General features: G+C 65.6%; 43 protein-coding genes and 1 tRNA gene. 23 read left to right on the top strand and 21 right to left on the bottom strand.

Features of this window, described 5'->3' with window-relative positions; translation table 11 throughout:
* From QZ184_RS02000 to QZ184_RS01990, 3 genes are all read left to right on the top strand, one after another.
* The coding region (locus QZ184_RS02000) for a response regulator transcription factor (RefSeq protein WP_296417924.1) at nt 1-488 on the top strand (488 nt) is incomplete at its 5' end.
* Between the two features lie 45 nt (nt 489-533).
* Nucleotides 534-818, top strand: coding sequence for a 2Fe-2S iron-sulfur cluster-binding protein (locus QZ184_RS01995; protein ID WP_247478889.1), 285 nt, complete (start codon nt 534-536; stop codon nt 816-818).
* 7 nt (nt 819-825) lie between these two features.
* Nucleotides 826-1,632, top strand: a complete 807-nt coding sequence (locus QZ184_RS01990) for a hypothetical protein (protein ID WP_296417923.1) — start codon at nt 826-828, stop codon at nt 1,630-1,632.
* On the opposite strand, the gene selD is transcribed toward QZ184_RS01990, so the two are convergent.
* The 5 genes from selD to QZ184_RS01965 form a co-directional block, all read right to left on the bottom strand.
* The gene (selD, locus tag QZ184_RS01985; protein ID WP_296417921.1) at nt 1,629-3,683 is read right to left on the bottom strand and encodes a selenide, water dikinase SelD; all 2,055 of its coding nucleotides are present in this window, start codon (nt 3,681-3,683) and stop codon (nt 1,629-1,631) included. The two genes, QZ184_RS01990 and selD, sit on opposite strands and share 4 nt — an antisense overlap.
* Before the next feature lie 83 nt (nt 3,684-3,766).
* Nucleotides 3,767-4,510: an amino acid ABC transporter ATP-binding protein gene (locus tag QZ184_RS01980; RefSeq protein ID WP_296417917.1), complete on the bottom strand. Its 744-nt coding sequence runs from the start codon at nt 4,508-4,510 to the stop codon at nt 3,767-3,769.
* A gap of 7 nt (nt 4,511-4,517) precedes the next feature.
* A complete protein-coding gene (locus QZ184_RS01975) occupies nt 4,518-5,729 on the bottom strand; it encodes an amino acid ABC transporter permease (RefSeq protein ID WP_296417916.1) in 1,212 nt (403 codons plus the stop codon).
* On the bottom strand, nt 5,729-6,685 hold the full coding sequence (locus tag QZ184_RS01970) for an ABC transporter permease subunit (protein ID WP_010317755.1): 957 nt from the start codon (nt 6,683-6,685) through the stop codon (nt 5,729-5,731). The genes QZ184_RS01975 and QZ184_RS01970 overlap by 1 nt, the downstream gene beginning before the upstream one ends.
* Nucleotides 6,685-7,749, bottom strand: a complete 1,065-nt coding sequence (locus QZ184_RS01965; RefSeq protein ID WP_296415227.1) for an amino acid ABC transporter substrate-binding protein — start codon at nt 7,747-7,749, stop codon at nt 6,685-6,687. The genes QZ184_RS01970 and QZ184_RS01965 overlap by 1 nt, the downstream gene beginning before the upstream one ends.
* A 146-nt stretch (nt 7,750-7,895) precedes the next feature.
* Here QZ184_RS01965 and QZ184_RS01960 point away from each other — a divergent pair, with 146 nt between their 5' ends.
* From QZ184_RS01960 to QZ184_RS01945, 4 genes are all read left to right on the top strand, one after another.
* A complete protein-coding gene (locus QZ184_RS01960) occupies nt 7,896-8,465 on the top strand; it encodes a YqhA family protein (protein WP_010317753.1) in 570 nt (189 codons plus the stop codon).
* Between the two features lie 27 nt (nt 8,466-8,492).
* Nucleotides 8,493-9,593, top strand: coding sequence for a dihydroorotase (gene pyrC / locus QZ184_RS01955; RefSeq protein WP_296417914.1), 1,101 nt, complete (start codon nt 8,493-8,495; stop codon nt 9,591-9,593).
* Between the two features lie 109 nt (nt 9,594-9,702).
* Nucleotides 9,703-10,749 (top strand): phycobilisome rod-core linker polypeptide, encoded by a 1,047-nt coding sequence (locus QZ184_RS01950; RefSeq protein ID WP_363159443.1) that lies wholly within the window; start codon nt 9,703-9,705, stop codon nt 10,747-10,749.
* Nucleotides 10,750-10,846: 97 nt separating this feature from the next.
* Complete coding sequence (locus tag QZ184_RS01945) at nt 10,847-12,088, top strand: carbohydrate porin (protein ID WP_296417912.1); 1,242 nt, start codon at nt 10,847-10,849, stop codon at nt 12,086-12,088.
* Here QZ184_RS01945 and QZ184_RS01940 read toward each other — a convergent pair.
* Entirely contained in the window at nt 12,072-13,436 is a 1,365-nt protein-coding gene (locus QZ184_RS01940) for a DUF2252 domain-containing protein (RefSeq protein ID WP_296417910.1), read from the bottom strand. The genes QZ184_RS01945 and QZ184_RS01940 overlap by 17 nt on opposite strands.
* 90 nt (nt 13,437-13,526) lie before the next feature.
* Here QZ184_RS01940 and QZ184_RS01935 point away from each other — a divergent pair, with 90 nt between their 5' ends.
* Nucleotides 13,527-15,026, top strand: coding sequence for a peptide ligase PGM1-related protein (locus QZ184_RS01935; protein WP_296417908.1), 1,500 nt, complete (start codon nt 13,527-13,529; stop codon nt 15,024-15,026).
* Here QZ184_RS01935 and QZ184_RS01930 read toward each other — a convergent pair.
* Both QZ184_RS01930 and QZ184_RS01925 read right to left on the bottom strand, forming a co-directional pair.
* On the bottom strand, nt 15,023-15,493 hold the full coding sequence (locus tag QZ184_RS01930; protein ID WP_010317747.1) for a universal stress protein: 471 nt from the start codon (nt 15,491-15,493) through the stop codon (nt 15,023-15,025). The two genes, QZ184_RS01935 and QZ184_RS01930, sit on opposite strands and share 4 nt — an antisense overlap.
* A 33-nt stretch (nt 15,494-15,526) precedes the next feature.
* Nucleotides 15,527-16,186 (bottom strand): ParB-like protein, encoded by a 660-nt coding sequence (locus tag QZ184_RS01925; RefSeq protein ID WP_010317746.1) that lies wholly within the window; start codon nt 16,184-16,186, stop codon nt 15,527-15,529.
* Nucleotides 16,187-16,228: 42 nt separating this feature from the next.
* On the opposite strand from QZ184_RS01925, the gene QZ184_RS01920 reads away from it, so the two are divergent.
* Nucleotides 16,229-16,654, top strand: a complete 426-nt coding sequence (locus tag QZ184_RS01920) for an SgcJ/EcaC family oxidoreductase (RefSeq protein ID WP_247478909.1) — start codon at nt 16,229-16,231, stop codon at nt 16,652-16,654.
* Here QZ184_RS01920 and QZ184_RS01915 read toward each other — a convergent pair.
* The 3 genes from QZ184_RS01915 to QZ184_RS01905 all read right to left on the bottom strand — a co-directional run bounded on the left by QZ184_RS01915 (nt 16,651) and on the right by QZ184_RS01905 (nt 17,722).
* Nucleotides 16,651-17,070, bottom strand: a complete 420-nt coding sequence (locus QZ184_RS01915; protein ID WP_296417890.1) for a helix-turn-helix domain-containing protein — start codon at nt 17,068-17,070, stop codon at nt 16,651-16,653. The two genes, QZ184_RS01920 and QZ184_RS01915, sit on opposite strands and share 4 nt — an antisense overlap.
* Nucleotides 17,071-17,199: 129 nt before the next feature.
* Complete coding sequence (locus tag QZ184_RS01910; RefSeq protein ID WP_247478911.1) at nt 17,200-17,370, bottom strand: hypothetical protein; 171 nt, start codon at nt 17,368-17,370, stop codon at nt 17,200-17,202.
* A 73-nt stretch (nt 17,371-17,443) separates the two neighbouring features.
* On the bottom strand, nt 17,444-17,722 hold the full coding sequence (locus QZ184_RS01905; RefSeq protein WP_296417888.1) for a DUF427 domain-containing protein: 279 nt from the start codon (nt 17,720-17,722) through the stop codon (nt 17,444-17,446).
* A 24-nt stretch (nt 17,723-17,746) separates the two neighbouring features.
* Between QZ184_RS01905 and QZ184_RS01900 the strand changes: the two genes are divergently transcribed.
* Nucleotides 17,747-19,348, top strand: a complete 1,602-nt coding sequence (locus QZ184_RS01900) for an NCS2 family permease (protein WP_296417886.1) — start codon at nt 17,747-17,749, stop codon at nt 19,346-19,348.
* Here QZ184_RS01900 and QZ184_RS01895 read toward each other — a convergent pair.
* The gene (locus QZ184_RS01895) at nt 19,329-19,895 is read right to left on the bottom strand and encodes a DUF2808 domain-containing protein (RefSeq protein ID WP_247478916.1); all 567 of its coding nucleotides are present in this window, start codon (nt 19,893-19,895) and stop codon (nt 19,329-19,331) included. The genes QZ184_RS01900 and QZ184_RS01895 overlap by 20 nt on opposite strands.
* Nucleotides 19,896-19,977: 82 nt before the next feature.
* Here QZ184_RS01895 and QZ184_RS01890 point away from each other — a divergent pair, with 82 nt between their 5' ends.
* On the top strand, nt 19,978-20,151 hold the full coding sequence (locus tag QZ184_RS01890) for a hypothetical protein (protein WP_010317739.1): 174 nt from the start codon (nt 19,978-19,980) through the stop codon (nt 20,149-20,151).
* Between the two features lie 6 nt (nt 20,152-20,157).
* Here the strand turns inward: QZ184_RS01890 and QZ184_RS01885 are convergent, their stop codons facing one another.
* The gene (locus QZ184_RS01885; protein ID WP_029626378.1) at nt 20,158-21,414 is read right to left on the bottom strand and encodes a glutathione S-transferase family protein; all 1,257 of its coding nucleotides are present in this window, start codon (nt 21,412-21,414) and stop codon (nt 20,158-20,160) included.
* Between the two features lie 93 nt (nt 21,415-21,507).
* On the opposite strand from QZ184_RS01885, the gene gorA reads away from it, so the two are divergent.
* Together gorA and QZ184_RS01875 are read left to right on the top strand one after the other, a co-directional pair.
* Complete coding sequence (gorA, locus tag QZ184_RS01880; protein ID WP_296417884.1) at nt 21,508-22,869, top strand: glutathione-disulfide reductase; 1,362 nt, start codon at nt 21,508-21,510, stop codon at nt 22,867-22,869.
* Nucleotides 22,870-22,873: 4 nt separating this feature from the next.
* Nucleotides 22,874-23,581, top strand: a complete 708-nt coding sequence (locus tag QZ184_RS01875; RefSeq protein WP_296417881.1) for an SDR family NAD(P)-dependent oxidoreductase — start codon at nt 22,874-22,876, stop codon at nt 23,579-23,581.
* Here the strand turns inward: QZ184_RS01875 and QZ184_RS01870 are convergent.
* Both QZ184_RS01870 and QZ184_RS01865 read right to left on the bottom strand, forming a co-directional pair.
* Entirely contained in the window at nt 23,578-24,909 is a 1,332-nt protein-coding gene (locus QZ184_RS01870) for a sodium:alanine symporter family protein (protein WP_247478920.1), read from the bottom strand. The genes QZ184_RS01875 and QZ184_RS01870 overlap by 4 nt on opposite strands.
* Before the next feature lie 49 nt (nt 24,910-24,958).
* Nucleotides 24,959-25,636 (bottom strand): DUF3386 domain-containing protein, encoded by a 678-nt coding sequence (locus QZ184_RS01865; RefSeq protein WP_296417880.1) that lies wholly within the window; start codon nt 25,634-25,636, stop codon nt 24,959-24,961.
* A 142-nt stretch (nt 25,637-25,778) separates the two neighbouring features.
* On the opposite strand from QZ184_RS01865, the gene QZ184_RS01860 reads away from it, so the two are divergent.
* Both QZ184_RS01860 and QZ184_RS01855 read left to right on the top strand, forming a co-directional pair.
* Nucleotides 25,779-26,057, top strand: coding sequence for a type II toxin-antitoxin system RelE/ParE family toxin (locus QZ184_RS01860; protein WP_296417878.1), 279 nt, complete (start codon nt 25,779-25,781; stop codon nt 26,055-26,057).
* The gene (locus tag QZ184_RS01855; protein ID WP_296415249.1) at nt 26,057-26,359 is read left to right on the top strand and encodes a HigA family addiction module antitoxin; all 303 of its coding nucleotides are present in this window, start codon (nt 26,057-26,059) and stop codon (nt 26,357-26,359) included. The genes QZ184_RS01860 and QZ184_RS01855 overlap by 1 nt, the downstream gene beginning before the upstream one ends.
* A 4-nt stretch (nt 26,360-26,363) precedes the next feature.
* On the opposite strand, the gene carB is transcribed toward QZ184_RS01855, so the two are convergent.
* A complete protein-coding gene (carB, locus tag QZ184_RS01850) occupies nt 26,364-29,657 on the bottom strand; it encodes a carbamoyl-phosphate synthase large subunit (RefSeq protein ID WP_296417875.1) in 3,294 nt (1,097 codons plus the stop codon).
* A gap of 125 nt (nt 29,658-29,782) precedes the next feature.
* Here carB and QZ184_RS01845 point away from each other — a divergent pair, with 125 nt between their 5' ends.
* The 4 genes from QZ184_RS01845 to QZ184_RS01830 are packed head-to-tail and all read left to right on the top strand — an operon-like array spanning nt 29,783 to nt 32,340.
* Nucleotides 29,783-30,418, top strand: a complete 636-nt coding sequence (locus QZ184_RS01845) for a DUF3318 domain-containing protein (RefSeq protein WP_010317727.1) — start codon at nt 29,783-29,785, stop codon at nt 30,416-30,418.
* The gene (rsfS, locus tag QZ184_RS01840; RefSeq protein WP_247478923.1) at nt 30,411-30,839 is read left to right on the top strand and encodes a ribosome silencing factor; all 429 of its coding nucleotides are present in this window, start codon (nt 30,411-30,413) and stop codon (nt 30,837-30,839) included. Before QZ184_RS01845 ends, rsfS begins: the two co-directional genes overlap by 8 nt.
* Nucleotides 30,840-30,851: 12 nt before the next feature.
* Complete coding sequence (locus tag QZ184_RS01835; protein WP_247478925.1) at nt 30,852-31,364, top strand: CGLD27 family protein; 513 nt, start codon at nt 30,852-30,854, stop codon at nt 31,362-31,364.
* Nucleotide 31,365: 1 nt separating this feature from the next.
* On the top strand, nt 31,366-32,340 hold the full coding sequence (locus QZ184_RS01830) for an asparaginase (protein ID WP_010317723.1): 975 nt from the start codon (nt 31,366-31,368) through the stop codon (nt 32,338-32,340).
* On the opposite strand, the gene QZ184_RS01825 is transcribed toward QZ184_RS01830, so the two are convergent.
* Nucleotides 32,337-32,984, bottom strand: a complete 648-nt coding sequence (locus tag QZ184_RS01825; protein WP_029626377.1) for a transaldolase family protein — start codon at nt 32,982-32,984, stop codon at nt 32,337-32,339. The genes QZ184_RS01830 and QZ184_RS01825 overlap by 4 nt on opposite strands.
* A gap of 73 nt (nt 32,985-33,057) precedes the next feature.
* Between QZ184_RS01825 and QZ184_RS01820 the strand changes: the two genes are divergently transcribed.
* Nucleotides 33,058-33,134, top strand: a tRNA-Met gene (locus tag QZ184_RS01820).
* A 59-nt stretch (nt 33,135-33,193) separates the two neighbouring features.
* Entirely contained in the window at nt 33,194-34,813 is a 1,620-nt protein-coding gene (locus QZ184_RS01815; protein ID WP_296417873.1) for a GMC family oxidoreductase, read from the top strand.
* 8 nt (nt 34,814-34,821) lie between these two features.
* Here the strand turns inward: QZ184_RS01815 and QZ184_RS01810 are convergent, their stop codons facing one another.
* Nucleotides 34,822-35,175 (bottom strand): DUF2811 domain-containing protein, encoded by a 354-nt coding sequence (locus QZ184_RS01810; protein WP_363159436.1) that lies wholly within the window; start codon nt 35,173-35,175, stop codon nt 34,822-34,824.
* A gap of 367 nt (nt 35,176-35,542) precedes the next feature.
* On the bottom strand, nt 35,543-36,709 hold the full coding sequence (locus QZ184_RS01805) for a sirohydrochlorin chelatase (RefSeq protein ID WP_010317719.1): 1,167 nt from the start codon (nt 36,707-36,709) through the stop codon (nt 35,543-35,545).
* Nucleotides 36,710-36,770: 61 nt separating this feature from the next.
* Here QZ184_RS01805 and QZ184_RS01800 point away from each other — a divergent pair, with 61 nt between their 5' ends.
* Nucleotides 36,771-37,445 carry a hypothetical protein gene (locus QZ184_RS01800; protein ID WP_296417871.1) on the top strand — a complete coding sequence of 225 codons (675 nt, stop codon included), beginning with the start codon at nt 36,771-36,773 and terminating at the stop codon, nt 37,443-37,445.
* Nucleotides 37,446-37,524: 79 nt separating this feature from the next.
* Here QZ184_RS01800 and QZ184_RS01795 read toward each other — a convergent pair whose 3' ends face one another.
* Nucleotides 37,525-37,668 carry a chlorophyll a/b-binding protein gene (locus QZ184_RS01795; RefSeq protein WP_010317717.1) on the bottom strand — a complete coding sequence of 48 codons (144 nt, stop codon included), beginning with the start codon at nt 37,666-37,668 and terminating at the stop codon, nt 37,525-37,527.
* A gap of 107 nt (nt 37,669-37,775) precedes the next feature.
* Nucleotides 37,776-40,040 carry a cation:dicarboxylase symporter family transporter gene (locus QZ184_RS01790; protein WP_296417869.1) on the bottom strand — a complete coding sequence of 755 codons (2,265 nt, stop codon included), beginning with the start codon at nt 40,038-40,040 and terminating at the stop codon, nt 37,776-37,778.
* Between the two features lie 50 nt (nt 40,041-40,090).
* Between QZ184_RS01790 and QZ184_RS01785 the strand changes: the two genes are divergently transcribed.
* Nucleotides 40,091-40,976, top strand: an 886-nt coding sequence (locus QZ184_RS01785; RefSeq protein WP_296417867.1) for a sodium:calcium antiporter, incomplete at its 3' end; no start/stop codon positions are given.

Here is a 40,976-nt window from a genome sequence, read left to right as displayed (position 1 = left end):
AAGAGCCCTACGAGCTGCTGATCTGCACCGACTTTCTTGAAAGCGGCAGCGGCTTCGATCTCGCCCGCAAGGCCAAGGCACTACAACCCCAGCTGAAGGTGGTGATGCTCGCCTTGGGGGATGCGATTCCGGTGGAACATGCCGAGGCGTCCTGGCTGGAGGCGGTCGTGGCCGAGGCGGACTTCATCGAAGACCAAAAACCGCTGGAGGCTGCTGTCCTGGCGGTGATGGGCCATCACGCCTACCGCAGTCCCTCCCTGCGCTCTGGCCAGTTGCCGTACCTGAGCTGCCCGCGCCTGACCCCAAGGGAATATGAAGTCCTGGACCTTTTGGCCAGCGGCCTGACGGACCGCGAAATTGCTGAACAGCTGGTGGTCAGCGAGGAGACCGCGCGCACCTACACCAAGCGGCTGCTGAAAACCCTGGAGGTCAACAACCGGGTTCAGGCGGTCCTCAAGGGAATGCGTTGCGGGATGGTGAAGATCTAGGCCAAAGCGTGGCTAGAACCCAACTATCTGATCGCGCCGCCTGCCATGGCCAGCCACACCATCACGCTTGAGGCGGCTGGCTCCTTTCCTTGCAACAGCGAGCAGTACATCCTTGATGCGGCGGAGGCTGCCGGCATCGACCTGCCCTTCTCCTGCCGGGCCGGCGCCTGCAGCACCTGTGCTGCCCAAGTCCTGCAGGGGACGGTGGATCAAGCCGATCAGAGCTTCCTCGATGGGCCACAAATCGAGCAGGGCTATGCCTTGCTCTGCGTCAGCTATCCGCGCAGCGACTGCCTCCTGCGCACGGACGTAGCCGCCGAGCTGAATTAACACCAAGATGCGCCAAGCCATCCCGGGGAGTACGGCCATGGGCACCGCTCGCATTCTTCTGTCTGCAGCACTGCTTGCCGGGGCAGTTCCGATGCATCCGCTTCAGGCCGCCGAGAGCCGTTGCCCGAGCAGTAGCGGACGCTTCGCCGTCTGGGGAGCTGGCGTGGTCACCGCCAGCAAGACCCCAACCGCTCGCCTCATGGAGGAGCGCTGGTTGCCCGGGGGGCAGGTCGAGGGCCTGCTGGTGGAACGACTGGGCAGCGAAGAACGCCGCAGTGCCTATCGGGGCCAGCGCAGGATCACGGACAACTGCGTGGCGGTGATCGAACGGCAACTGCCTTGGGGCATCGACCGCAGCGAGGTGGTGCTCGATGGTCGCGGTCGTCCGGTCTATGGCTTGATCCGCACCGAAGGCCGAGTGATCAGCAGCAGTTGGCTGCCCATGGCCACCGGGCGCTGCAACAGCGCCAACCTCAACGGCCTGGTGGTCAGCCGGCAGATGGGGCTCAGCCAAGTCCAAGGCGGCTGGAGTCCCAATGCCGTCGTGCAGCGCGAGCAGTGGAAGGACGGCCGGGTGGAGGGGCTGGCCCTCTCCAGCTATGGCGCTGACAGCGAAACCGCGCGCTACAGCGGCCAGCTCAGCCTGAACCCCAAGAGCTGCTGGGGCACCATCCAGGAAACCGACGAGAAGGGACGGGCCTACAACTACAGCGCCTTGATCGTGAATGGCCGCCGCAGCAATGGGGCCCGCGGCTACCTCTACCTCCAGCGCGATCCAGGGGACCTGACGGTCGGTTGGCTGGTGCGCGACTAAGCGATCAGCACCCTGGCGATCACCGCGGCCTGCGCAAAGCCCAACTGCCCCAGATGCTCCAGGGCCGCCTCAGCGCGGGAAGCCGGCAGAGCAGCCAACAGCGGACCGCAGGTCTGCGGGTCGATCCAGAGCTGCTGATCGACGGCGGAGGCTGGAGCGCTCAGACGCACCCCACCCCCGGGATCCAGCCGGGCCAGGGCCCTGGCGTTGGAGGGGGCCAAGGTGCTGGCCTGCCCCTGCTCCAACAGGGTGCGGGCACCGGCCAGGGCAGGAATGGCCCCCGGGTCTAACTCCACCTCTTGGCCGGCGCCGAGCATTTCAGCGAGGTGGCCGAGCAGGCCAAAGCCAGTGATGTCGGTGCAGGCACTGCAGCCGTAGTGCTGCAACAGCTCCACCAGGGGAGCCTGGCTTTGCTGCATCGTCTCCAGGGCCGCGTCAATCCACTGGGGTTTGGCAACCCCGGCCATGGCCGCCGCGAAGAGCACCCCGGTGCCGATGGGCCGGGTCAAGAGCAACACCTGATCGCTCTGCAGGGGCCCCTTGGGCCAATGCCGCTGCGGATCAACCGATCCATTCACGCTCAGGCTCAAGGCCAAGCCCGCGCCATCGCGCCCCTCCAGGGTGTGACCACCCAGCAAGGGCACCCCCAGGGGATCAAGCACCGAACGCACCCCCGCCAGGGTCTGAAAGAGCAGCTCCTGTTGCAGCGGCGCGGCGGCCTCCGGCAGGGTCACCAGGGCCTGAACGCTCTGCAGCTGGGCGCCACAGGCCCAAATGTCGCTGCTGGCATGCAGGGTGGTCAGCCGGGCATTGAGCCAGGGGTCATCCAGCAACGCTGGAAACCCATCGAGGCTTTGCAGCAACAACCCGCCGGTTGACGTGGCGGCCAAGACCGCGGCGTCCTCCGGCGGTGGGCAGTCCTCCCCCGGCTGCAGGCGGGCCAGGGCGCCCTCTAGGGGGTCGGCCGCCAGCTTGGCGGCACAGCCCCGGCAGGCCATCACGGCCCCAGCGGCCATGGCTCCGGTGCGGGCGAATCCGGCCATGAAGCGTCGATCAATCGCCTCTTTCCAGCGCCAGAGCCAGCGGGAGGGACCCAAGGACCAGGGCCCGTAGAAGGCCACCGCCCGCCTGCGGCCATCGCCCAGCAACTGCAGGGCCCTGGCCTGGGGACGCCAAGGCCTCAGCGCTCGCTTGGGCTGCTCGAGGCTGCGTTTGAGGTTGATCGCCAGCAGCGGCGCCGCACGCACAGCCCAGACCCCGGAAGCCGGCCGAGGATCCCGGCGAATCAGCCCGCAGTCGCCGCTGGCAAAGATCCGGGGATGGCCCTCCACCGCCAGACTCGGCTCCGTCCAGATCCGCCCGGTCTGGGGATCGCAGGGCAGACCACTGGCCGCCAGCCAGGGCGGCGCCTCACTGCCGGTGCAGGCCAGATCCGCAGGCCGCTCGGGACCGACGCCGCGGCCCAGGGGGATGCCGGCCTCCGCCAACAGGCGCTCTCCGGCGCGGTTCGCCGCTGGCGATCCCAAGTGCAGCTGCTCACCGCGCAACAGCAGCTCGGGCTGATGCCCCTGGGCCCGCAGGGCCAGGGCCACCTCCACCGCAGCGGCACCGCCCCCGCGGATGGTTAGCGACGGCGGTGCCTGCTTGAGCCACTGCAGGAAGGGCTCCAGCGGCTTCACCCCGAGTTGCCCCTCGGCGTGTTGGGTCTGACAGCCCAGATCCAGGCTGAGGCGATCGAACTGCAGCGGCGGCCGCCCGGCCAGCAGCAGCTGGGAGCGCGGCAGGTCGAGTCCCGTGATCTCAGCGCGCACAAAGGCCACGCCCGCCCGCTGGCAGAGATCGCGCAGATCAATGGCGCAGTCCTCGTGGCTGTAGAGACCCGCCACCAGCCCCGGCACCATGCCGGAATACAGGGCGGTGCTACCCCGATTGACCAGCACCACGGCGGTGCGTTTGGGCTTGAGCTGCGGCCGCATCAACCAGCGCCGCAGCAGCAGGGCATGGCTGTGGCCACCCCCTGCCAGCAGCAGCAGCTGATCGGGACCGCTCAAGGTCGCCCCTGGGCCGAGGCGCCCAGATCCATGCCCTTGGTTTCGCTGTAGGCCTGAACCTGGCGCGGTTGAGGGCTCTCCATTTAGGCAATCTGGCTCAGGAATTGCCGGGTGCGCTCGTGTTGCGGCGCAGTGAAGAATTGCTCGGGCGGGGCCATCTCCACCACCTCCCCCTCGGCCATCAAGACCACCCGACTGGCCACCTGCCGGGCAAAGCGCACCTCATGGGTGACGACCACCATCGTCATCCCCTCGCGGGCCAACTCCTGCATCACCTCGAGCACCTCCTGCACCATCTCGGGATCGAGGGCACTGGTGGGTTCATCGAAGAGCATCACCCGCGGTTCCATGCAGAGGGAGCGGGCAATCGCCACCCGTTGCTGCTGACCGCCGGAGAGCTGCCCGGGGTACTTGTGGGCCTGCTCGCGGATGTTGACCCGCTCAAGGAGCGCCAAGGCCTCCCGCTCCACCTCCGCCTTCTTCCGCTTGCGCACCAGCACCGGAGCGAGACAGAGGTTCTCCAGCACCGTGAGGTGGGGGAAGAGGTTGAACTGTTGGAAGACCATCCCCACCTCCCGGCGGATCGCATCGATGTTGCGCACGTCATCGGAGAGGGTCATCCCATCGACGACGATCGATCCCCCCTGGATGTCCTCCAGGGCATTGAAGGTGCGAATGAAGGTGCTCTTGCCGGAGCCGGAGGGCCCCATGATCACCACCACCTCACCGCGGTAGACGTTCAGGTCCACACCCCGCAGAGCGTGGTAGCCATTGGGGTACCACTTCTCGACCCCGCGGGCCTCGATCATCAGGTCGCGATCCGTCATGGGGGACTCAGGCGGGTTGAGGGTTGGAGTTCAGGCGGGTTTCCAGGGCGCGGCTCCCCAAACCCAAGGCAGCGCAGCAGCACCAAAACAGCACCGCCAACACGAGATAGACCTCGGCGTCCTTGCCGAGGAACGCGGGATTGGCCATCACCGCCCGGGCCGTGCCCAGCAGCTCAAACAGACCAATCAGCGAGAGCAAGGTGGTGTCCTGCAGCAGGTTGATGAATTGCCCGACCATCGCCGGAAGGGCGACCCGGAGGGCCTGGGGCAGCACCACCTTGAGCATGGCCTGATGGACCGGCAAGCCCAGGGCGCGGGCTGCCTCCATCTGCCCCGGCGGCAACGCCACCAGACCAGAGCGGACGGCCTCGGCCACATAGGCCGCCGCAAAGAAGGTCAGCACCCAGGCCGCCCGCCAGACCCGATCCGGCGAGAAGCCACCGGGCAAGAGCAAGCCCAGGATGTTCTGCCCGAGGAAGAGCAGGGTGATCAGCGGTGCCCCGCGGATGAACTCGATGTAGAGCACCGAGAGCCAACGCAAGAGCGGCAAACGGCTGCGCCGCCCCAGGGCCAGCAACACCCCCAGGGGGAAGCAGAGCAGGATCGCGAAACTGGCCTCGATCAAGGTCAAGAGCAGCCCCCCCCAGCGAGAGGGGGAGACCACCGGGAGACCCAATCCCCCCGCAATCAGGGTCATCCCCAGCAGGTAGAGCAGCGGCCAGATCACGGGCCAGCCGCGGCGGACGGCAGCGGGAAGGGCCGGGCCAAGGCGCCCGGCCCACCAGCGGCAGGCCAACAGCAGCGCCGTGATCCCCCACCAACGCTGACTGATGGCAGCACTGAGCTGAAGAAACAGGGGCAGGAGCAACGCCATGCCGGCGAGCACTGCAGCGGCCAGGCGGTCGTTCGCCGGCCAAAGCCGTGCCCGGCGATCGGGGCGAGGGAAGGCCCGCAGCCATCCCCAACTCACCCCCGTGGCTGCCGCCAGAAGAACGCTCAGCAGCCAGAGACGCCACTGCTGATCCAGGGGATAGCGGCCGATGGCGAACAGGGTGCTGTTGGCCTGAATCACCGCCCACTGGGCCTTAAAGACCAACCAGTGCAGCAGGGCCTGGCCGCCAGCCAGCAAGGCCGCCAGCAGCACCACGGTGATCAGCCCATCGAGGCGAGAGGCGAACAGGGCGGCCCGTAGCCGTTGCAGAGAAGAGGAGCGCTCCATCAACGGCTCCTCAGCTGCACCGCGCGGTTCAGCGCATTCATCAGGGCAGAGATCACCAGGTCCATGGCCAGGTAGGCCCCCAGCAGGATCACCATCACCTCCACCGCCCGTCCGGTTTGGTTGAGGGTGGTCTCCGCCACCGAATAGAGATCGGCGTAGCCGCAGGCGATGGCGAGCGAGGAACTCTTCGCCAGGGAGATGTACTGGTTGTTCAAACCGGGCACGATCACCGGCAGGGCCTGGGGCAGGACCACCCGGCGCAGGGTTTGCAGGGGGCTGAAGCCCAGGGCACGGGCGGCCTCCCACTGCCCCTTGGGCACCGAAGCAATCCCGCCGCGCACCACCTCCGAGATGAAGGCCGAGATGTAGACGATCAGACCGGTCAGCAGGGCCGCGAACTCAACACTCAGGCGAATCGGTGCCTGCCAGACCCCATTCACCAACTCAGGCATGCCCAGGTAGAGGCCCGATTGTGCGAGGACGACGCCCGGCCACTGGATCGCCTGGGCACCACCCGGCAAGGAGAGGAAGACGACGAAATACCAAAACACCAACTGCAAGAGCAGAGGGATGTTGCGGATCAGCTCGACGTAGACCCGCGCCAGGCCGCGCAGCAGAGCGTTGCCACTAAAGGAGGCCACGCCGACGGCGGTGCCGACGATCGAGGCGCCAATCAGACCGATGACGACAACCCGCAGGGTGTTGACCAGTCCCGCCAGCAGCGCCCACCAGTAGGGCTGATCGGCGCTGAAGGGCAACCAACTGCCGGCGATGTCAAAACCGGCGGGGTTTCCGATCCAGCGCCAGGTCAGCAGCAACCCGGCCGCCGCCAGGTTCTGCACCAGGTTCCCCAGCAGGAAAGCCACCAGAACCAGCACCAGCAGACCGACCGCGGCCTGCAGCAACCAGGGGATCAGGCGGCGGTTGCGCCACCAAGGGGTGACAGGCGGAGCCATCAGCGGAAGGGCGGCGAATAGATCAGGCCGCCATCGGTCCACTGGCGATTGCTGCCCCGCTCCAGGTTGATGCGGGTGTTCACGCCCAGGTTGCGCTCAAAGATCTCGCCGTAGTTGCCGACGGCCTTGATCACCTGAACGACAAAGTCAGCCGGCAATCCGAGCTGCTGCCCCAGCTGGCCATCGACCCCCAGGAAGCGCCGCAGATCCGCCTGGTTGCTATCGGCCTGGGCCTCAGCGAGCTTGGCCTCGACGTTGGCCTGGGTGATGCCGGATTCTTCCGCCTGCATCAGGGCATAGGCGATCCAACGCACCGCATCGGCCCAGGCCGGATCACCGTTCACCGTGCCCATGGCCAAGGGTTCTTTGCTCAGGTCACCGGCGAGCAGGACATGGGCCTTGGGATCGGGAAAGCTGCTGCGCTTGGCGGCCAGCAGCGCCCGGTCACTGGTGACCGCCACGCAACGGCCCTGGAGGTAGGCCCCATAGGTCTGACCATCGTTTTGGAACTTCAGCGGCATGTAGGCGGCGTTGAGCTCCCGCATCCGATCCGCCAGGTTCAGCTCGGTCGTGGTCCCGGTGGTCACACAGATCGGCTTACCGGCTAACTGCTTCAAGGAGGTGATGCCGCTGCCCGCGTTCACCATCACGGCCTGACCGCCATAGAAGTGAATCGGCGCAAAGCTGAGGGCATTGCCCCCTGCCGCATCGCGGCTGAGGGTCATGGTGGTGCTGCGGGAGAGCAGATCCACTTCACCGCTATTGACCGCCGCAAAGCGCTCGCTGGCGCTCAGGTCGCGGAACTCCACCTTGGCGGGATCGGAGAGCACCCCAGCGGCGACCGCACGGCAGAGGTCCACCTCAAAGCCCTGGTAGCGGCCATCGGGAGCGACAAAACTGAAGCCCGGCAACTTGCCATCAACGCCGCAGACCAATTGCCCGCGGGCTTTCACCGCGGCCAGTTTTTGGCTTTGGGGCCCCGAGCCCTCCACAGCGCAGCCGGTGAGGACGAGACCAGCGAGCAGAGGAAGCGCTCGAAGGACCTTGCGGGGGGAAAAGGGCATCAACCAGGGCTCATTTCGCGAATTGTGCCACCGGTTTTTAAGGCTGGGCCATCGCCAATGAGGCCATGAAGCTCCCGATCGGAGCATCAAAACGCCGACGCGCTCTGCCTAGGGTCACCCCACCTATCGCTGAACGCAACGCGTCGATGAGCTCCATCAAGCGCTTGAGCTGGGCCATTGAGAACGTCTTTGAGCGCTGGCTCTGGAAATTCCGTTTGATTGCGATCGTGCCCGTGGTGATGAGCCTGCTCGGCAGCGGGGCGACCTTCATCAGCGGCACCTCCGAGATCTGGCACTCGATGGGGCTGCTCCTCGATGCCTCGCCGGATGACAGCCGCACTGTGGCCCTACTGCTGGGTGAACTCGTGGGCGGCGTCGATCTCTACTTGATCGGGATCGCCCTGATGATCTTTGGCTACGGCGTCTATGAGCTGCTGATCTCCGACATCGAAGCGGCGCGAAGCCCCGGAGCCGGTGGAAACGGACTGCTGGACATCCGCAGCTTGGATGTGCTCAAGGAAAAGTTGGTGAAGGTGATCCTGGTGGCCTTGATCGTGGCGGCCTTCAAGTCGATGTTGATCTTCCCGATCGACAACACCACCAACCTGCTGGTCTTCTCAGGCTCGGTGCTGCTCTTGGCCCTCTCGGCCTATCTGGTCTCCGGCGGTCCCAACCGCTCCACCTGGAATCAGCCCCGGGAAACCCCCTTTGAGTAGGGCTCGCGCATTGTGTAAAACGAAGGGATGAGCAGCACCCTCACGATCCGCACCCCGGATGACTGGCATCTCCACCTGCGCGATGGGGAGATGCTGCAGGCCGTGGTTGGACACACGGCACGGCAGTTCGCCCGGGCGATCGTGATGCCCAACCTCAAACCGCCGGTGACGACGGTGGAGCAGGCACGGGCCTATCGAGAACGGATCACGGCCGCCCTAACTGCTAGCCAAGGGCCGGATGCCGCCGCGGCCTTCACGCCGCTGATGACGGCCTACCTGACCGAAACAATCGAGCCAGCCGAGCTGGAGCGCGGCTTCAGCGAGGGCGTCTTCAGCGCCGCCAAGCTCTATCCCGCCGGTGCGACCACCAACTCCGACGCCGGCGTGCGCGATCTCGCCCACATCAGCGCCGTGCTCGCCTGCATGGAGCGGATTGGCATGCCGCTGCTGATCCATGGCGAGGTCACCGATCCCGCCGTCGACATCTTTGATCGCGAGGCGGTCTTCATCGAACGGCAGTTGATCCCTCTGCTCCAGCGTCATCCGGCCCTGAAGGTGGTGCTGGAGCACATCACGACCGCCGACGCCGCCCAGTTCGTGGCGGAGGGTCCAGCCAACCTGGCGGCGACGATCACCCCCCACCACCTCCACATCAACCGCAACGCTCTCTTCCAGGGGGGTCTGCGGCCGGACTTCTATTGCTTGCCCATCGCCAAGCGGGAGCGCCATCGCCTGGCCCTACGGGCCGCGGCCACCAGCGGCAGCACCAAATTTTTCCTGGGGACCGACTCCGCTCCCCACCCCAGGGGCGCCAAAGAATCGGCCTGCGGCTGCGCCGGGATCTACAACGCCCCCTTCGCCATTGAGAGCTACGCCCAGGTTTTTGAAGAGGAGGGCGTTCTCGATCGCCTGGAGAACTTCGCCAGCGTGCATGGGCCCAACTTCTACGGGCTGCCGCTCAACAACGGAACGATCCAACTGGAGCGCAGCAGCGACAGCGACTTCATCCCAGGGTTAATGGAACTGGAGAACGGCAGCAGCTCGCCGACAACCCTGGTGCCCTTTCACGCCGGGGAAAGCCTGAATTGGCGCCTGAAGCAGGCGCAATGGCACGCGTCAGCAGCGTAAAGAGCTCGCAATCTTTCAACGACGGCTCAAAAGAATCCGCCTAATTTCCAAGCGGCTGCGTGAATCACGCGCTTCTTCCATAGTCCGCCCGATCCACATGTCTCTTGTCATGGCGCCCGCTCTGGGTATCGAGAGGTTTGCAAACGGTCAGAACAAAGAACACAGGCAGCAGGCCTCCGATAGCGATAAGAGCACCATCATTCGTGCCGTTTACCAGCAGGTTCTGGGCGGTCAGCATGTGATGAAGAGCGATCGACTCGAAGGGACCGAGTCGCTCTTCCGCAACGGCTACCTGAACGTGCGCGAGTTCGTGCGCTTGGTGGCCAAGAGTGCCCAATACCGCGCTCGCTTCTTTGAGAGCTGCAACCCCTACCGCTTCATCGAGCTCAACCACAAACATCTGCTGGGCCGCGCTCCTCACAACAAAGAGGAGATGCTGCACCACTTCACGATCCTGCAGGAGCAGGGCTACGACGCGGAGATCGACTCCTACATCGATAGCGACGAATACAGCCGCAACTTCGGCAACGACCGCGTTCCCCACATGCATGGTTGGGGCTATTCGGTTGGCCACGAAGGGCGTCAGTTTTCCTATCTGATGCAACTGGCCCGGGGCGCCGCCGCCTCGGTCAAGGGCGACCGCAACGGCAGTCAGTTCAAGCTGGGCCAAGCCCTGCACCAAAACCGCGCCATTCCGGTGCCCGGTGCTGGCGCTGCGGTCAGCGTGGCCCGCTACGCCCACATCAGCACCGATGGTCCCTTCAAGGCCTCGATGTCCAGCGGCAGCGATCTGCCCAGCGGTGATCTGCCCAGCGCCCGCCGCATCGACGGCAGCCCCGCCTACGGCTTCCGCAGCAACGAGTTGCTGGTCTCAGCACCGAATACCGGCGCCGCCGAAGGCAGCCGGGTGGTCACGATCACCGCGACGGGCATCGCCAACAACCGCTTTATCCGCCACGGCGCCTACACCACCCGCGTGCCCTACAGCCGGATGAACGAGGCCCTGCAACGGGTCCTGCGCCAGGGCGGCCGCGTCGTCAGCGTCGTCGTCAGTGGCGACAGCGACATCTCCTCGGCACCCGCCCCCGCGCCGACTCCTGCTGCCGACGAGCAACCCAAGGCCAAAGCCAAGGGCCGTGGCCGCTCCAAGGGCTGATTAAACCCCTCCCCATGACCTCTGCCCCTGGCCAAACGGCCGGGGGCTTTTTGTTGCCAGTCCCCGCCAAGATGGGACGACCTCTGCGTGAGCCACAGTGATCCTGCGGGGCCTTGCCACTGGATCGCTAACGCTCCTGCTCAGCCTGCTGCTTGGCAGCAACGGCTGGGCAGGCGAAGACAGCACAACACGCCCGAGCGAACAACCCCAACAGGCCTTCAGCCTGCAAGAGGCGCTGAAGCTGCCCGACTGGCTGCGGTTCTCGATCAGCTACACCGCCGAGCCCATGGCGAACCCCCTGGGAGGGGCTGCTCAAAGCTCGGCCTGGATCCAGGACACGTCGATTGATCTCCAACTGGGGACAGGTCTGAGCCGTGCGGTCCAGGACTGGAATGAGCCAGATCACTGGCACATCAACGCCAACATCAATCACGTCGCGGGCGATGTGAGCTATGGCACTCGCATTGGCGCGTTCCTAGCCCCGCAAACCCTGTCCTACCCCGCTGGTTTCTATCCGACGGAACTGTCCTTGGAGCGCAGCGCCGGAGAAGGTTGGATCGGTGTCCGCGCTGGTGTGATTCCGATCAATGGTGATTTCGATGGAACGCTGCTGAGTGCGCCGATCCTCAACAACTACGTGCACTCGGCGTTGAACAACACCTACAACATCTTTGCGGGGAACCTACCGATCTCACCCTTTTCAAGCCTGGCCGCAAGGCTCGACATCCATCCCCACAAGGATCTCGACGTCTACTACGGCTGGTTTGATCTCACGACCGCCATCCCGATCATCCAAGCCTTCGGCGCGCCGGTCAACATCACGCCCACCAAGGTCGGAGACGCCCACATCCTGCAGCTGAACTACAGCCCCAAGCGCAGCCAGCCCGCAGGCAGCGTCCTACCCGGTGAGCTGTTCTCCATCGGCGGCTTCACCACGGACTACCAAGGCGAAGGACTGTTCGGCAGTGCGACCTGGAAAAGCGGTCTACCCCTGGGCCTCGATGACCGGGTCTGGATCGGCGGGGCCTACTCGCCGGAGTTTGATCTCAATCAGGCACCAAGCTTCCTCGGCGGCGGCCTGGTGATCCAAGGGGTCTTCCCCAAGCGCCCCCAGGACCTGCTGATCCTCGGTGGCGGGCACGCTGGTCTGAGCGCCGCGGCCCCACCGGGCTACCCCAACCAGCCCTACGAGGGCGTTCTGGAGCTGGGCTATCGCCTGCAGCTCAACCCCAATCTGAATCTGCAGCCCACCCTGCAGTGGATCTTTAACCCCAGTGGCCGAGACATCCCCACACCGGGAATCCTGACCACCAGCGTCCAGATCAGTCTGAGCTTGTAAGCCGGCCGGAGGCCATGGCCTGCAGCAGCGCCCGATGGTCCTCTTCCACCTGATCGCTGTAGCCCAGGGCAAAGTTGGCCATGGCCCGATCAAAGCCCTTGTCATCCCCGAGGGCGCCATGGAGGGTTTGACGCTGACCACTGCGGGCGTGGGCCCGTGCCAAGACCATGGCGCAGAGCTTGGCGTAGGCCTTCAGGGAGGGGGGCTTCATCGAGGCGAGGGAGACCGAGGCCTTCCAGTCCCGCAGCTGCCGCCAGTACATCGGAATGCCCTTGGGCGTTGAGGTCCAGCCCAAGAAGGGATCGCAGACGCACTGAATCAAACGCTGGCCTTCGACAACCCGCTGTCCCTGATGCCCCGCCTCATTCCCCAGTTGCTGGTCGATGCAGGACGGCAGGGCCTGCTTGCTTTGCAGCAACAACCAGTCCTCCGGATGGGGCCCCTTCATCAGGCCAATGGCACAGCGGGTGCCAACCGAACCCACGCCAACGGCTTTGAGGGCGGTGTCGACCAAGGCAAAGTCCTGCAATTGGTAGCGGCGGTGGGGGGGCAAACTCTCGCGATACCCCGCCAGCAGGAAGGCGATCGCTTCGCTGTGGCTGGGGATGGACGCAGGATCCAGATCCGGCTCTGAGGCCCACAGGGCGGTGGGATCCAACAGGGCATGGCGCCAGACCAAGGGCGGCTGATGGCGAATCTGAGCGGTTCCATCCGGCAGGAACTCACAGTGCTTCTGAATGGCCTGGCGTCCCGAGCGCCGCAGGGCTTGGGCCACCGCCACCTCAAGGTGGGAGCGGAAGGCCTTGGCCGGCAGCTCCTCCACGAACCGCTCGACATGGAGCAGGCAGTTCCAGAGCTTCAGGGTGGGGAGGTTGGCGTACTCCGCCATCGCCTTGCGATAGGCCGCGGCCACCTTGCGGGCGAGGCGGAACTGCTCCTCGCGATCCAGTTGCCACTGGCGTGCCACCAAGACGGCGCTGACCAGGAGGCGTTTGACATCCCACTCAAACGGTCCGGGTGCGGTCTCATCAAAGTCATTGATGTCAAAGACCAGGCTGCGCTCCGGCGAGGCATAAAAACCGAAGTTCAGCAGGTGGGCATCACCACACAGCTGCACCCAATGGGGACTACGGGGCAAGGGCGCCAGATCGGCCGCCATCTGGGCCGCCGTCCCTCGGAACCAGGCGAAGGGACTCTCGGCCATGCGCCGATGCCGCTCGGCGATCAACCAGGGCAAGCGGGTGCTGTTCTGTTCCTCGATCCGGCTGATCGGATCCCGCCGATCAAGCAGCGGTTGCCAGAGCGAGAGGTCCTCCCATCCAGCCGCGTTGGGGTCGCTCGCACGCAACGGTCCTGGGAGGTGCACCTCCTACTGACTTAGCGAGCCGCCGGGCAAAACGGAAGAATCTGGCAAACATGGAGACAAGCGCCTCGCCCTATGGCCCTCTCCTTTCGGGAACTCCAGGCCCAACTGCAGCCGGGCTGGGGCTGTGAGCACAGCGGCAAGGGCGGCCAGTTCGACGTGCTGGTGGTGCCCTCCCTGAGCATGGACAGGGCGCTGATGGCCCTGGTCACCGGTGCGCACCATTACGAGGAGCGGCAGCTGTTTTCGCTGATTCGGCTTCGGGATCCCGGGGTCAGGGCGATCTATGTCACCAGCAAGTTGCTGCCGGAGCTGGTGGTCGATGCGGTCCTCGAGCTTCTGCCCGGTGTCCCCACCTCCCATGCCCGGCGGCGTCTCCAGCTCTTTGACACCGATGACGCCTCCAACCGTCCGCTGACCGAAAAGTTGCTGGAGCGGCCCGCCCTGCTGGCCCGCATCCAGGAGCAACTGCGCCCGGGACGCAGCTTCATCAGTTGCTTCGTCGTGACCGAGCTCGAGAAACGTCTCTCCGAAGCGCTGCAGATCCCGCTACTTGGCACCGACCCCGCCCTGGGCCACTGGGGCAGCAAGGCCGGCAGCCGTGAGCTCTTTGCCCGTTGCGGGGTGCCGCACCCACCTGGGAGTGATCTGGTCCACAACCTCGAGGACCTGGCCGAAGTCACCGCCACGCTCTGGGAAGCGCACCCTGAGCTCAAGCGCTGTGTGGTCAAGCTCAACGAGGGGATCAGCGGTGAGGGCAATGGCGCCCTGGATCTCGCCCCGTTGCAACTGCAGGAGCTCTCTGCCGCTGCCCGGCGCCAGCGGCTGCGGCAAGAACTGGAGCGCCTGCCGATGCCCGCCCAAGGCTGGCTCACCCTGCTGGCGGAGCAGGGCGCCCTGGTGGAGGCTTGGCTGGAGGGGGGCGATCAACTCAGCTCCCCAAGCGTGCAAGGAACCATCCACCCCGGGGGACGCGTTGAGGTGCTCTCCACCCACGAACAGATCCTGGGGGGCAGCAATGGGCAGACCTATCACGGCTGCCGCTTCCCAGCGGACAAGGCCTATCGCCTCACACTGATGCGCCATGGCCAGGCCATTGGCGAGGCCCTGGGAGCCGAAGGGGCCCTGGAGCGCTACGCCGTCGACTTCATTGCCCGCCTGATCGATGGGCAATGGGACCTACAGGCGATCGAGGTGAACCTCAGGCAAGGCGGCACCACCCACCCCTACATGGCCCTGCGGGCCATCACCACCGGCAAGCTCGATCCGGGAACGGGTGAGTTTCTCTCCCCCACCGGTCAGGCCCTGCACTACATGGCCACCGACAACCTCACGCATCCCAACCTGCGGGGGCTGCTGCCGGCGGACCTGATCGACATCGTCGCCGAAGCCGATCTGCACTACGACCCGGCACGTCTACGGGGCAGCGTCTTTCACCTGCTGGGCTGTCTCTCGGAGTACGGAAAGCTGGGGATGACCTGCGTGGGTCGCAGCGCCGCGGAAGCCAAGCAGGTCTACGGGGCCACGGCGGGGCAACTGATCCAACAGGCCACCAGCGTCCAGGGCGGGAGCTAGTCCTGCCCGCGGCCGGGATAGACCAAGACCGGCAACTCCGCGTGGGTCAGCACCCGTTGGGTTTCACTGCCGAGCACCAGGCCCGCCAAGCCGCGGCGGCCATGGGAGGCCATGAAGATCAGATCGCACTGGTGATCGCTGGCGGCCTCAAGGATCGCCTCATAAATCACGGCATTCACCGAGGTCGCCCCATCCGCCTCCACCCCCTTGGCACTGGCCTTGGCCTTGGCCGCCCCGAGCACGGATTCGGCGTAGTCCGCATTGGCCTTGCTGAACTGCTCGGTCATCAGCGGATCCAGGACCAAACCCTCCCCATAGAGGGCTACATCGGGGCGACCGTAGTAGCTCGGTTGCACATGGAAAAAGGTGATCTTGGCGTCGATCTCACTGGCCATCTGCACCGCCTGATCCACCGCCAACTGGGACAGCTCCGAGCCATCGGTTGGCACCAGAAGATGACGAAACATCGGCTGCAGTCCTTTGCTCTACCCGAAAGCTAGTCAGGACGGCCCAATCCAACCGGCCAGCCGTGAGGCCGCCTGGGAGCGAGCCAAAGCCCGGGCCGCGGGCAGGGCCGGCTCCAGCTTTGCTGAGCTGAAGGGCGGCAGTTGGCGACTGCGCAACCAAGCCCCCCAGCGGAACTCATGGAAGGGAATCAAAGGCGCCGAGGTGATCACCTTCTCGCGCTTCAACTTCCAGACCAGGCTGCGGTAGGGATCGTCCTGGGTTCCCAGCAGCGTGGGGGGTAAGACCGACGGATGCTGGGGCCCCAGGCCGCGACCGTCATAGAGGTAGAGCCATCCCCGGCGCTGCAATTCAGCCAGGACCACCGCGGGATCGGCGCTGTCCACCTCCAGCGCCACATAGCCGAAGGCCGTGGCCTGGGGATCCAGCTCAAGCAGGGCGCGCAGGCGATGGTGACGATCCACCATCCAGAGCTCACCGGCGGCTGAGCGCACCAGCGGCGTGGGTTTGCGCTTTAAGTACTGACGCTGCTCTTTGGGGTCATCCTCAGCAAAATCCCTTTGGCGGCTGACGATCTCCGCCATGCCCACGCAGAGCTGAGTCGGATGCAGATCCTGAATCGGAACCTCGAGCAGCGCGTTCTTTCCGCCCTTCGGGGGTGGCAAGGGATGAAACGGAGGCAAACGCAGGGCCATGGACCGAACCTAAACCGGGTTTTTCAACTGCTGCTGTCACTCTTGGCCGTTTTTTGTGTCGGCGTGAACAGTGCCTGGGCTGCGGATTCAACCAGCTGCCACACCCTCACGGATCCCCAAGTAGCCGCTCTATTTGACCGCTGGAATGCGGCCCTGGCCACTGGGGATCCCGCCCAGGTCAGCGCCCTCTACCGCCCGGATGCGCTGCTGCTGCCCACCCTCTCGAACCAGGCACGCACCACGACGGCGGGAATCGAGGACTATTTCAAGGGCTTCCTGAGCAAACACCCCACCGGCCGCATTGATGAGCGGGTGATCCAAAGCGACTGCAACGTGGCCATCGACGCCGGCAACTACAGCTTTGAACTGGACGGTCAGGGCTGGGTTCGGGCCCGTTACACCTTTGTCTACGCCTACCAGGATGGAGCCTGGAGCATCGAGCACCACCACTCCTCGCTGCTTCCCTAGGCCGCGGCCTTGAGCATGTGCCGCAGTTCGCCCTTCGGGAATTCCGTCAGAGCGGAGGGCGAGGGGACCGGGGTGGACTTCAGCCGTGCTCCCTCTTGGTGCTCACGGATGGTGAGGCCATAAATCTCGAGGAAGAAATCGCGATCAGCCACCGAGCCCGTCAACCCACAAAGGCGGTAGAGCTCACGCAGAGGAGTCCAGGGCCTGTCCAGGACGAGGCTGTTGAGTTGATGCAGACGAAAACGTCTCAGGGCCTTGAGCGGTGGTTCACCGCAATGGCTATGGAAGAGGTTCTGCAGGGTGCGAACACTGACGTGAGCATGGGACGCCAGATCCGGCATCCGCAGATCGCTGGCGTAATGCTCAGCGACATACAAGGCCAATGCGCGCATCACCGCCGCGTCGGCTGGATCCATCGCTCGCTGTTGAACAGAGCGCTCCAACCGAGGGGGAGTAAAAACTGCGAGGGGAAGTTAAGGGAGCCGGCTATCCCAAGAGGGCGAATATCACGGAATCCTGCGCACCATGCAAAACCTGCATAACGCTCAGCGTGAACGGCCTCGAGCGGCGACGGTCCTCGGGGCCAACAGGCAGTGGGGTGCGCCGCGCCAGCGCCGCTGGCGGCGGCGCTGCAACCAGGTCAACAGCAGCCGCAGGGCAATGAAGCCGTAGAGGCCAAGCAACACCAAGCTCGCGGCATCTTTGGAGCTCGCCATGACCAGGGTCAACGCGCAACCCCGTCATCCAAGCGGCGCCTGATCACCCGTCAATCGGCATTTGTGCCGAGGCTCAGGCGACCTTGACCCCCTTCCAGAACGCCACCCGTTCGCTGATTTCTGCGGCGGCGGGCTTGGGGGTCTCATAGCTCCAGGCGCAGTTGGCATTGACCTCACCATTGACCACCACATCCCAGTAGCGGCAGGTGCCCTTCCAACCGCAGCTACTGGTGTGGCTGCTGTCGCGGAAGAACTCCTGCTTCAAAGCCGCCCGGGGGAAATAAGGGTTGCCCTCCACCACGACGATGTCGTCGCTCTCGGCGATGACGGTTCCGTTCCAGCTGGCTTGCATGCTTGAGGGGATGCCACTGCCGCCATGATCTCGCCTGAGCCAAGCAAGTCGGGGCCCCGCTGGTTTGTCAGCGGAGATCTGGATGGGTTTCTCGGCCTGAGCCTGGACAACCTGATCCAAATCCTGCTGATCCTGGGGCTCTGCCGCGGGGTGCTGGGTTACCCCGATGCCCTGGTCTTTGGAACCATCCTTCCTGCCACCGGCATCAGCCTGTTGATCGGCAATTGGGCCTACGCCCTGCAGGCCTACCGGCTGGCGCAACGGGAGGGACGCAGCGACCGGACGGCCCTGCCCTACGGCATCAACACCGTCAGCCTCTTCGCCTACATCTTTCTGGTGATGCTGCCGGTGAAACTCACCGCCCTGGGCCAGGGGCTGGATGAGGCCAGCGCCGTCCGCCTCTCCTGGCAGGCGGGCCTGGTGGCCTGCCTGGGCTCGGGCTTGATCGAGGCCTGCGGCGCCTTCTGCGCAGGCTGGCTGCGGCGTTGGCTGCCCCGGGCCGCCCTGCTCTCCACCCTGGCGGGGATTGCCTTGGGCTACATCGCCCTGGGCTTTTTGCTGCGCACCTATGCCCAACCGCTGGTGGGTCTGGCGGTGCTGGCGGTGATCCTGGCGACTTACTACGGCAAGGTCCGCTTCCCGATTCCAGGCGGCCTGCTGGCGGTGCTGGTGGGCAGCGCCCTGGCCTGGAGCAGTGGACTGATTGACGCCAACCCGGAGCGCTGGGCCCAGGAGGCCGCCCAGATCGGTTGGCGCTCGCCCCAGCTGCAGCTCGGGAGCCTCTGGGATGCCCGCGGCCAACTGCTGCCCTGGCTCGGGGTGATTGTTCCGATGGGGCTGTTCAACGTGCTCGGTTCACTGCAGAACATCGAGAGCGCGGAGGCCGCCGGCGATCGCTACCCCGTGCGCAGCTCACTGTTGATCAATGGCCTGGGGACGGTAGTCGCCGCTGGCCTGGGCTCCTGCTTTCCCACCACGATCTACATCGGCCATCCCGGCTGGAAGGGGATGGGGGCCCGCATTGGCTACTCCTGGCTGAACGGCCTGCTGATGGGCGCGGCCTGCCTGTTGGGGCTGTTTGGCGTGGTGGGCCAGATCGTGCCGATCGAAGCCGGGATGGCGATCGTGCTCTACATCGGCCTGGTGATCACGGCCCAGGCCTTTGAGGCCACACCCCGCGCCCATGCGCCAGCGGTCGCCCTGGGGCTGATGCCGGGCCTGGCGGGATGGGGGGCCCTGCTGATCAAGGCGGGGCTGCGGGCCGGTGGAGCCGGCAGTGCCGAGACCCCCTTTGGCCCTGGCTTGCTAGAGGGGCTGCAACAGGCCGATGTCTGGGCTGCGGGTGCCTTTGCCCTGGAGCAGGGCCAGATCATCACCGCCATGCTCCTAGCGGCGATGGTCGTCTACGCGATCGAGCAGCGCTTCAAGGCCGCCTGCCTGGCGGCCCTGGTGGCCGCCGCCTGCTCCTGGTTTGGCGTGATCCACGCCTGGCAATTCAGCGCCAGCGACACCACCCTGCAATTGGGCTGGGGCGTGGGCGCAGCCTGGGCCCAGGGTTATCTGGCGATGGCTGCGGTCTTTGCCGCCGCCAGCCTCAAGGGCCGCCTCACCAGAAACGGCTCATGATCTCCAGCCGCGCGACCCCCAGCGGTGCCGGCACCGGGTTGGGGCCAGCGGGCAGAGCCTGCACCGCAAAGACGTAGGTGTCAGCCCAGGTGGGATTCAGCGGCGGGCGCAGGGCCAGGGTCACCTCCTGACCGGGTTGCGGCGGCTCCGGGAAGACCGCCCGCAGCGTGCGCGTGGCCTGATCAAAGGTGGCCTCCACTGGCACGGCAGCACCCTCCCGCCGGGGGCGACCGATGAAGGCATGGGCACGCTGGGGCGCCAAGGAGAAGTTGCGATCGACCCCGCGGATCTGGGTGATCACCAAGCCCCCCAGTCCGGCCCCGGCGTTCTCCGCCAGGGTGACGGTGAAGTAGTACTCCCCCTGGGCCTGGTTGACGTACCAGTAGTAGTTGGTGAAATCCACCTTCCAGGGTGGATTGGTGAAATAGGTCTGGCCCCGCAGCTCCAGGGCCGCCGCGGGCTCAGGCCGGATGCCGTCGGCCGCTGCACCAAGCAACAAACCAAGCGCCGTGCAGGCGGCGGCCGATGACGCTCTCCAGGCGGCCATAGCTGCATTGGTGTGGATGGTTGAACGCTAGCCAGCGTTTTTGAGAGCAGTTGATATCTTCAAAGCACTGCAGCGCACCTCGATGAACCGGGCTGAACTCGATGCCATCGAACTGATGCTGCGGGACCTCAACACCCGCCACGAAGAGATCCGCCACCGGGCGGCCTTCCGCGGCTGCACCCGCGAACTGGTCACCCTCCAGCAGGAACTGGTGCAGTACCTGATGGCCAAGAAGGCCCAGATCAGCGGCCGCTAATTCCGCCTAGGCCTCAACGAGAAAGGGAACGGGGTTCTGATCGCGGCGGTGCTGCACCGGCAGCGCTTCCGCTTGGGCGTTGCCATCGAGGGCGGCGGTGGTCTCCAGGGCGGCGCGCAGCAGACGGCCGGCATGCAGGGACATGTCCCGCGGCACCGAGATCCGATCGCGCAGGTAACGCAGACCCGCGGCCGTGCCGGCGGGTGGAGTGATCGCGCCGTTGGCCGGCTTCAACAGCAGGGTCAGGGCCGCGCGCAGTGCCTGATCAAAAGCCGCTGAGGGGGCGGGATTGATCGCCAGCAAGCGCTCGCGGTGGCGCAGCACCCGGGCCACGGCCTCAAGGGCGGCCCCCTCGGGCGCCGGCTGGCGGGTCTCGATCACGGCCGGATCCTCCACGGGCCAGGGACCCTGGTCGATCAGCTCAGCGACGCGGCGTTGCTCGGCCGTGCCGCTGGCCAAGCAGCAACCCATCTGCGGCGGCAGGTCATGGGCATGGGTGTGGAAATCGCTCTGGGTACCCAGGTAGGTGCGGCGCTGCTCCAGCGCCGTGAACCAGCGGTCGATGGCCGGGTGCTGCTGGCGAATCCCGTAGCCCTTGTAGTAGGCGAGGGAGGCGTTCATCCGCTCGAGGTAGGGGATGAAGATCACATCGGCACTGCTGAAGCGCTCGAGGAAAAACGGACCAGGGGTGGCCTCCAGGGCCTCCTCCACCAGGGTCGCGATCCGGGCGAAGTGCTGTTCAGCCGGAGCGCTGTGCGCCCCTTGGCCCTCGCAGTAGCAGAGCCATTGGCACCAGGCGCGAAACAGGCGGCGCTCCAACTGCCGCAGGGGGAAGACATCGGGATCACTCAGGCCAGCCTCCAGCGGCCCAAAGGCATCCTCCAGGGCCTGAAGGATCACATCGCTCTCGGTGTAGAGACGCCCGTCGAGCTCCAGGGCCGGCAGCATTCCCGAGGGGACAACCTGCTTGTACCAGCGCTCCTTCTCGCCGTAGCAGAACATCGTCACCTTGCGGATCCGGTAGGGGATCCGCTTCTCCTCCAGCCAGAGCCAAACCTTCTGGCAATAGGGACACCAGGCGTGGTGATCGCGATAGAGGGTGACGCGCACCTCCGATTCCGGCCGGCCGAACAGCCGCAGCCGCGCCTGGGCGTTGGTGGGGCCCTCCTGACGCAGCTGCAGCAGTTGCTCTTCGCTCTGCAGGGGCAGCAGCTCAGCCAGGTCCTCCCAGCTCAATGCTTGCGGGCCCGGGGAGCTGAACATCAACGGGAGGGCGGGACGGCCTTCTGTTTTAGGGAATCAAAGCGGCAGCGCGGGTGCCTCTAGGCAACACTTGGGGCAAGCAAGGGCGAGGGCATGAGCGACCACTTCGATCTGATCGTGATCGGGGCCGGATCCGGCGGACTGGCCGCCGCCAAGCGCGCCGCCTCCTATGGCGCCCGCGTGGCCATCGTTGAAGGGGATCGGGTCGGCGGCACCTGCGTGATCCGCGGCTGCGTTCCCAAAAAGCTGATGGTCTACGGATCCGCCGTTCGCCACCAACTCAGCGATGCCGCCAGCTACGGCTGGAGCCTGGGCGAGGTGAGCCATGACAGCAGCGTCCTGCTGAGCAAGGTGCGCGCCGAGGTGGATCGCCTCAACCAACTGCACATTGGCTTCCTGGAGAAGGCTGGCGTTGAGCTGGTGCGCGGCTGGGGCCGTCTCGCCGACGACCGCAGCGTCAGCGTCCAGGACAGCAGCGGGAAGGAGACCCGGCGGCTGAGCGCCGAGCGAATCCTGATCGCCGTTGGCGGACGCCCCCATCGCCCCGAGATCCCGGGCGCCGAGCTGGGCTGGATCTCGGACGACCTGTTTGAACTCGAGCAGTTCCCCAAGCAGGTGGTGGTGGTCGGCGCCGGCTTCATCGCCTGTGAGTTCGCCTGCATCCTCAATGGCCTGGGGGTCCAGGTGACCCAACTGGTGCGCGGCGATCACCTGCTGCGGGGCTTCGATCGGGAGTGCGGCCAGGCCGTGCTGGAGGCGATGGAGGCCGAGGGCATCACGGTGCGCCTCGCCCACAGCCCCGCTGCCATCGAAGGCGAACCGGGGGCGCTGACGGTGGTCACCCAAAGCGGCGAGCGCATCGCCTGCAACGGCGTGCTGCTGGCCACGGGCCGCCGCCCCTTCCTGGCGGGCCTCAACCTCGAAGCCGCTGGGGTGGCGATGGAAGGCCATCGCATTCCAGTCGACGCGGATCAGCGCACCAACGTGCCCCACATCTACGCCGTGGGAGACGTCACCGACCGGGTCAACCTCACCCCGGTCGCCATTGATGAGGGCCGGGCCCTGGCCGACAGCATCTGGGGGAACAAGCCGCGCCAGGTGGACCACGACCTGGTGGCGGCGGCGGTCTTCTCCCAGCCGGAGCTCTCCAGCGTTGGCCTCAGCGAAGAGGCCGCGGTCGAGCGCTACGGCAAGGACGGCATCAAGGTCCATCGGGCCCGCTTCCGTCCCATGAGCCAGGCCCTACCGGCCCGTGATCCCAAGGTGCTGCTCAAGCTGGTGCTCGAGGCCGGCAGCGGCAAGGTGCTCGGCTGCCACATGGTGGGCGAGCACGCGGCCGAGATCATTCAGATGGCGGCCATCGCCATCGGCATGGGAGCGACCAAGGCGGATTTCGATCGCACCATGGCGCTGCATCCGACGATCTCAGAGGAGTTCGTCACGCTGCCCAACTAAGGCCATGCGCACACTCTTGATCAGCGGCGCTAGCCGCGGCATCGGCCGGGCCATGGCCGAGCGGCTCCTCAGCGATGGCCATCGCCTGAGCCTGGGCCTGCGCAACCCAGGCGACCTCAAGGGCAGCCCCCTCGACCCCGAGCAGGCCGGCGCCGAGCGCGTGCTGCTGCACCCCTATGAGGCGGCCGAGCCCACGAGCGCCGAGGCCTGGGTGCAGGCGACGCTGGAGCACTTCGGAGCGCTCGACAGCGTGATCCACTGCGCTGGGATCTTCTCGCGGGTGCCGCTGGTGTTTGAGGACGGCCAGGAGCAGGAGATCCAGCGGCTGTTCGACGTCAATGTGATGGGGCCCTGGTGGCTGACCCGGGCCGCCTGGCCGCAGCTCCAAGCCCATGGCTCCGGGCGCGTCGTCGTGCTGGTCTCCATGAGCGGCAAACGCACCAAGGGCCGCCTGGCGGCCTACAGCACCAGCAAGTTCGCCTTGATGGGGCTCTGCCAGACCATGCGCAATGAGGGCTGGGAGAGCGGGATCCGGGTGACGGCGGTCTGCCCGAGTTGGGTCAACACCGACATGGCCGCCGCGGTGAAGGCCCTGCCCCCTGAGCAGATGACCCAGAGCGAAGACCTGGCCGCCCTCACCAGCCAGCTGCTGGAGCAACCCAACAGCTGCGTGCCCTTTGAGCTGGCGGTGAACTGCAACCTCGAGGCCTAGCGCTCGAACTTGTACTGACGGGTCAGCTGGAAGACCGTGCCGCTCAGCAGCAGCAGGGAGATCAGGTTGGGGATCGCCATCAGGCCGTTGAGGATGTCGGCGACGGTCCAGATCAGATCAAAGCTGGCCACTGAGCCCAAGACCACCACGGCAACCCAGACCAGACGGAAGGGCTTGATGCCCTTCACACCCACCAGGAACTCGAGGCAGCGCTCGCTGTAGTAGCCCCAGCCCAGGATGGTCGTGGCGGTGAAGAAGACCGTGCCGAAGGTCACCAGCCAGGCACCACCGGGCAGACCCCAGTCAAAGGCGGCCATGGTCAAGGCAACGCCCTGGGGAGCCGTTGCCCCTTCCATGGGCAGCCAGGCACCGCTGATGACGATCACCAGGGCGGTCATCGTGCAAACAATGATCGTGTCGATAAAGGTGCCGAGCATCGCGACGGAGCCCTGCAGCACCGGATCACCGGGCTTGGCCGCCGCCTGGGCGATCGGCGCGGTCCCCAGGCCTGCTTCGTTAGAGAACACGCCGCGGGCGATCCCCTTCTGGATCATCACGCCGATGGCACCACCGGCCACGGCCTGGGCCGAGAAGGCGTCTTGGATGATCAGCGCCAGGGCCGCGGGAATCTCACCCAGGTGAGCCAAGAGAATCGTCAGGGCGCCGCCGACGTAGACGATGGCCATGAACGGCACGACCGCCGAGGCCACCCGTCCAATCCGTTCAATGCCGCCAATGATCACAGCAAAGGTGATCGCAGCAAAGACCACACCGGTCACCAGAGGCGGGATCCCAAGACTCACGTTCAAGGCCTTGGCCAGCTCATGGGCCTGAACGCCATTGCCGATGCCAAAGCCGGCGAGGGTGCCAAAGAGCGCAAACAGAACGGCCAGCCAACCCCAGCCGCGGCCAAGGCCATTGCGGATCACGTACATCGGACCGCCAACGTGCTCGCCCAGCTCATCCACCTCGCGGTGATGCACAGCCAGCAGCGACTCGGCGTACTTGGTGGCCATGCCCACCAGGGCAATCAGCCACATCCAGAAGACCGCGCCCGGACCACCAACGCCAATGGCACCGGCGACACCGGCAACGTTTCCGGTGCCGATCGTCGCTGCCAGGGCTGTCATCAACGACTGGAAGGCCGTGACGTCACCTTCGCCGTCGGACTGACGAATCGAGGCCCAGGTCTGCCGCACGGCATAGCCGATCCGGCGGAGGGGCATGAAGCCGAGGCCCACCATCAGGTAGAGCCCCGTCAGGCCGATCAACCAGAGGGTGTAGGGCCCCCACACCACTGAGTTGATCTGATTGAGCAGATCCTGCATCCGATCCCGCCGGTCAAACCTGGCGGGATCGTGTCACATCTGCTGGCGTTCAGCTATTGGCGTTGAGGGCTTCGAAACGGAAGACCTGACGACCGGCCGGGGTGTCACCAAAGGCCTCGGTTTCCACCACCCGCTCGCTCAGCACCCAGGGACCCTCACCGGCCAGGGGAACAAAGGTGTCGGTGAAACGGCTCTTGCCGCCACGGGCCTCGCCGCTGGCGGGATCGGCGTACTGGCTGGTGTAGCTGTGGCTGAGGTAGCCGCTGCCGGTGTCGGTGGTGCTCTCGGTGAAGATCGTCACCACGGTGCCGTGGATGTGGCGGTGCACCATCGTCACCACGTCGTCCTTAATCCGGTAGCGGTCGCCGGTGTTCTTACCGCCGACGATCACCTCGGTCCCAACCGCATCGGTCTCGCCGGCGGTGAAGGTGTTCTCGCCGTGGGTCTGCTCGAAGCTGCGGCGCACGCGGTGGATGCAGACCTCCCAGAGCTGGGAGGCGATCGCCTTATGGATCTCCTCGTTCTCGATGCCCTCCACCTGGGCCTTCAGGTCAGCGCCCACCTTGAAGCTGCCTTCGACGCGCTGGTCCTCCTGCTCCCAGATGCAGCGGCCGCTGTAGCCACCAAAGCCAGGAGCCCAGGTGTAGCGGTTCTCATAGGCCGCCCGGAAGGCAGCCGTGCAGTCGGAACCAGAGCTAACCGGGGCAGAGCTAGGGGCGACGGTCACGGATACGCATTCAGCAAGGAACCAGCGTAGGGGGATGAAGCGATCGGTGATTTCACGGACGACTTAGCTCAACGCAGCCCATAGCGTGGAAGCCATGGGAGCAGGAACCAATGCTTCTGCGAAACAGAACTAAGATGAACTGGTGATCCGCTCGTTTCGATGCGCAGACACCGAGCGACTAGCGCAGGGATGGGCGATCCCCCGCTTTCAGGCCTTCGAACGGGTAGCCCGACACAAGCTTCGCCAGCTGGACATTGCCTCGCGCCTCGAGGATCTGCGCATTCCCCCCGGCAATCGACTGGAAGCACTGCGTGGCGACCGAGCTGGAGAACACAGCATCCGGATCAACGACCAATTCCGCCTTTGCTTTGTTTGGTCAGATTCCGGCCCTGAAGCCGTTGAGATCGTTGATTACCACTGATGACTTCCAAAGATCGCCTAAGCCCCATTACCCCAGGTGAACTGCTCGTTGAGGAGTTTCTGGTTCCGCTTGGGGTCAGCCAGTACCGACTGTCGAAGGCCATCAAGGTGCCGGCATCCAGGATCAGCGAAATCGTCTCCGGTCAGCGATCGATCAGTGCGGATACAGACCTGCGACTCTGCCGCTTCCTGGGCCTCAGTCCCGGGTACTGGCTTCGTGCTCAAGCCGCCTACGACACAGAGATTGCCGGAGCGGAGCTCGCTGAGGAGATCGCCAAGATTCAGCCCTTGGTGAGCAGCTGAGTCCCTACCCGTGGATGTCCTGCAGGGCGCGCACCTGCATCTCCTGGGCCTGAAGGGCGGCGATGCCCTCAACTGCGGCACGGGCACCGGCCAGGGTGGTGACGGTCGTGACGGCGTAGTCGATGGCCGCGCGGCGCAGGTACTTGTCGTCGTGGGCGGCCTGACGACCGACCGGCGTGTTGATCACCAACTGGATCTCACCGGAGCGGATCGCATCCTCGATATTCGGGCGGCCCTCGTGCACCTTCAGGACGGTCTCAACCTTGAGGCCGGCCTCCGCCAGCGCGCGGGCGGTGCCTTCGGTGGCCACCAAACGGAAGCCCATCTGATCAAGGCGCTGGGCGACGGGCAGCAGGGCTGACTTGTCGCGGTCATGGGTGGAGAGGAAGACCGTGCCGCTGGTGGGCAGGGCCTCACTGGCACCCAACTCCGCCTTGGCGTAGGCCAGGCCGAAGCTGGTGGCCGTGCCCATCACCTCACCGGTGCTGCGCATCTCCGGACCCAGGATCGAGTCGGCGCCGGGGAAGCGCTTGAAGGGCAGAACCGCCTCCTTGACCGCCTGCAGGGGCGGTTTGGGCTCGCTGGTCAGACCGATCTGATCGAGGGTCTTGCCCGACATGATCCGGCTGGCGATCTTCGCCAGGGGCGCACCGGTGGCCTTGGCCACGAAGGGCACGGTGCGGGAGGCCCGGGGGTTGGCCTCAATGATGTAGACGAGTCCGTCCTTGATGGCGAACTGCAGGTTGATCAGGCCGTTGACCTGAAGGGCCAGGGCCAGGGCTTCAGACCACTGGCGAATCGTGGCTAGGGCCTCCTGCTCCAGGCTGACCGAGGGCAGCGCGCAGGCCGAGTCACCGGAGTGCACGCCGGCCGGTTCGATGTGCTCCATCAGGCCGCCGATGACGACCTTGCCGGTGGCATCACAGAGGGCATCGACGTCGACCTCGGTGGCGTTCTCGAGGTACTGGTCAATCAGCACCGGGTGATCCGGCTCGACATTCACCGCCTCGTTCATATAGCGGTTCAGCTCGTCCTCGCCGTAGACCACCTCCATCGCCCGGCCGCCCAGGACGTAACTGGGGCGCACCACCACGGGATAACCAACGCGCTCGGCCACCACACGGGCCTCCGCTTCGCTGCGGGCCAGGCCATTGCGGGGCTGACGGATGTCCAGGCGACGCAGGATCGCTTCGAACTGCTCGCGGTCTTCCGCCGTGTCGATCGATTCGGGCGAGGTGCCCCAGATGCGGGTACCCGTGGCCTGACCGGCGGGGGACTGCAGCCAGTGCAGCAGGGGAATCGCCAGCTTGAGCGGGGTCTGGCCGCCGAACTGAACGATCACCCCCTCCGGCTTCTCGGCCTCGATCACGTTGAGCACGTCCTCAAAGGTGAGGGGCTCGAAGTAGAGGCGATCGGAGGTGTCGTAGTCGGTGGAGACCGTCTCGGGGTTGGAGTTCACCATCACCGTTGCGAACCCCTCCTCCTGCAGCGCAAAGGAGGCGTGGACGCAGCAGTAATCGAACTCGATGCCCTGGCCGATCCGGTTGGGGCCACCGCCCAGGATCATCACCTTGCGCCTGGACTCCGGCTGAACCTCGGACTCCGGAGCGATCAACTCCAGGCTGCCGTCGGGGAGCAGACGCTCCATCGGCCGCTCATAGGTGGCGTAGTGATAGGGCGTGCTGGAGGCGAACTCCGCGGCACAGGTGTCCACGGTTTTGAACACCGCATTGACGCCCAGGTTCTGGCGATGGGCGCGCACCTCCAGTTCCTTGCTGCCGGTGGCCCAGGCGATCTGACGATCGGAGAAGCCCAGCTGCTTGAGCTCCAGCAGGGCGGCGGCATCCAGGGCGGTCAGGTTCTGGCCCTTGAGCAGACGCTGCTCGCTCTCGATGATCCGGCGCAGCTTCGCCAGGAACCAAGGATCGATGGCGGAGATCCGATGGATGTCGGCATCGCTGTAGCCGTTCACCATCGCCGTGCGAACCGCAAAGATCCGATCGGGTGCAGGGGTGCGCAGTTCCCGGTCGAGGTCCGAGCGCTCGGGGCTGGGGTCCGGGCGATCGCAACCCCAGCCGGCGTGTCCGGTCTCCAGGGAGCGCAGGGCCTTTTGGAAGGACTCCTCAAAATTGCGGCCGATGGCCATGGCCTCGCCCACCGACTTCATCGCGGTGGTCAGCACGGCGGGGCTGCCGCGGAACTTCTCGAAGGCGAAGCGGGGGACCTTCGTCACCACGTAATCAATCGTGGGCTCGAAGCAGGCCGGGGTCTTGCCGGTGATGTCGTTGATGATCTCGTCGAGGGTGTATCCGACGGCCAGACGCGCAGCGATCTTGGCGATCGGGAAACCCGTGGCTTTCGAGGCCAGGGCCGAACTCCGCGAGACGCGCGGATTCATCTCGATCACGATCACGTCGCCATTGGCGGGATTGATCGCGAACTGAATGTTGCTGCCGCCGGTATCCACACCGATCTCGCGGATGATCGCGATCGACTGATCCCGCAGGCGCTGGTACTCGCGGTCCGTCAGGGTCTGGGCCGGGGCCACGGTGATCGAGTCACCGGTGTGCACCCCCATCGGATCGAGGTTCTCGATCGAGCAGACGATCACCACGTTGTCGGCGGTGTCGCGCATCACCTCCAGCTCGAATTCCTTCCAACCGAGCAGGGACTGCTCAATCAGGATCTGATTCACCGGGCTGGCGTCCAGGCCGCTCAGGCAGATCGCCCGGAACTCCTCGGGGTTGTAAGCGATGCCGCCGCCGCTGCCCCCCAGGGTGAAGGCCGGGCGAATGATCCGCGGATAGCTGCCGATCTGATCCCCGACAGCCTCGGCCTCCTCCAAGGTCGTCGCGATGCCGGAGGGGCAGACACCCACCCCAATGCGACCCATGGCCCTTTTGAAGAGGTCCCGGTCTTCCGCCTTTTCAATCGCCTCGAGGTTGGCGCCGATCAGCTCCACCCCGTACTTCTCCAGGGTGCCGTCCTTGGAGAGGGCCACCGCCAGGTTCAGGGCGGTCTGGCCGCCCATGGTCGGCAGCAGGGCGTCCGGACGCTCCTGCTCGATCACCCGGCGCACCACATCAGGGGTGAGAGGTTCGATATAAGTGCGATCCGCCATGTCCGGATCGGTCATGATCGAGGCGGGGTTGCTGTTCACCAGCACCACCTCAAAACCCTCGGCCCGCAAGGCTTTACACGCCTGGGTTCCCGAGTAATCAAATTCGCAGGCTTGCCCGATCACAATCGGGCCTGACCCCAGCAGCAGGATGCGACGCAGATCCGTGCGACGGGGCATAGCAGGGGGCCGGCAGCCAAACCCATCCAGCCTCTCACGTGGCTGAAACCCCTTGCTGTTAAGCCAGACCCAGCCAACGATCCCGTCGTGGCTAGTGTTGTCTTCAACACGGCCGAAGCGTCCTCATGAGCGAACTCCAGCGCCTGAAGGGGCTGCTGCCTCCCGAGATGCAGAGCTGGGTGTTTGTGGAAGCCGCGGCCTCAGCAGACCCGCCGCTGATCACCATCGAGGAGATCGGCCGCGATGAGGTGGAGGTTCAGCTGGATCTCCAGAAGTGGGATGCCCTGGCGATCGACCACCGCAACCTGCTCTTCTGGCATGAGGTCGGCCGCATCCAGAACGACTCCGTCCCCCGGGACGGCTGGGAGATGGCGGCCCTGGCCATCGGCCTGGGTGGCGCCATCGGTGAACTCTGGGTTCAGGACGGCCTGCTGCTGCTGATGGCCATGGGCCTATCCGGCTTTGCCGGCTACCGCCTCTATCTCAAGAACAACTCCGAGAAGCGTCTGCAGGACGCCATCGCCGCCGATGAGCGGGCGATCGATTTGGCCTGCCGCTTCGGCTACACCCTGCCCAACGCCTACAAGAGCCTCGGCGGGGCCCTCAAGGAGCTGGTGGAGCAGACCCGCAAGAAGAAAAAGCGCAGCTTCTACGAGGACCGCCTGGAGGCGCTGCGCAAGAGTGCAGGCAAAGCCCGGGCTGAGATGGCCCAGCAACAGGGCTCCCGACACTCCGTGAGCAGCGAGAACGTTTATGGCTGAGGCCCAAGCCGCCAAGCCCAGTCCCGACCCCAACCGACCCCGGCTCGACCTCGACGACAGCAAAGCCCTGGCGCTGCTGGCCGCCGATGCCTGTGACGACCGCAAAGCCACCGACATCGTTCTGATTCGGGTGGAGGAGATCTCCTCGATCGCCGACTGGTTCGTGATTGCCAGTGGCTTCACCGATGTCCAGGTGCGCGCCATGGGCCGCTCCGTTGAGGACAAGCTCGAGGAGCACACCGGCCGCCTGCCCCTGCGCAAGGAAGGGCAGAACGAGGGGCGCTGGGTGCTGCTGGATTACGGCGAGGTGATCGTGCACTGCCTCACCCCGGACGAGCGCAGCTACTACGACCTGGAGTCCTTCTGGGGCCACGGTGAGGTGGAGAGCTTCGTAGGCTCGGCCGAGGCTCCACCGGCCTGAGCCGGACACGCAATGGCTGCTAGCGATCCTTCGCCGGGGCTCAGCAACAGCACGCCCTGTCCGGTCCCGCCAGAGCAGCGCCCGCTGGAGCAATACAAGGAACTGCAGGACTCCCTGTTTTTTGCCTGGGCCCAGCAGAACATCGCCCAGCCCTTGATCCAGAGCTGGCTGATTGCGATGCCGCTGACGCTCTACCTGGCGACCGGCAGCTTTGCCCTACGCCACGACCCCGCAGCACTCACCGCCGCCGGAGCCGCCGGCGCCTGCGTCGTGCCACTGCTGATGCTGACGCGCCAGTGGCTGGGCTGGAGAACCGTGCTGCGGCGCCTGACCTCCACCCAGGTGGAGTACGAAGAATCCGGTTGGTACGACGGGCAGGTCTGGGAAAAGCCACTCGCCTGGAGACAGCAGGATCTGCTGGTGGCCACCCACGAAGTCAAGCCAGTCCTGCGCAAGATCCAACTCGCCCTGGCCGCAACCGGCGGACTGCTCTTGCTCTCGACGGGACTCTGTCAGGCTCTCTGACATGACCTTCTCCAGCAGCTTCGGTAGCCGTCCTGGGGTGCCCCCCCTGGAGGTGCGCCTCACCCGCAACGGGATCGGCGAATCGCTGCACCGCGTCCATGCCGTGGTCTGTGACCAACGCGGCCGGATCCTGATGCGCGCTGGTGATCCGCAGCAGCTGAGCTTCATCCGCTCCGCGCTCAAGCCCTTCCAGGCCCAGATCTTCGTCAGCAGTGGAGCGGCCGATCTGGGGCAACACGACGACCGCGCCCTCGCCATTGCCTGCGCCTCCCACGCCGGGGAGGCGGGCCAGGCCCGCGAGGCCTTCAAGATCCTCTGGAAGGCCGACCTCGAAAGCGAGCAGCTGCAGTGCCCCACCCCCGCCGGCAAGCAGAGCCCGCTGGAGCACAACTGCTCGGGCAAGCACGCCGCCTTTCTCGCCACCTGCCGCAAGATGCACTGGCCGCTGGAGACCTACCTCCAGATCGAGCACCCGCTGCAGCAGCAGGTCCTCAAGCGCGTCGCCGAACTGCTGGGGATGCCCGCCGCGGAACTGATCACGGCCCGCGATGACTGCGGCGCACCGACCCTGCAACTGCAGCTGGCTCAGATGGCACTGCTCTTTGCCCATCTCGGAGCCGGACAGAACCCCGAACTCGAGCGCCTCTGCCGCTCGATGCTCGCCCACCCCGACCTGGTGGCCGGCGAGGGTCGCTTTGACACCGCCGTGATGCGCAGCAGCCACGGCCAGGTGCTGAGCAAGGGGGGCGCCGAGGGGATCCAATGCCTCAGCCGAGTCGGCGAAGGGTTGGGATTGGCGATCAAGGTGGAGGACGGAGCCCGCCGCGCCAAGCAGGCCGTCGCCCTGCACCTGATGGAGCAGCTCGAGTGGCTCACGCCGATGACCCTCGAAGAACTCAGCACTCAGTTCCTGGTGCCCAACACCGCGGTCAAGCTCGAGGTCAGCGGCGAACTGCGCTTCGACAACGGCAACTAGAGCGCATCGCGCTCGAACTGGGCCGCCGCGGCCTCGGTGGCCTCAACGCTGAAGAGCGCCTGGGCGATCGCTGGGCTGATGGTGAAGGTGTTCAGGCCCTCGGCCGCCAGGCGCGGCAGATCTGAGGCGCTGCGCAGGCTGGCCACCAGCAGACGCAGGGTCGAACCCAAGGCATCGATGCAGCGCTGCATCGCGATCAGCTCCCCATGGCCATCGCGGCCCAGGTCACTGATGCGCCCGAGGTAGGGGGCGATGTAGTCCACCCCAAGGGCTGCCGCCAGCAGCACCTGCTGGGGTTCGTAGCAGGCGGTGAAGGTGATCCGGCAGCCCTGCTGCTGCAGCTCCCGGGCAGCCTCCAGGCCAGGGCGGGTGATGGGCAGCTTCACCCAGATGCGATCGGGCGCGATCGCCGCCAGGGCAGCTCCGCAGCCCACCAGATCCGCCCCCCAGGCCTGCAGATGCAACTCCTGCACACCCATCGCCAGGGCCCGCTCGCTCAAGGCCCGGAGGTTCTCCAGGGTGCAGGGCTGGCCCGCACGTTTCAGCAGCGTCGGGTTGGTCGTCACCCCGCCAAAGAGCCCCGTGGGCAGCCACTGCTCCCAGGCGCTGGGGTCGGCCGAGTCCAGCAGCAGATGCAGTGCCATAGGAGTCAGGGGCTGAGTCCATCCTGGCTCCATTGCCGGAGGGATCCGCTGTGCTGTAAGGTTTCTGGGTCGCCGCGGGGTAGAGCAGTCTGGTAGCTCGTCGGGCTCATAACCCGAAGGTCGGTGGTTCAAATCCGCCCCCCGCCACCAACTCCAAAAGCCCCGGCCTTCTCTGAAGTGCCGGGGCTTTTTTGATGGCTGAAACCCTGATGGCTGCTAGCAACCCTGACGCAATCGTCGTCGGCTCCGGGGCCACCGGTGGGGTGGCAGCCATGGCCCTTGCCCAGGCGGGCCTGCGGGTTCTGGTGCTGGAGGCCGGCCCGGAGCTCAGTGCCAAGCGGGCCTTTGGCAGCGAGCCCCTCAACAGCCTCAAACGCCTGGCCAACATCAGCAGCGGCCGGCAGCGGATCGCAGCGAATCACCCGGGCTACTGGAAGGCCAACCCGGAGCTGTTCGTCGATGAGCAGCGCAACCCCTACTCCACCCCAGGCGATCGCCCCTTCCTCTGGACCCGGGGGAGACAAGTGGGTGGCAAAAGCCTCACCTGGGGAGGCATCACCCTGCGGCTCTCCGACTACGAGCTCAAGGGAGCAAGCCGGGATGGCCATGGCCAGGACTGGCCGATCGCCCATGACGACCTGGCCCCCTGGTACAGCCAGCTCGAGACGCTGCTGGCCGTGAAGGGCAAGCGGGATGGCCTACCGCAGCTGCCCGATGGGGAGTTCCAGGAGCCAATGCCCCTGACCCCCGCCGAGGAGCACCTGGGCCGCTCGATTCGCCGGGATCTGGAGCTGCCCTTGATCCACTCCCGCGGCTTCGAGCTCAGCAAGAGCGCCCAGACCCCCTGGCCCCGTTCCTGCTCCCAGGGCGGCGCCCTGGCCATTGCCCTGGCCAGCGGCCGGGTGGAGCTGCGCAGCAACAGCGTGGTCAGCCACGTGCTGATCGACCGCGCCAGCGGCCGCGCCGAGGGCGTCGAGGCGATTGATCGCCAGAGCGGCGAGCACTTCTGCGCCAAGGCCCCCCTGGTGGTGCTCTGCGCCAGCACGATTGAGAGCCTCAGGCTGCTGCTGCACTCCCAGCAGCAGAGCGGCCTGGAGGACGTCAGCGGCAGGCTCGGGCAGGGGCTGATGGACCACATCTCCCGCAGCTGCTTCTTCTCGATCCCCGATCAACCGGCCGCGGGGAGCAGCGAACTCTCCGGTGCGGGCAGTTGCTTCATTCCGAACACCCTGGAATCACGGGACTTCAAACGGGGCTATGGCCTCTGGTGCGGCATCCAACGCTTTGATCCGCCCCAACTGCTGCAGCGCGAGCGCGGCAGTGCCGTGGGCTTCCTGATCGGCCATGGCGAGGTCCTCAGCCAAAGCCACAACCAGGTCAGCCTGCACCCCGAGCGCAGGGATGCCTGGGGGATTCCCATCGCCCATATCGACTGCCGCTGGGGCGAGAACGAGCAGGCCATGGTCGACCACATGGGCCAGCGGATGGAGGCGGTCGTGCGGTCGGCCGGCGGCCAGATCAAACCGCTCGCCGACCTCTTTGTGATGCCCCTGATTGAGCCGCTTGTTCAGGGCAGCCTGGCCCTCTCACCGGGGGCCGCCCCACCGGGCTACTACATCCATGAACTCGGGGGAGCGCCCATGGCGGAACGCGAGGAGCTGGGCGTTCTCAACCGCTGGAACCAGCTCTGGCGCACCCCCAACCTGCTGGTGACCGACGGCAGCTGCTGGCCCAGCGCCGGCTGGCAGAGCCCCACCCTCACAGAAATGGCCCTCACCTGGAGGGCCTGTGACCACGCTGCGGCCGCGATGAAGCGCGGGGAACTCTGAGGCGGGACTCAGGAGTCAGCTGCGCTGACGAACAGACCGTTGAGGTAGTGCTGGGTGACGGACTGGTCGCTGCAGCCGTTCTGGAACAGAAAACCAGCCAGGGCTGAGGTGATCACCCGGTACTGATCCCAATCGGGTCGATTGCTCAAGAAGGACTTCATCCCATCAAAGAGGGCCTCCGGCACCTCGGCCTCAAGGCTGATGCGAGGCGCCCCCTGGGGCTGATCGCTCGCCGGCTCCGACTGCTCCAGGCAGCGGTTCAGATGCGCCCGCTCCGGGTCCTCACCAAACAAGGGGTGATCGGAAACCTCTCGCTCTTGCAGGCCTTCAACACCCTGGTGGTTCAAGCGGCTGGGCTCCAACAATTCACTCCTGCGACGCCAACCAGCAAGCCACAAAGCGACGGCCCCCGTCAAAGCGTGTTGCATCCACGACACCGTGGGAGAGACAGGCTGAGACAGCAGTCGCTGACTGGGGTCTTGAACTGATTCCCAGACCGCTCAGGGCGTCGCCTAGCCATGGGCATCCCCCTGTCAAGCGACCTGCGGACGAAAGCGCGCATTCCCCAGGAATGCCCTTACCGCGCGCAAGCAGGTCGCGCAAGTTGTGGAAAAGATCAATCTCCCCTGGGGAAAAGCTCAGCCCCCTGGGGAAAGCCGGAAAAGATAAGCAGGGCTTATGCAGACCAGTCTCGTGGGACGCGCCTGGATTCGAGACGGTTGAGCGGGCTTATTCCGAGGGGTTTTCTTCCGATTTGGGACGCGGTTTGTAAAGCGTCTTCGGGCCGAGGGGGTGCTCGGCGTGGGGATAGGGGGTGTGGGTATGCCCGTGATCGTGAGCGTGATCGTGGCTGTGGTCGTGGCTGTGACCGTGCTCGTGGGAATGGTCGTGGTCGTGATGGTGGTGGTGGCCCAGGGGAATCGGGATGCCATCGGGCTGACAGGCACCGGTGCACTCGAGCTCGCAGAGGGTGCAGCCCTCGATCAGGCCCTCGACGTGGTGGTGGTGGCTCTGCTGGGGAGCCCCGACCTCGGTCTCAAAGCCCAGGACCTGAGCCCGGTACTTGCAGAGCGAGCAGTTCATCTGGGTCTCGCCGCGCACGACCTCCTCAACCCGCTCCTTAAAGGTGTCGATCACCAGAGGGTGATCCCCTAAGTAGGAGGCATCGACGAACTCCACCTCGGGATGGTCGGCCGCCACCAGCTGGGTGTGCTGGCGAATGCGACTGACCAGAACCCCAGAGAAGAGGAAATAGGGGAAGACGATCACCCGCTTGAAGCCCAGGCGCACCACATGGCGCAGGCCGGGCTCCACCAGGGGGAAGGTCACACCGGAATAGACGGTCTCGCCCCAGCCGAAGCCAAACCCCTCGACGAGCATCCGCGTCACCTTGGAGACGTTGGAGTTGGCATCGGGGTCGGAGGAGCCCCGGCCCACCACCACCAGCAGGGTCTCGGCCAGGGGCACCTCGGCCTGGGCGTTCGCCCGATCGAGGGCTTCGCGGATCCGGGCGCCGGCGGCCTGGATCATCTTGAGGTCGACCCCCAGCTCGCGGCCGTAATCAATGCGCAGGCCGGTCTCGGCGGCGTAACTATTGAGAACCGAGGGGATGTCGTTTTTGGCGTGGCCCGCGGCAAAGAGCATCCCGGGCACCGCCAGAACCCGCTTGACCCCCTGGGAGCGCAGGCTGTCGAGGCCGTCCCGCAGGATCGGGCGGGCAAATTCCAGATAGCCGTATTCGACCGGTACATCCGGCAGCTGGCGGCGCAGTCCCTGGGCCAACTGGGCGAATTCGGTGACGGCCTGTTTGTTGCGACTGCCGTGGCCGCAGATCATGACCCCGATCGGACCGCCGTCGACCGCCTGAAGATCCAGTTGCTGCGAGGGGTCTGTCATGGGAAGGCCTGCCTGCCTTGACCCTATCGGCCTAGGGTGACCCAAAGCCAAGCGTCAAAGCGTGCAGACGAGCGAGAACCACCGGTCCGGCGAGCTGAAGGAACTGGGCTGGAGCCCCGAAGACTGCCGTAAATACGAAGAGCTCTGGGAATACCGCCACCGCTGGGGCGCCATCAACCTGGAGCGCGAGGACCGGATCTTCCTGCGCAAGGCTGAGGCAGCCCTGCCCAAGATCGTCACCGGCAAGGCCGAGAAGAAAAAGCTCCAGGACAAGTCCTACTACCGCTGGCTCGCCTTCTACCGCGATGCCATGGCCACCAGCGATAGCGCCGCTGGTCTGGGTGAGAGCGAAGTGGCCGCCTGGCCGATCCTGCTGCAGGAGGAACTGCGGGCGATCGACTACTACCAGCCCGTGCTGGGTCTACCCGACACCCTCAAGGCCAAGGAACTGATCGCCGTGCGCGAGCAGCTCGCCAGCAAGGCGGCCGCCGCCGGCCGAGTCGCCCAGTTCGGTTTCGTCGATGTGCTCGAGGAACTCAAGCGCAACGAGAAGACCAGCTGGAAACCCCTACGCGGGGATGGCAACAGCGAGACCAGCTATCCGGTCCTGCCGGCCGATGCCGCTGAGGCTTTCCGCCAGGAGGCCCGCTCCACCTTGACCGCAGCGATCCGCGAGCTCTTCCCTTCCCTGAAGGACAGCGACAAGGAACCCCCGGCTGCCGACTGGCAGCCCTGAGCGGGCGCCCCACGCTCCAGACAGCAAAAAGCCCCCGGTGCAGTGCACCGGGGGCTTTCGTTTGTCGATGACGACGGGATCAGCCGAGGCCGATCTGGGTCAGGATGCCCTGGCCGGTCAGCAGTTCGGTGCCCAGGCCGATCACGAAGCCCATCATGGCCAGGCGGCCATTCCAGGTCTCAGCGAAAGCGACGAAGCCGAAACGGGTGTTGGAGTCAGCCATTGGAAGGCGTCGTTACGAAACGTGTAGGAACTGTAAAGCCTTGTGAAGCGACCTGGGGGTATTGGGGGCGACGGTTTCCCGTGCTTTTCAAGCGGCACTCCCTGGCCTCAGGACTTGTCCTTGCGGAGCTCAATGCCCTCGACCCAGTGGCGGTAGACCGTCTGACGGGTGCCATCCATCTCCTGGAAGCGCAGCCAGGCATTCCAGACCCCCGCCAAGGCGGCGCTCTTCCACGGCAACTGCCGCGCCGCCGGAAGACTTTTCAGCGGCTGGGGCACCAACAAGGTGAGGTTGGGCTGGAGCACGTTCCAGGACGCCCCCTGCTGCGCCGTCACCAAAACCGCATCCAGCCGGCCCTCCTGCAGCGCCTTCAGCAATGCATCGGTCCCCTGGGAGCTGATGAATTTGGCCTGGGGCAACCAGCCGGCAACGAGGCGCAGCAGGAATGGGGCTTCAAACCCCAGGCCCACCCGCAGACCTTGGACCTCCACCAGATCACTCCACTGGCGCTTGCTGCTCAGGGCTGAGCCCTTGATCAGCAGGGCAACGCCGTAGGTCAGGTGCGCATCGGTGAAGCGAGTGCGGGCCGCCTGCATCGGCGCCATGACGTCACTGGAGAGCTTGAGGTCGCAGTAGCCCCGCTCCAGGGCCTGCAGCCCATCAGGGCGGGGGTCGTTCTCGTTGCCGATCCGGTCGATCAGGACATAACTGGGCTTGAGGCCCATCTGCTTGGCAAAGAGCATCCCCATCTCCACATCGGCTCCCACCAGCTCGCCATCGGCATTGCGATAGGCCATCGGATAGTCCTGCTCATGGACGCAGTAGCGAATCGCCTGGGCCCGGCGAATCGCTTGCCAATCCCCCGGCTGATCCACGGGCGACCAGCCCTGCACCACAGGGGCGCGGCCCTTGGCCAGGGCAAAGTCCTGGTGCATCAACTGGTCGCGGGCGCTATTGACCGGCTTGGGCAGCAGCTGGAAGCCCACACGGCTCAAGAGAACAAATCCCGGGAAGACCGCCAGGGCGGTGGCCGCCGGCACCAGGCGCCTGAAGCGCTTGGGAAACCCCTCAAGCGACACCCAGGTGCCGATGATCACCAGGGCGATGACGCTCATGCAGGCCAGCAGGGTGCCCAGACGCGCCACCGCCAGTTGATCAATGGCGATGTAGAGCTGCACCAGATCGCTGGGCAGGCCCATGCGATCCAGCAGAAAGGTCATCGCCAAAATCCCCTCAAGGAAGGCACTGGCCAGACCCGTCAGCAGGAAGCCCGGCATCTCCTGCAGGCTGATGGAGTTGCCCGTCAGCCAACCGGCAAAGGGCACAAAGGCGAGGGAGAGCAGGCGCCCCATGTCCGGAAAGACCAGGGCCAGCGGCGCCAGCACCTCAACGGGAAGGTCCACCTGATCCTTGAGCTCCTGCTCGCTCACCCCTGGAGCCAGGTGCGCCGCACGGGCCTCGTAGAGGAGCTTTTTGGAGAGCTCCACCAAGATCGGCAGCACCACGAGCATGTTCGCGGTGGCAAAGGCGATGGTCAGTGGGGTGCGGAAGCTGCGCAGCAACTGGCGCACCGGAATCGGCGTCACCCCGGCAATCACCAGGGGCAAAAACAAGCCGGCCAGCAGCAGCGCGATCCCGCCCTGCAGCACGACATAGACCGCCAGGCGCGGCAGCTGGGAGCTCTCGATCGAGGCGCTGGCTGTCGCCAGGATCGCGAACACCCCAAGCGGGGTGAAACGGGCCACAAAGGCGGAGATGCCGAGTAGGGCCTCGGCGATCCGGTCAAAGACGTCGATCAGCGGTTGCCGTTTTGGAACGGCGATCAGGGCAATGCCAAGCGCCAGGGAGAACAGCACCACCGCCGGGATCTGGGTCTCCGCGAAGGCCGCAAAGGGGTTCACCGGAATGAAGAGCTCGGTGAGGTCCAGGGGCTTGGGGGCCTGCAGCAGGCTCGGCTTGAAGAACGAGGCGTCATGCCAGCTGGGGAAGCCCAAGGGCACCAGCAACACCGCCAGCAGCACCACCAGCCAAAAGCCGATCAGCACCAGGGCCGAGCGGCCCAGCAACCGGCTGGCCTGAGCGAACTGCAGGCGCCCCACCCCGGCGATCAAGGACACGCTCAAAAAGGGCAGGACCGGCATCTGAAACAGCCGAATGAAGCCATCCCCAAGGCCACTCAACGGCGCCAGGGCCGAGGCGGGCAGCAGCCGGCCCACCAGGATCCCGGCCACCAGGCCCTCCAGGATCTGAATGGCCAGGTTCTGGCGCAGAAACAGCCGCACCGGAGCAAGCCAGGTGGCCCCTCGATCGATCCTCACCACACCCAAGTCCTGCCCTGCCTGCAGGATGCGCAGAGGCCGCGAGATCGCCAACCGCAGCCTCGCAACTGTTTAAAGAGCCGGTCTCTGGCTAGTTGGTGGATGTGGAACAGTCACCAACCCACGAACGGCGAACGTCCTTCGTCGTGTTGCTGCTCGGTGCGGGCACGCTGATCGGCTTGCACGCCACGAACCTCCTGCCCTGGCTGCTGGAGGGAAGTGTCCTCCCACTGCTGCTGGGTCTAGCTGGGCTTGGAGGGGTCATCCTGCTGCTCGCCCTGCGGGTGGTCCATTACGCCGATGCCCTGGCGATTCGGCTGGGGGAACCGTTTGGAACGCTGATCCTGACCGGTTCAGCCGTGGTGGTGGAGCTCGCCCTGATTGCCAGCACCATGGGCAGCGGAGAGGCCAACCCAACCCTGGCCCGCGATTCGATGTTCGCGGTGCTGATGATCGCCCTCACCGGAATCAAGGGCATCAGCGTCTTTGAGGCCGCTCGAGAACAGGAGAAAACGCTGCGGGAGCCCCTGCAAGACAGTGATCTGGCTGCCATGAACCTCGGCGGGAGCATGACCTACGTGAACCTGATTACGACCATCAGTGTTCTGGCGCTCATCGTTCCGAACTTCACCACCCAAACCACAGAAGCCAACTTCAACGGCCCCGGAAATGTGGTCCTGATTGGTGCGGCTCTTGGGCTCTTCAGCGTCTTTATCGCCTTTCAAACCGGTAGCTACCGCGGGCTGTTCACCGAAAGCCGCGAGCAACGCCAATGGCTCGGGGCAGCGGATGGCGGCCATGAGGGCATCCCAGAGGTTGCCCCGGCGGTGGCTTGGCTCGCTGCTGGGCTGCTGATTCTCGTGATCAACGCGGAGTCCATGGGCGAGCTGATTGAGGCCAGCCTGAATGGACTCGGGTTGCGCAGCGCCATTGGCGGCACGCTGGTTGGCCTCTTGGTGTTGGCCCCTGAAGCACTCAACGCCCTCAGAG

This window comes from Vulcanococcus sp. DEBay_Sum22DG08_74, from assembly GCF_017852955.1.
Taxonomy (GTDB): Bacteria; Cyanobacteriota; Cyanobacteriia; order PCC-6307; family Cyanobiaceae; genus Vulcanococcus.
Note: the sequence above shows the minus strand (reverse complement) of the source record. Positions and strands in the feature narration are given on the sequence as shown.

Excerpts from the sequence above, each read along its gene's own strand:
- QZ184_RS01995 (WP_247478889.1), top strand. The coding sequence starts at position 534 with ATGGCCAGCCACACCATCACGCTTGAGGCGGCTGGCTCCTTTCCTTGC.
- QZ184_RS01990 (WP_296417923.1), top strand. The coding sequence starts at position 826 with ATGCGCCAAGCCATCCCGGGGAGTACGGCCATGGGCACCGCTCGCATT.
- QZ184_RS01980 (WP_296417917.1), bottom strand. The coding sequence starts at position 4,510 with ATGACGGATCGCGACCTGATGATCGAGGCCCGCGGGGTCGAGAAGTGG.
- QZ184_RS01975 (WP_296417916.1), bottom strand. The coding sequence starts at position 5,729 with ATGGAGCGCTCCTCTTCTCTGCAACGGCTACGGGCCGCCCTGTTCGCC.
- QZ184_RS01970 (WP_010317755.1), bottom strand. The coding sequence starts at position 6,685 with ATGGCTCCGCCTGTCACCCCTTGGTGGCGCAACCGCCGCCTGATCCCC.
- QZ184_RS01965 (WP_296415227.1), bottom strand. The coding sequence starts at position 7,749 with ATGCCCTTTTCCCCCCGCAAGGTCCTTCGAGCGCTTCCTCTGCTCGCT.
- QZ184_RS01960 (WP_010317753.1), top strand. The coding sequence starts at position 7,896 with ATGAGCTCCATCAAGCGCTTGAGCTGGGCCATTGAGAACGTCTTTGAG.
- pyrC (WP_296417914.1), top strand. The coding sequence starts at position 8,493 with ATGAGCAGCACCCTCACGATCCGCACCCCGGATGACTGGCATCTCCAC.
- QZ184_RS01950 (WP_363159443.1), top strand. The coding sequence starts at position 9,703 with ATGGCGCCCGCTCTGGGTATCGAGAGGTTTGCAAACGGTCAGAACAAA.
- QZ184_RS01935 (WP_296417908.1), top strand. The coding sequence starts at position 13,527 with ATGGCCCTCTCCTTTCGGGAACTCCAGGCCCAACTGCAGCCGGGCTGG.
- QZ184_RS01930 (WP_010317747.1), bottom strand. The coding sequence starts at position 15,493 with ATGTTTCGTCATCTTCTGGTGCCAACCGATGGCTCGGAGCTGTCCCAG.
- QZ184_RS01925 (WP_010317746.1), bottom strand. The coding sequence starts at position 16,186 with ATGGCCCTGCGTTTGCCTCCGTTTCATCCCTTGCCACCCCCGAAGGGC.
- QZ184_RS01915 (WP_296417890.1), bottom strand. The coding sequence starts at position 17,070 with ATGGATCCAGCCGACGCGGCGGTGATGCGCGCATTGGCCTTGTATGTC.
- QZ184_RS01910 (WP_247478911.1), bottom strand. The coding sequence starts at position 17,370 with ATGGCGAGCTCCAAAGATGCCGCGAGCTTGGTGTTGCTTGGCCTCTAC.
- QZ184_RS01905 (WP_296417888.1), bottom strand. The coding sequence starts at position 17,722 with ATGCAAGCCAGCTGGAACGGAACCGTCATCGCCGAGAGCGACGACATC.
- QZ184_RS01900 (WP_296417886.1), top strand. The coding sequence starts at position 17,747 with ATGATCTCGCCTGAGCCAAGCAAGTCGGGGCCCCGCTGGTTTGTCAGC.
- QZ184_RS01895 (WP_247478916.1), bottom strand. The coding sequence starts at position 19,895 with ATGGCCGCCTGGAGAGCGTCATCGGCCGCCGCCTGCACGGCGCTTGGT.
- QZ184_RS01890 (WP_010317739.1), top strand. The coding sequence starts at position 19,978 with ATGAACCGGGCTGAACTCGATGCCATCGAACTGATGCTGCGGGACCTC.
- QZ184_RS01885 (WP_029626378.1), bottom strand. The coding sequence starts at position 21,414 with ATGTTCAGCTCCCCGGGCCCGCAAGCATTGAGCTGGGAGGACCTGGCT.
- gorA (WP_296417884.1), top strand. The coding sequence starts at position 21,508 with ATGAGCGACCACTTCGATCTGATCGTGATCGGGGCCGGATCCGGCGGA.
- QZ184_RS01875 (WP_296417881.1), top strand. The coding sequence starts at position 22,874 with ATGCGCACACTCTTGATCAGCGGCGCTAGCCGCGGCATCGGCCGGGCC.
- QZ184_RS01870 (WP_247478920.1), bottom strand. The coding sequence starts at position 24,909 with ATGCAGGATCTGCTCAATCAGATCAACTCAGTGGTGTGGGGGCCCTAC.
- QZ184_RS01855 (WP_296415249.1), top strand. The coding sequence starts at position 26,057 with ATGACTTCCAAAGATCGCCTAAGCCCCATTACCCCAGGTGAACTGCTC.
- carB (WP_296417875.1), bottom strand. The coding sequence starts at position 29,657 with ATGCCCCGTCGCACGGATCTGCGTCGCATCCTGCTGCTGGGGTCAGGC.
- QZ184_RS01845 (WP_010317727.1), top strand. The coding sequence starts at position 29,783 with ATGAGCGAACTCCAGCGCCTGAAGGGGCTGCTGCCTCCCGAGATGCAG.
- rsfS (WP_247478923.1), top strand. The coding sequence starts at position 30,411 with ATGGCTGAGGCCCAAGCCGCCAAGCCCAGTCCCGACCCCAACCGACCC.
- QZ184_RS01835 (WP_247478925.1), top strand. The coding sequence starts at position 30,852 with ATGGCTGCTAGCGATCCTTCGCCGGGGCTCAGCAACAGCACGCCCTGT.
- QZ184_RS01830 (WP_010317723.1), top strand. The coding sequence starts at position 31,366 with ATGACCTTCTCCAGCAGCTTCGGTAGCCGTCCTGGGGTGCCCCCCCTG.
- QZ184_RS01825 (WP_029626377.1), bottom strand. The coding sequence starts at position 32,984 with ATGGCACTGCATCTGCTGCTGGACTCGGCCGACCCCAGCGCCTGGGAG.
- QZ184_RS01815 (WP_296417873.1), top strand. The coding sequence starts at position 33,194 with ATGGCTGCTAGCAACCCTGACGCAATCGTCGTCGGCTCCGGGGCCACC.
- QZ184_RS01805 (WP_010317719.1), bottom strand. The coding sequence starts at position 36,709 with ATGACAGACCCCTCGCAGCAACTGGATCTTCAGGCGGTCGACGGCGGT.
- QZ184_RS01795 (WP_010317717.1), bottom strand. The coding sequence starts at position 37,668 with ATGGCTGACTCCAACACCCGTTTCGGCTTCGTCGCTTTCGCTGAGACC.